The following is a 56,544-nucleotide window of genomic DNA, read 5'->3' on the forward strand; positions in this document are numbered from 1 at the left end:
TCATGGTGGTCATCCTCATGACTATCATGCTCATGGTGGTCATCCTCACACTGATCATTGTTACAAACACTACAAGGTGTAAAATGTTCTGCAATCGCTTGAGAAGCTCCCCCAGAAGTGCCTACTACTCCAACCATTAAGGACATTGATACAACAACTGCAAACGCCGTAGCTAAGCCTGCACTTTTAAAAATAGTTAGTTTCTTTGACAAAAGTCTAAAAAGCAAGCTTCCAACAAAAACTTCCGAACCTATTATTAACGTATTAAGACCAACAACAGTCATCCCTCCATGACCAAAAAAAGCCAGTAGAAAATTTACCACAAAAACTGCAATAAAGCCCAACGATGGTCCTGCTATAATACCTGAGAGCACAGCCAAACTCAAATGAACAGGTAAAGGGCCTAAAGGAACTGACATACCTATCAGCATTAAAGCTGCCACTACACCTGTCATAGGTATTTTTCGTCTCAAATCAGTTTCTTTAACTTTTTTTAAAATAAGAAATATAATAAGTCCTGTAATTAAATAACCTGCAATCCCCAAAAAAGGATGAAAAAATCCATCAGTTACATGAATATGGCTCATATTTTGCTATCTCCTTTTAATAGTTTATAATTTTTCACTTAGCTTTTTCATAACATTTACACACATTCTACCTTTAAAAACTTTACAAATCAAGGTTGAATGTCAAGTTTTCTAAACATGTGCAAAAGCTTAAAACTCAAAACTTTAAAATTTCACCTGCGATTCATTACTCACAAAAGATATATAATACTATAATTATAATAATAATGTTTCCAGATAGATTATACCCCTTTTACAAATAATAATAACAATTTCTTAAAAGCCTGTAAAGAAAATTATTTTTAGAAGGGTATATATATTAAATAAATGTTTGGAAGAGCTGTTTAATATAATCAACTGACAACAGTGCCAACAGCACCAGACCTAAAACTGTCAGTATAAGAATTAACTTTTTCACTTTCACGTTTACTGTTTTTTTCAATAGTAAGCATAAAGGTCTCTCTAGATCCAAATATGCTCTGCTTCATTCTCTTTATATGTTGGCATTTACAATTTTGATTATAAAGTTTATCACTTTTTTCAAAACAACAACTGTTACTTCTTAATAGTATCCTAGTATCATCTGAAACCCTTTTCACAACGTTTTCCAAAATTTTATTGTGAGGCACTGCCTGTCGGGCAATATGAATTACCGAAAACTTAGATGCATTTATACTTTGTCCAGATATTAGCTGTGCTTTAACACAATGAGACAAATTAAGTTTTGTAATAATCTTTTTTGTTCTATCAATTGCAACAGGATCCACATCAATTACCTTTACCTTCGCTCCTGTTATTGAAGCTATTTGCAAGGCTGTACACGGTACTGCCCCTCCTCCAATAAAAAGTACGGAATCACCACTGTTAATTCCTGCCAGTTCCACTTCTCTTTTAACAATGTTTTTATAGTAAACACCATAAAATCTTACCAATGTAATACTTTTTGAAAATATTCTTTCTAATTCTTTAGTTAAAAACGATATTAATTTCATTGCTTCACTCCACACACTTTATTATATTTGAATTAATCCCTCTGCTAAAAAGGCTGTAATTAATTTAAAAGCACTAAAATCTTAAACAAACCTTTATCTTATTTTAAGTCTCCAACTGAAGCCTCGATGTTTAGCTTTAGCTAAACGAGTTCACTCAAAACAACTGCAACCAATCTTTAGATGTAGTAAAATCTCTATCTTAATCTCAATGTTGAGCTTTATGTAAAAAAGTTAGTTGATAATGATTATCAAAGTCTCTTTAATTATATTTTAATCTATTAACCTCTATGTTGTCAATATTTTTTTCAGATTAATGCCTTTAAGTTAAGAAAGGATTTTTAATCAAGGTAATTTTAAAAAAGTGCCTATAAAGTTACCCAATCACCTGGATAGCTAATAGTCACTTTTTTAAATCTTGATAATATAGGTCCTAAAAAAATAATTGAAGACCTCATTTCTACTGCGAGATCTTCAGGAACTTCAGTGCTATTTATAGTTGAAGAATCAACTGTCACTACACCTTTTTCAAAACTAACTTTACAGCCAATCTTCCTTAGAATCTCAATCATTCTTTCCACATCTCTTAATCTTGGACAATTTTTTATAACGCTAATTCCATCATTTAAAACTGTAGCAGCCAGTATAGGTAAGACAGCATTTTTTGATCCTTCTACAGATATTGCTCCCTTTATTTTCTGACCTCCTGTTATTATCAGTTTACCCATATAAGCACCTCCGCAACTCGGTGGTTAATTCTTTGTTAGTATTTAGATATCTTATAAACTACAAAGTATATTATTATTTTATGCCGGGTTTACAAAAGTGTTACTTTATCTGTTATGGTCAAGAAAATTCGCTAAGGAATGTCTTAGAAACAACTTGGTATTCTCAAGGAGAAAATCCCGATGATTTAAAGGGTTTTGAAGTACAAAATTGGATGTTATTTCTTAACCAGTTCTCTTATCATTAGATAAATCTTATCTATTGCATCAGTTATAGCAATCTTCCCTGCATTAGATGACATCTTTTTCAAACAATTTTTATCCTGTGCCAAACTCATTATTTGATTATAAAGTATATCAGATGTAACATCCTTTTCTAAAATAACAATTGCCGCTCCTCCTTCTTCTAAAGCCCTTGCATTGTGTTCTTGATGATTTGCTGTAACATATGGAGAAGGAATTAATATTGAAGGTACATTAAGAGCAGTCAACTCACTTATAGTTATTGCTCCAGCTCTAGATACAACTAAATCCGCAGCTGCCATCACATTGCTCATATCATAAATATATGGAACAACATTTATATTTTCTGATTGATATTCTTTAAGATCTTCATATATTTTTTTATATTGAACATCCCCTGTTGCAAATAATAACTTAAACCCAATTTCTTTACCATGTTTTTGTATAAGTTCTGATACTTCCTTGTTAATTTTTTCTGCTCCCCTACTTCCTCCAAAAACCACAACAAAAAATTCCTCTTTTTTAATTTTAAGTTTATGGCGTGCCTTATCTCTATTCACTTCAAGCATTTCTCCCCTTAATGGATTTCCTGTAAAAACAACTTTTTCTCTTTTCTTAAAATAAGTTTCAGATTCTTTAAAACTTATTGCCACTTTATCAACAAATCTTGCCAAAATTCTGTTTGTCGCTCCTGGAAACGCATTTTGCTCGTGAATTAAAGTAGGAATATTCATTCTTGCAGCATTAAAAACTACAGGACCACAGACATAGCCACCTGTGCCAATAACAACATCTGGTTTATAATCTTTTATTATTTTTCTGGCTTCCATAAGCCCCTGAAATAATTCTTTTACTGTAACAAATGTATCTAAAGAAAGTTTTCTCTTAAAGCCTCTTACCTTTATACTTTCCATATGAAAATTTTCTCTTGGAATTAATTTGGATTCAAGACCTTTCTCTGTTCCTATAAATAAAATTTCTGCATCACTATTTTTTTTAACTATATGTTTTGCAATGGAAATTGCAGGATTAATGTGTCCTGCAGTTCCTCCCCCACTTATAAGTACTCTCAAAACTTTTCACCTCAAACTCTGTCATATTTAGAATATTTTGATATGTTTAATAAAATTCCTATACTACTCAATAAAAAAATTAGAGAGGTTCCTCCATAACTAAAAAACGGAAGGGGCATTCCTGTTACAGGCATTGAAGATGTAACAACTGCCACATTGATAATAACCTGCACTGCTATCAAAGAAGTAATTCCAGCAGCCACTAAAGACCCAAAAACATCTGGAGCATTCATTGAAACCTTTATGCCACGCCAGATAAATATTAAAAATAACATTAACACAGCAAAAACTCCTATAAAACCTAATTCCTCAGCTAAAACAGCTAAAATAAAGTCATTATAAGGTTCCGGAATGTACAAGAATTTTTGCAAACTCTTTCCAAGCCCTCTTCCAAAAAGCCCACCTGATCCAATGGCATAAAGCGATTGAACAACCTGCCAACCTCCTCCCTGTGGATCAGACCAAGGATCTAGAAAGGAAACAAGTCTTTGATATCTGTATGAAGAACTTATCACTAAAGCAGCTGCACCAGTCACAGCTGGAAGTGCCAAAAGAACAAAATGTTTGATTTTTGCTCCTGCACAAAATAACAATATAGCTGCTACAGTCCCAATTACAACAGTTGCACTAAAATGAGGCTGTTGCATTAACAAAGCCGCAATTATCCCAAGAAAAAAGAGATAGGGAGACAACCCCTTAAAAAAATATTTCAATTTATCTTTTCTCTTAGAAAGGCTATGTGAAAAAAACAGTATAACTGCCAATTTTGCAAATTCAGAAGGTTGAATGGTTTGGCCCCCAACCCTTATCCATCTTGTCGCTTCATTTAACTCTATACCTATTCCTGGAACAAGTACAAGAACAAGAAGAGCTATGCTTGAAATCAATATAAAAGGCGAAAGTTTACCAATCTTTCTATAATCGATATTCATAGTAATAAACATTGCAAAAAGACCTAAGGGAACATAGGTTAACTGTCTTTTTAAAAAATGATAAGTATCTCCATGCATATGGTGATAGGCATGTGGTGCCCCTGAACTAAACACCATTATTGTCCCTAATGAAAGAAGCAATAAAACTGTCATAAATATTAAAAAATCAAATGGCTTTTTGGAATTCACCATATCCCCCCTTAAAACCTGTAAAAGTTTTTACCTCTCCAATAGTTTTTTATGCTTTTTAAAACACTTGCTCTACTAGTAAAATTTTATCCTTAAAGCAAAAAAACCAACTATGCATAAAAGTATTGTAACAATGCAAAACGTTATAACAATTTTTGTTTCCTTCCATCCTGAAAGCTCAAAATGATGGTGTATAGGAGCCATTTTTAATATCCTTTTTCCTGTCATTTTAAAGTATGAAACCTGAATCAGCACCGATAATGACTCTATTACATAAACACCACCTGCAATAATCAATATAAGAGGCATATTCATCACTATAGAAACAGCTCCAACAGCTCCTCCTAACGCCAGCGACCCAGTATCCCCCATAAAAACTTTAGCTGGATGTGTATTAAAAGCTAAAAAACCCAAGCATCCTCCAGATATAATTGAAGAAAATATTTTAACATATTCCCATTCACTGCTTGTCATAGCAACTATGGTAAAAAAGACTGATACTATAAGGGTTACACCAGCTGCAAGCCCATCTAATCCATCGGTGATATTGACAGAATTAGTGGCAGATATTAAAACTATTACTGTAAAGGGTATAAAAAGCCATCCCAGTGATACTGTTTTATCCATTCCCAAAAATGGAATTATTATTTCTGTTCCTATACCTTTATAAGAAATATAAAAAGAAAAACTAACAGCAACCAACAATAATCCTAACATCTTTTGTTTCCAATACAAACCATCTTTTCTTTTTTTCACAACCTTTATGAAATCATCAACAAATCCTATAAATCCAAAACCAATTGTTACAAATGCAAGTGGTAATATTTCAGGATTTTTTGTCCCATAATATATAGACAAAACTAAAACAGGTATTAAAAAAATTACTCCCCCCATAGTGGGAGTGCCTGTTTTTTTATAATGACTTTTAGGTCCATCATCTCTTACAGTCTGACCAAATTTCAACCTTGCCAACAAAGGTATAAGTACAGGACCTAAAACAATAGAAAAAATAAAAGTTAAAATAAAAAAAATCACATGTGTTGACAAGTTAAAAAGTCCATCCAATTCTATCTCCCCCAACCACATAATACTAAATCTTTTTCTTTGTAAATTTCCTTTAAGATATCACTATATTAATTTACATCTTTCTATTCAAGATGTCAATTCCTTTACTATTTCCTCCATCTTCATTCCCCTAGAACCCTTCACTAAAACAACATCACCTTTTTTAACAAAGCTTTTTAAAAACCTAGCTGCTTCATTATTGTCTTTAAATTTCAAAACTTTATTTGAATCTGCACCTGCTAAAATCGCTCCAGAATAAATGTTTTCAGCATTATTACCTACTGCTATAATATAATTTATTTCTAGCTTGGCTGCAAACTTTCCAATATGAATGTGAGCATCATATGATATCTCTCCTAGTTCATACATATCACCTAAAACAGCAATTGTCCTGTTATTAGAAGATATATCTTTTAAAACGGTCAATGCTGCTTCTACCGATTCAGGACTTGCATTATATGCATCATTAACTATTTTTACACCATCATTATCAATTATGTCCAGTCTCATTTTAGTTGAACTAAACTCTTCAATTCCCTTTACTATATCCTCTTCGGATATTCCCAATTCAATTCCTGCTGCTATAGATGCAAGGGCATTGTAGATGTTGTGCAGACCTGGCACAGGAACCTTTACCTCATATTCTTTTTTATTAATTTCAATTTCAAAAACCGAACCTTTCTCCCCCAATGATTTAACATTATATGCCTGATATTCCAATCCATCTTCAAAACCATAAAAAACTGTTTTAAATTTCAAAAGTCCTTTTAATCCAAATAATAATTTGTCATCACCATTTAGTATTACCAAACCTTTACTGTTTAACCCATCTAAAATCTCCATTTTTGCTCTTAAAATATTTTTTTTAGAACCAAGTTTTTCAATATGGCACACTCCAACATTGGTTATTATAGCTATATCAGGTTTTACTATTGATGTAAGGCGACTTATCTCTCCTAATCCACTCATTCCCATTTCAATTACAGCCGCCTCATGGGAAGAATTCAATCTAAATACTGTAAGAGGAACTCCAATTTCATTGTTAAAATTCCCCTTATTTTTCAATACATTAAAACCTTTGCCAAGCACCCCCGAAACCATTTCTTTAGTGCTTGTTTTCCCCACACTACCTGTAATACCAATAAAGGGAATGTTAAATTTTAATCTGTAAAAAGCAGCTATAAGTCTTAATGCCTTTAGGGTATCATCAACTTTAATTAAAACTTTTCCACTATCCAATTTTAAATCTTTCTGAACTAAAGCTCCAAAAGCACCTTTTTTCAAAGATTGTTCTACATAGTCATGACCATCAAATCTGTCTCCTTTAAGAGGAACAAACAAATCCCCTTCTTTAATATTTCTTGAATCTGTAGAAATACCACTAAAAATAATTTCTTGGTTTCCAGACAATAACTTTCCTTTTACAGCCTCAATTATTTCTTTACATTTTAATGTCTCCATTTTTTGCTCCTCCAGTGCTTAAAGTAAGGTACTTACTCTCCAAGTATTTCTTTTATTACTTCTCTTTCATCAAAATGAATTGTTTTATCCTTCAATATTACATAGGTTTCGTGGCCTTTGCCAGCCAGCAAAATAATATCTTTAGGCTTAGCATTTAAAAGAGCATATTCTATTGCATCACGCCTATCTATAATTTTTATATATTCAGATTTTGTGTTTTTTATACCTTTTTCAATATCATCTATTATTATTTTAGGATCTTCTGTCCTTGGATTATCAGAGGTGATTATACTAAAGTCAGCTAACTTTCCTGATATCTCACCCATATCAGATCTTTTGCTTCTATCCCTGTCTCCTCCACAACCAAAAACACAAACCACTCTTCCCTTAGCATATCCTCTTATAGTTGTAAGAATATTTTCCAAACTATCAGGTGAATGGGCATAATCAATCATAACTGTATAGTCTTTATTTATATTTACTACCTCAGCTCGCCCTGGAACCACAACTCTTTTTAATCCTTCTTTTATATATTCAAAGGGAACTCCCATAAGTCCACAACTGCCTATGGCTGCAAGAGCATTATACACACTGAATTTACCTGGTATATTTACCTCTATATCTCCGGTAAACCAAGGAGTTATAACTTTAAACTCCACTTTATCTGAATGTTTTAATACATTAACAGCCCTTACATCGGCTTCATTATCAATCCCCATGGTATAAACTTTACATTGAGCTCTTTTTAAAACTTCTTTTCCATATTCATTATCTATATTCACCAGTCCATTTTCACACATTTTAAATAATTTTATTTTTGCATTTAAATAGTTTTCAAAAGTTTCATGAAAGTCCAGATGATCTTTTGAGAGATTTGTAAATACACCTATATTATACTTACTTAAAGTTACACGATGAAGTTCTAATGCATGAGATGACACTTCCATTACCACACTGTCAACATTTTTTTGAAACATTTCATTAAAAAGCTGCTGCAAATCACTGCTCTCTGGAGTGGTTCTGTCAGCTGGAAGGGTCATATCTCCTATTTTATTTGATATTGTTCCGATAAGACCTGTCTTATGTCCATAGCATTCAAGAATTGATTTTACCATGTACGTACTTGTGGTTTTTCCCTTTGTTCCAGTTATTCCGATTAGATTAAATTTTTCTGAAGGGCTGTTATAAAATTTATCTGACACATGAGCTAATCCATATCTTGTATCACTTGTCTTTATTACCGTAGCACCCTTTGGTACTTTAATATCCTTTTGAACTAAAAATGCTTTCGTTCCATTTTCTAGTGCCTGATAGACAAACTGATGCCCATCAAATTTAAACCCCTCTACACATACAAATAGAGAACCTTTTCCAGCTTTTCGGGAATCATAAACAATATCCTCGATTTCAACATTTGTATCCCCTATTATCTCTTTAATATCTAGTCCATTGAGCATATCTTTTAGTAACATAAAATCCTCCAATATTCAATTAGTATAATGTCTATGAATGCTTCGCATCCTATTTAAACTTAGCAAGGAGATTTAGCTTGCCAATCCCCAACACAAGAATTAGGATCTCTGTGAATTCCTGTGACCAAATAAAACATATTTAGTCTGTGTCACGATATAAAAAATCAACTTCAACAACTTCACCTTCCTGTATCTCTTCACCAGCTTCAATGTTCTGGCTTATTGCAGAACCAATTCCATTAATTTTTATATTAAGACCAACATTATTTAATGTTCTTACCGCTTCATCTATAGTCTTATTTGTCAAATCAGGTACACTAACCAACCTTTTATTTTCAGGGGTATAGTTGTAAACTATAACAATTGATTGTCTTGATACCGCTATTCCAGGTTTTGGAGTCTGATCCTTTACCAAATCATCCCCACTTACTCCTTCTTCAATTCTATATTCAAGACCAAATTCTCGAAGTGTTTGTTTGGCCTCATTTACAGTTTTATCTCTGATGTCAGGAACAAATACCTCCTCTGCCATCATTTCTTCATCCCTTTCAGTATATCTTCTCTCTATATTTAAGTAATCCAAAGTGTCTTCTACAATTTTTCCTGCCACTGGAGCTGCTATTTGGCCTCCATAATAAGAATGTCCTGTAGGATAATCTAGTGCAACCAAGACAGATATAACTGGATTATCTGCTGGTGCAAATGCTGCAAAGGACGCTATATAAACTCCATCTTCAAGTGTTTCAGATGTACCTGTCTTTCCAGCAACTCTATACCCTTTGACATAAGCATTTCTTCCTGTACCTTCTGAAACAACACCTTCAAATAGTTCTCTCATTGTATTTGAAGTTTCCTTTGAAATGACCTGCCTAACAACTTCCGTTTCATATTTTTTTACTATATTACCATCATTGTCTCTTAGTTCTCTTACAAGTCTTGGTTTTATAAGATTTCCCCCATTGGCAATTGCATTATATGCATTAATCAAATGAACTGGTGTTATTGTAAATCTTTGACCAAAAGTTGTTGTTGCCATATTTATCTGAGTAGGATTTTCATGAAAATTAGTTTCTCCCTCAGAAATCACCGGTAGTCCTGTCTTATCATAAAATCCAAAACTTCTCACATATTCATAAAAAGTTGAAATGCCTAATTTTTCTCCTACCTTTACAAAAGCTGGATTACAAGAATTATACACAGCTTCTCTAAAAGTCTGTTCTCCATGTATAGGAGTTCTCCAACATCTTATTGTGTGTCCCTGCACTTCATAAGGCTTGTCGTCCGTAAGAGTATCAAGAGTAACCACTCCTTCTTCAAGCCCTGCGGCAACTGTCACCGCTTTAAATGTAGACCCTGGTTCATAAGTATCCACTACACTCTTATTCCTTAAAACAGTTTCATAAAGCTCGTCAATATCATCTTGTGTAGTTCCATCCCATGTCTCTGGATCTTTACCTGGTGGACATGCTCTAGGATCATTGGGATCAAAATCAGGCTTTGAAACCATTGCAAGAACATCTCCATTTCTAGGATCCATTACCACAACTGTACCACCATTTAATACTTTATTATCATCTATCGCTCGTTCTAATTCTCGTGTTGCAATGTACTGAATATCTTTATCAATGGTTAAAACAACACCTAATCCCTCTTGAGGCTCAATACGTTTTTCCTCAAAAAAGGGCGTTTGTCTTCCCCTTGCATCAACCTCACTTAATATTCTGCCAGGTATTCCCTCAAGTTCATTTTCCATTTCATTCTCTATTCCCTCAAGTCCCTGACTATCCTGCCCTACAAACCCTAATACATGAGCTGCAAGATTATTGTTTGGATAAATTCTTTTTGAATCTTCATCTATATAAATACCTCTTATATTGTTTTCACTTCTAAACTGCCTTACCTGATTCCCCACTTCCTTGCTAACATGACTTTTTATTATTTCATATCTATTATCTTTATTTAACTTGTCTAAAACATCTTCTTTATCCATTTCCAAAATAATAGAGAATTTTTGTGCAATATTCTCTTTCTTATCATCTGGTAATTCCTGTGGGTTTACAGCTATTTTTTCAACACTTAAACTAGATGCAAGTTCATTACCATTTCTGTCATAAATATTTCCCCTTCTAGGAGTTATTTCTCTGTTACTGTTTTGCTGATTAAAAGCCATTTCCTGAAGCTCTGCTCCCCTGACTATCTGAATCCATCCAACTCTAAATAAAAGACCCAATATAAAAACAGAAAAAGCTACCAGCAAAAACAATAGCCTCTTCTTCATTATCAGTGTAGCTCCATTCAATAAAGCCCCCTCCTTTATATATACAAACACAAAAACAATTTAATGCATAAAACTTACTATATTTTTTATTTTTCCCATTAATTCATTTAACATCCCAGAATCTTCTTTATTTTGATTTGCATCGTCTAAAACCACTGTAGAATCATCTCTTGGTATATTTATATATGTAATCTGATGTCGATCAGGCTCTTGCATTCCCAGTTTTTCTTTTGCAACCAGCTTTACATTGTTTAAATCAACACTGCTTTTTATATCAAGTTCTATACTCTTATTTTCATCTTTAATTTCATTGTATTCAGAAACTTGTTGATTTATAACATAATTCAACTCGGTTATTTGAACATATCTATATGTCACAAAGCAAGACACTAGAGAGATAAACAATAAAACCAACACATACTTAACTTTTATCTTATTATTGTTTCTCTGTTTTTTCTTTGTCTTTAAAACCTTATTTTCTTTGTATACGTCATATTCAAGCTTTCTAGCTGCTGTTCCGTGTATATATTGCTTATCTTTTATCATTTTTATTCACCTTCCTAAGATTATATTACTTTCATGATCTAAACTTTTTACCATTAAAGCACCAGAGACCACCAAGTACAAACCTTATCAACAGACAATAAATCCAGGGGTTAGCTTTTTAAAAAGCATTCCCCCCGGAATAAAACAACTTAGGAATGCCTTAGAAATAACTTGGTATTCTCAACAGCAAAATCCCGATGATTTAACGGGTTTTGGACTATAAGAATCGGATGTTATTTCTTAGCCATTACTTAATTCCTTTTACTGCTTCTTTATTCTCTGTTCATTAAAGCAAATTTTGTCTTTTGTAAAGTGATTTTGTCTTTCTTTTCTTTTGTTTTTTTTTGAAATTTTTCTCTTTTGTTTTTTAAATCTTTTCTTTTGTTTTTTAAATCTTTTCTTTTGTTTTTTTATTTTTTTCTTTTGTAGTTAAATACCTTTTCTTTTGTAGTTAAGTTGTTTTTTTCCTTTGTTCTTTTTTATTTTTTCTTTTGTTTTATTTCTATCCCTAGAGGACTTTCTCTAGGGATGGATAATCATATTTTTTCAACCACTCTCAATTTTGCACTTCTAGCTCTCGGATTCTTTTCAAGTTCCTCCTTCGATGGAATAACAGGTTTTCTTTCTATAAATTTTACTTCAGGTTTTTTGCCACAAATACATATCGGAAACTCTGGCGGACATGTACATGGATTTACCTTTTTATAAAAAGTATTTTTAACTATTCTGTCCTCTAGCGAATGAAAGGATATTACACAAAACCTCCCACCCTTCTCTAACAAACCTATTCCATCTTCAATCACCCTTTCAAGTATACCTAATTCATCATTTACGGCTATTCTTAAAGCCTGAAAAGTACGTTTTGCCGGGTGTGGTCCTTCTCGTCTTGCACCAATTGGTATTGCTGCTTTTATAATGTCTACAAGTTCCCCTGTTGTTTCAATTGTCTTTTCTTCTCTTTTGTCAACAATAAATTCTGCAATTCTTTGAGCCCATCTTTCTTCACCATATTTTTGTATTATTTCTTTTAGCTCCTTTTTGCTAAACTCATTTACCACCATCTTAGCTGTAAAATTTTCTCTTCTGTCCATTCTCATATCTAAAGGAGCATCCTTTTTATAACTAAATCCTCTTTCTGCCTCATCTAATTGATGAGATGAAACTCCAAGATCTAAAAGTATTCCATCTACATAAGAAATGTTGTTATCAAAACAAACATCTTTTATGTTTTTAAAATTAGTATTTGAAAGTATAACCTTAGCCTGTCCATATGATTTCTCCAATCTGTAAGCCGAAGTATTCAAAGCAAATTTATCCTGATCTAATCCAATTAAAGTGCCTTTTTCATTAAGCCCTTTATATATTTCCAGTGAATGTCCTGCTCCACCTATTGTTCCATCTATATAAACTCCATCTGGCTTAATATCCAATTTGTCTATTACTTTTTCCAGCAACACCGGACTGTGCTCAAAATCCATCAAATTTTTCCTCTCAAAATATATCTTTTTAAATTCCCAGCATGGACATTTTTTCAGCAATACTGTCTGCACTAATATTGTCATCTCCAGAGTAATCTTCCCATTCAGCCTTATCCCATATCTCAACTCTGGTAGATACTCCTATTATGTATACATCTTTTTCCAACTTAGCATGTTTTCTTAAATTATTAGGTATCAATATTCTACCCTGTTTGTCCAATCCACATTCAGTAGCTCCAGCAAAGAAAAATCTCACAAAAGCTCTAACATCTTTATCGGTGAAGGGAAGTTCTCTTAGCTTGGCTTCAAGATTAGCCCATTCTTCTGCTGAATACACAAACAAACAGTTATCAAGACCTTTAGTTAGAATAAAGTTTTCTCCAAGTCCATCTCTAAATTTAGACGGTATGATAACCCGGCCTTTTGTATCAACCGAATGTTGGTATTCACCACAAAACAACTAATTCACCTCACATCTTTTCACTTTCCACCACTTCACTCCACTTCTCACCACTATAATTTAATTTTAGTCTATAACCGCAGAATAATCAAGAGTAAATTTAAAATTTTTTCTAAAAAAAATAAAAGATAGGACACAAGTCCTATCTTTTATAAAAACATTTGTCAATAATATTTAGTTTTTTTTGATATGTTTGTATTTTTAAGTTTAATCCATCTTTTAGATGATTGAGTTTTTCATCTTATTCTAAGACTCCACCTTCTATAAGGTGGAGCTGCTCTTATAAATCTTCAAGTGGAGTTAAGTCTCCACCTGAAGCCTCGATGCTAAACCAGTTCACTAATTAGATCCACTACCTTTTAATAATTCATTATAGTACCTTACTATAAGTGAATCTAATTTTAAACTCATCTCATATATCTTTGTATAATCATCCTCACTGTCAATCATGTTGTTTAACTTATCCTGTAACAATTGAATCTCTGCTTGTGTCACTTTAACACCACCATTATCTTTTGTAAAAATCCTCTAGAATATCTCTTTACCACAGTTTTGGTTCGCCATTCGACAAATATTTTGCTATTACCACTAAAATAATGTTTTTTTGACGAACTTTCTTACCATTTGCTTTTTAATTATAGGAAATTACCGATAGTCTGTCAATATTGATAAAAAAATGTAATACTGTTGTAATATTATTCACTAACACTTTTGCATTTTTTACGTCTTATGATAAAAATTGCACTAAATACGACAACAAAAGCAAGTGCTAACAATTGAGATATTCTAAAAGACCCTAAATAGAGACTATCTATCCTCAACCTCTCAATCCAAAATCGCCCTAATCCATATAAAATCATGTAGAGAAAAAACAATTCTCCTTTTATTTTGTATTTTTTTCTGTACCACATGATAAAGAAAAAAGCTGCAAAATTCCACAAAGATTCATATAAAAAAGTAGGATGGACTGGCAACTTTGAATCTACTCCTGGCATGTTAATTCTTTCTAAAGTTTTTCTTATGGTATCACTTGTCATTCCCCAAGGCAATGTGGTATTGACACCAAATGCCTCTTGGTTGGTAAAGTTGCCCCATCTTCCAATTGCCTGAGCCAGCAAAAAATATGGTCCTGCCAAATCTAAAAGGTTTAATAAGTCTATTTTTTTTACTCTGCAATATATGTAGGAAGACAGCACTGCCCCTATAAGACCTCCGTAGATTGCCAATCCTCCTGCTCTGATGTTAATTATCTTTAATAAATCTCCTCCAAATTCACTCCAGTTAAACATAACATAATAAAGTCTTGCTCCAATTATTCCAGCAGGTGCCCCCCATAGCACAATATCCAAAATCTGTTCTTGTGATATTCCAAATCTTTTGCAATTTCTCATTCCCAAAAAAACAGCCATAATAAATCCAAAAGAAATAATTATTCCATACCACAAAACAGATATCCCAAATATTTCAAAAGCAACGCTATCAATTGGTATTTCAAAGTCCCCCATATTAGGGAATTTAACATAATCCATTCTGTCCTCCCATTAACTTTTTATTTGTTCTGAAAATACTTTCAAAATAAATATAAAAATTTTAAACTTTTGTATTTAGCATTAGTAAATCTATGAAACAGGTTTTATTACAGAAACAGCTAATCTTTCAATATCAAAATGTCCCTCAAACACCTTTTTTACATACTCAAAGGATATTTTATCATACACATCTAAATAATCAAAAATGCTTACTTCTTTAAAATATACTGACATAAACGAATGGGCCACTCTCTCAACGGAATTTAGCTGTTTTATAAACTTTCCTCTCATTGCTCTTTTAATACGCTGATAATCTTTTTTGTCAATTCCTTTCTCCTGTAATACCTTTATATGGGTAGTAACTCTCTCTTTTACTGCAATAGGATCTTTTGATTCTCCTCCAAAAGACGAAAAAGCATAGCTCTCTTCAATACTGTAATCAAAATTAAAGGTATTGTTAATAAGCCCATCATTATAAAGCGTAGTATAAAGCTCTGAACTTTTTCCTAAAATCATCTCAAGAAGAATTTTTACTGCAATTTCTCTATTTAAACATTCAATACCTTTAGTATTAAACCCAAAATCTTTAAAACCCATTTGAAATAAAGGCATGGAAACAGCAAGTTTTTCCTCTACATAAGGTTTATTAATTCCTGCAGGTTCATCTGGAAAAATTCTTTCTATTTCAATATTTTCCTTACTTTCTTTAATGTTTTTTTCCACCTTTTCAAAAACCTGTTTTGGGTCTACATCTCCCACCACTACAATCACCATATTTGAAGGATGATAAAAAGTATTATAACACTTATATAAAACTTCTCTGTCTATTTTTGATATACTTTCAACGCTTCCTGCTATATCAATTTTTACAGTATTTTTTTCATACAGAGCATCAAGAAAATTAAAAAACACTCTCCAATTAGGATTATCATCATACATTCTTATTTCCTGCCCAATAATTTCTTTTTCTTTTTCTACACTTTCTTCAGTAATATATGGATTTTGCACATAATCCAATAAAAGATTAAAATTTTCAAAAAATTTATCAGTACATGAAAAAAGATAAACTGTTTGAGAAAAACTGGTATACGCATTAGGACTAGAGCCAAGCTTTGAAAACTTATCCATAACACTTTCATCTTCTTGCTCAAAAAGCTTGTGCTCTAAGAAATGAGCTATTCCATCTGGAACTTTTGTTCTCTCACCATCTACTACAAACTCATTATTAATGGATCCATAGTGGGTACCAAAAGCTGCAAACTTTTTAGAATAACCTTTTTTAGGTATTACAAATGCTTTAAGTCCACTGGAGTGTTCGTACAAATACATAATTTCATCTATGTTATCATAATTTATTGTTTTTATTTCCACGTAAAATCCTCCTTTTAAAATCTGATTTTAAGACCTTATCTTAAAACACAATGTTTTACTTTAAGTAAACTAGTTTTTGTTTGTAATAAAATAAACTGTATCAAGCTTAATTTTTGAGGCAATATACGCCACATCCTCTTTTGAAACATTTTTAACCTTTTCGATAATGGCATCTGGGCTGTCATCTGATCTTGTAATAAACTGACTTAGATAAAAATCAACCAATTGAAGCTGGCTGTCTTTAAATGACTTTATACCTGTTTCAATGCTTTTTAATGCAGCTTGGTATTCATATTCTGTTATATTACCTTTTTCAATATCTTCTAATTGATTTTTTATTATCTCAATTGCTTTTTCTTTATTTTTAATTTCAATACCACTACTTATCACCATAAGTCCTTTAAATTTTTCAAGTCTTGAAAAAGCATAGTAGGCCAATCCTTCTTTTTCCCTTACATTTTGAAATAATTTTGAGTGTACCCCTCCCCCTAAAATACTGTTATATAAAATTAATTTATAATAATCTTCTCTATTTGAATAAGTATTTGTTCTAAATCCCAATGAGAGTTTTCCCTGATTCACATCAAATGTTTCTATTACGTTCTTTTCTTTGTTTACAGGTATTTCTATTTCTGCTTCTTTTATATTTTTTTGTTCTCCTCTTTTTATTTTAAACAAACTCTCTTTTATATAATCTAACTGATCAGGTTTTAAATCCCCTGATATAAAAACATACATAGGAAGAGTTTCAATAAATTTCACATAGTGTTCAAACAGATTTTCACTGTTTATAGATTTTAAATTTTCCAAACTTCCATAATCATATATGCCAAAGGGCTCATCAATACACATCTCTTCTAAACATTTTTCCATGGCATAACGCATTTTATCATTTACCCGGCCTTTGATAAGCTCTTTTAGCTTATTTATTTCTTGGTCCACATATTCATTTTTAAATTGCCCCTTTTCTTTAACAGGATCTGTAATAATATTCATTAAAAAATCAAAAGCTTCTTTAGTTAAGTCAACATCTGAGTCAGCATATTTGTCTGAAATATATTCAATATAAAATTGAATTATTTGATTTTCTCCTTTTTTTGTTACACCACAGTCAAATGATGTTCCATAAAGATCTTCAAGATATAAAGATATATCACGAATTGAAGGATATTTACTACAACCTCTTCTTAAAATTGCTGGAACCAATGCATTTTTTGATACATCCTCATAAGTCAAATTGTCATGAAAAAAAATATTTATTGAGTTTGTCTTAAACTTTTGTGTTTTTATCCAAAATAACGTTATTCCATTGGATGATGCCAGCTTTTCTACTTGACTGCCTTTAAAGTTACTATTATTCATTAAATCAATTCCTCCTTTTTATACTATGTACTTTCTCACATTTAAAGTTAAGCTATTCATTATGATTATTGCTATTCTAAGTCCCCACCATCAATAGGGTGGAATTTCTCCTATAGGCTTCAGATAGAGTGGAATCTCTATCAAATAATTTAATATTTAGCGTTAAAAAATAAACATCAAATTATATACTCATATACTATTCTCTCAAAAAGCTTGTAATATAACAATATTTTTTTAAGAAAAAAATAACAACATATATACTGTGCTTTTCTTTTTTAGAGTATTTGTCATAAATAAAAAAACTTTATATTGAAATAATAGTAATGATGGAGGGATTTTATGAATCAAATAAGGTATTATAGAAAATACCCTAGAACACATGATAAGTCAGATATGGAAGACAATGATTATACACTCAATTTAAGTGCAGCAAGTGCATTAGGAATTCTGGCATTTACTTTTGCTAAAGGTATATTTTGGGGCTACATGCTTAAGAAAAGGTTCCGCTAGCTAAATTTAGTTGGGGCAGTGCCCCAACTAAATCTTTTTTACATTATTCTAATATTCCACCTTTTACAGGTTGATATCGTTTATGTGAACAAAAATAGTCTTTTGCTTTTAATACATCTTTTTTTATTTCTTCAACAAGTTGCTCTACACTATTGAATTTTTTCTCTCCTCTAATTTTTTCAATAAAATAAATTTCAATATGCTCTCCATAAATCTCACTACTGAAATCCAAAATAAATGTTTCTACACTTATATTTCCATCGTTGTCAAAGGTAGGATTGTTACCAACATTGGTTATACTAAAGTGGATACTGTCTTTAATTTTCACCTTAGAAATATATACTCCTTTTGCTGGGAAAACAACATGTTTTTCTGGTATAATGTTTACAGTTGGAAAGCCTAAAGTTTTTCCAATTCCTTTTCCTTTCTCAACCTTCCCTGTTATAGAATAGTGCCTTCCTAAAAGCAAAAAAACTTTACCCATACAACCTTTTTTTATGTATTTTCTAATAATAGAACTACTTACTATTTTATCATCAAGTTTGACAGGTGGTATTACTATAACTTTAAAACCAAACTTTTTTCCAAGTTCTTTTAAAAGATTTATATCCCCCTGACCTCTATAACCAAACCTGTAATCATAACCTGCCACTGCAAGCTTCATATTAAGTTTTTCAACAAGTACATTTTTTACAAAATTCTCTGGTTTGATTCTTGAATATTCTTCATCAAATTTCTCAAAATATGCATACTTAAGTCCAGTTTGATTTAAAAGCTCTATTTTTTTGTCTATTGTAGTAATTAAAGGCTTGAAAAGTTTTTTCCTTATAATATTTTCAGGATGTTTCATAAAGGTATATACCACTGATTCTAAGGAGTTTAAAAGTGATTCATTTATTAATGTGTTTATTAGTGCCATATGTCCTAAGTGTAAGCCATCAAAATTCCCTAAGCCTACTCCTGTTGGTTTCATGAAATTGTAATCTGAATTCGAATCATATATTGTCTTCATACTTTCATTCCTAACATTAATCATATAAACATCTTTTTTGATTTTAATATAGTGCTGTCATTGACTCTAATTATCTGGCCTAACGCCAAAAACCTTCCACCGTATCCATAAACTTTAAGGCTTTTTTCATTTTTAAATCTATCATCAATTTTTATTTTCATTCCATTTGCAAACTTCTTTGTATCTTTAGAACTCAATGTTATCTTATTATAATTTCTAAATATTTCATCAATTAAAATCATTCTTTTTTGAAGCGTATCTTCAATTGCAAATGCCTCTATTTCCTCTAAAGTAAGTGTAGTGGAAAGATCAAAAACCCCTGCCTGTCTTCTCAATAAAAAAGACATATATCCTCCACAACCTAATTTATTACCTATATCGTCACAAAGAGTTCTGATATAGGTTCCTTTTGAACACTCTACATCAAAAACAACTGTCTTTTCTTTTATGTGTAAAATATCAATGGAATATATTTTTATATTTCTTGGTTTTCTTTCTATAACTTTTCCTTCTCTTGCAATGTCGCACAGTTTTTTCCCATTAACCTTTAAAGCAGAATGCATAGGTGGTATTTGACTATATTCTCCAACAAAAGATTTAACAACTTTTTCTATTTCATTTCTAGAAACATTAACAGGACTTTTTTTTATTATTTCACCTGTGCCATCTTGGGTATCAGTAGAGACACCTAAGGTTAACTCTGCCCTGTAGGTCTTGTCTTTATCAATCAAAAATTCAATGGCTTTTGTGGCTTTGCCTATACAAACTGGCAAAACACCAACTGCACAAGGATCTAGCGTTCCTGTATGCCCTATTTTTTTTATTTTTAGAACTCTTCTCAAATAACCAACTACATCAAATGAAGTCATGCCTGCAGGTTTTAGTACATTAATTATACCATCCATTATAAAACTTTTTTTATCTCCTTTAAAAGCATTGCTTTAATATCGTCCATATATCCATTTATTGTGCATCCAGCCGCATTTTTATGTCCGCCACCACCTAGCTTGTTTGCTATAACCGATACATCAACATACTTTTTAGATCTTAAATTTATTTTAAAACTTTCATTTTTATTCTGCCTAATAAGAACTGCAACCTCTATACCTCTTATATTTCTTCCTATATTAACAATGCCGTCACAATCTTCTTCTCTTGCACCAGCATTTTTAATCATATTATCAGTAACAGTTATAACTGCAACTTTTCCATCTTCTAATATTTGAAGGGTTTCTATTGCTAATCCCATCAACTTTGTTTTAGGCAAAGACATTGTTTCAAACAACAGTTGTGAAACCCATGAAACATCTACACCATTGTCTATTAAGTCTGAAACTATTTGATGGGTGACAGATGTAGTATTTTTATATCTGAACCCACCTGTATCTGTAGTTATAGCAACATAAATACAGGTAGATATTTCTTTTGTTAGTGAAAGTCCCATCATTTTTATCAATTGATATATTATTTCCCCTGTAGCCGAAGAAGTTGTTTTTACAAGATTTAATCTTGCAAATTCAGTATTTGTTGCATGATGATCTATATTAATAGTATCAGATGCAGACTTTAAAATCTCAACTCTCTTTCCAAGGCGTTCAATATCCCCTGTATCTAAAGCCAACACAAGGTCATATTTTTTAACTTCGCCTTGGTAAACTTCAACAAATTCTGTGCCTGGAAGAAAATTGTAGCTCAATGGAATTTCTTCCTCGATATAAATTATTGGTTCAATTCCCAGCTCCTTCACCGCATAGGCAAGGGCAATGCTTGAACCCAGAGCATCCCCATCTATTGATACATGCGGTAAAATTGCAACCGTATTCACCTCTTTTATTGTAGAAATAATATTACTTTCAATCATTATTGCAACTCCCCAATCTTTCTAATAAAATCAATTTTTAACCTTTTACTTTGTAACTACTTCTCCCTGTCCTTTATATCATCTATAAGCTTTGAAATCTGTACTCCATATTCAATGGAATTATCAAGTTCAAAAATAATTTCAGGTGTATGACGTACTTTAAGTCTATGACCTATTTCACGCCTTATAAAACCTGCTGCACTTTTTAATCCTTCTAATGCTTCTTTTTTTTCAGCATCATCTGCCATAATGCTAACAAACACCTTGGCATAATGTAAATCTTTTGTCGCCTTTACATGTGTAACGCTAATGAGTTTTGAAAGCCTTGGATCTTTAAGATCATTTTGTATAATACTGCTTATTTCTCTTTTTATCTCTTCAGAAATTCGTACACTTCTGTCCATTCAAAAACACTCCTAAAAAATAGTTGTTACTCGTTATTTTTCTACCTCTTCCATAACGTAAACTTCAATAACATCGCCTTCTTTAATATCGTTATACCTTTCAAGGGATAATCCACATTCATAGCCCTGTGCAACTTCTTTTACATCGTCTTTAAACCTTTTAAGAGAAGCAAGTTTTCCTTCATGAACAACAATGCCGTCTCTCACAAGTCTAATACTAGAATTTCTAACAATTTTCCCATCTGTTACATATGCACCGCCAATAGTACCAATACCTGAGACCTTGAATGTCTGTCTTATTTCAACATGACCAGTAACAACTTCCCTATAAGTTGGATCAAGTAATCCTTTCATAGCTGCCTGAATATCTTCAATTGCATTGTAAATAATTGTGTATAACCTTAAATCAACTCCTGCATCTTTTGCAATTTCTGTAACATTTCCAGCAGTTCTCACATTAAAACCAATTATAATTGCATTTGACACCTGAGCAAGAGTAACATCCGACTCTGTAACTGCACCTACTCCTCCATGGACTATCCTAACTCTCACTTCTTCATCGGTAAGTTTTTCTAATGATTGTTTAACAGCTTCAACGGATCCTTGAACATCTGCCTTTACAATTATATTCAATTCTTTTACTTCACCTGCTTGAATTTGATTAAATAAATCATCAAGTGAAACTCTAGCAGTAGAATTTAAGTGTTGTTCTCTTTGCTTTTGCTTTCTCTTTTCTACAAGTTGTTTTGCAACTTTTTCATCAGTTATGGCATAGAATATTTCTCCAGCTTTAGGAACTTCTGGAAGTCCGAGTATCTCAACAGGTGTTGAGGGACCAGCTTTTGTAATTTTTTGACCTTTATCATTTGCCATTGCCCTTATCCTACCAACTAATGCTCCAGTAACAATGGAGTCTCCATGATTTAACGTTCCTCTTTGAACCAACATAGTAGCTATAGGTCCTCTGTCTCTGTCAAGCTTTGCCTCTACAACAGTTCCCTTTGCCTGCCTGTTTGGATTTGCTTTTAGTTCAAGTATATCTGACGCTAAAAGTACCATTTCTAGCAAGTTGTCTATATTTTTTCTGTTTTTAGCTGAAACCTCGACACAAATAGTTTCTCCACCCCATTCCTCTGAGATGAGACCATGTTCTGTTAACTCCTGTTTAACTCTGTCAGGGTTAGCTCCAGGTTTATCCATTTTATTAATTGCAACAATTATTGTAACATTTGCAGCTTTTGCATGGTTAATTGCTTCTATTGTCTGAGGCATAACACCGTCATCTGCTGCAACTACAAGTATAGCTACATCAGTTACCTGAGCTCCTCTTGCTCTCATAGCTGTAAATGCTTCATGTCCAGGAGTATCAAGAAACGTTATATCTCTATTATTAGCATTAACCATATATGCACCAATATGCTGAGTAATTCCACCAGCCTCACTGTCAATAATATTTGTTTCTTTTATTGCATCTAAAAGTGATGTTTTTCCGTGGTCAACATGCCCCATTACAACAACAACAGGGGGTCTTGATTCTAGTCCTTCTTCATTCTCATCTTCAGAATCATCAAAAAGAATATCCTCTTCATTAACAACAATTTGTTTTTCAGCCTTAATACCGTACTCATCTGCTATTATTGATGCAGTATCAAAATCTATTTCCTGATTTACTGTTGCCATTACACCTAAATTCATTAAACGCTTAATTATCTCTGCAGATGCTTTTTTAATAGACTCTGCAAATTCTTTAACCGTCATTGTTTCCGGCAGCTTTACAGATGTAAGAACAGCTTTAGGTGGAATATACTTTTCTTTTTTAACTTCTTTTTTATTTTTGTTCATCTTCTTTGGCTTTTTCTTGCCATCACTATAAAATTCATCTAAAGCCCTGTCATCAGACAAAATTTCTTTTACTTCTTTTTTTGCTCCAAAAATATTTTTATTTGGTTTGTTTTTATTTTTTGAAGAGTTAAAAGGTTTCTTTGGTTTATTATCTTTTTTTACATCCTTATTACCTTTAAAGTCCCGTCTTTCTGAACGCTGTTGATTATTTAACTCTTCTTTTTGCATAGGCGTTAACTCAGCCTTTGGTATTTCTAAAGGCTTTTTTGCTGACCTGTTAACATTTTTGTCTTTTTGATTTATCCCTTTACTTTCCTGTCTATTTCCACCCTTTGTACCATGTGAACGAGATACATTGTTTTTAGCTGAATCCCTATTTTTGAAATCTGTTTTTCTATTCTCATTTTGTCTATTATTTTTTTGTCCATAACGTGCCTGCTTATCATTTGTCTGTTTATCAGTTGTTTGTTTGTTGTTTGTATGTCTGTTATTTGTCTGTTTACTAGAAGTTTCTTGAGGTTTTCCAGATTTATTATTATCTTTTTTACCTTTATCGAACTTTTTATCTGATACATTTTCTTTTTTTACTTCGTTGCTCTTTTCCTTTTTTTCATCTTTAAACTGCTTTTTTCCTTTAGAATCCTCAACCGATTTTACATTATTTAGTTTTTTATCATCATCCTGCTTAAATTGGTTGGAATCTTTTTTAAAATTAGCAGGTTGATTTTCTTTATATTTTGTTTTAATAGCTTCATTCTTCCTTTCGTTTGACAAATCATCTCGATTTTGACTATTTTTTTCTTGACTTTTTTCAACCATCTTATTCTCTGACAATTGTGACTTTTCTTTCTTTTTGTCAGAAGGTTTGTTTGCAGTATTCTTTTTTAAATCCGGCTTTGTTTCTCTCACCAATCCTGGTCTTAAGCCAGATGTGGATGTAGCCACTTTTACATATTCATTTTTTCTCTTCTTATTACCACCTTTTCCAGCTCTTTTTTGATTTTTATAATTATTAGATTTCCCATCAACGGACGTATCCTTTTTATCTTCAGTGTCTAGGTTAATCTCTGTCTTTCTAATTATCCTAGGTGCTTTTTTTGAATCTTTTTTCATAGCCTCATTATTAGCTAGAGGAATAGACTTTTTCCTGTCGTCAGAAACATCCTTTTCTTTATCATGTCGTATAACTCCAATGTAATCGTATAGGGAATCCAGTTCTTTACCCTCTAGAAGACTCATATGATTTTTGACAACTATGTCTATTTCCGATAATTTTTCTATTAGTCTTTTGCTAGTGGTATTCAACTCCTTTGCAAGCTCATAAACTCTTTTTTTTGTCAATATCTTCACCCCCGCAAGCATTATTCTCATCATCTATCATTCTAATTAGATTATTGGAAAATCCCTTATCCAGTATAGCCACTACTGAATTTATTCCTTTTCCGATAAATTTTCCCAATAATTCCTTAGCTCCAAATATTCTCATGTCTACACTCTTGTGAAGACATGCATCATTATACTTCTTTTTAGTATTAAATGAAGCATCCCTTGCAACAACAATCAACTTTACTTTTCCAGCTTTTAAAAGTTTTTCACATGTTTCATCGCCTGAAGTCAATTTATTGGCCTTCTTAGCCATCCCCAGAAAAGAGTATACCCTATTTGCCATTATCCGCCTCCAATTCTTTTTTTAATGCTTCATATATTTCACCATCAATAGAAGTTTCAAATGCCTTTTCAAATCTACTAGCCTTTCTGGCTTTATCAAAGCACTCAATTTTTTTACAGACATACGCTCCTCTACCAGGCTTCTTGCCAACAAAATCAATGGATATTTCATTTTCTTTGTTTTTCACTATCCTAATCAAATCCCTTTTAGGTTTCATCTCCTGACAACCCAAACACATCCTCATGGGAATCTTTTTTTTCTTCACAAATATCACTTCCCTAAACCAACTTGTTCATTTTCATAGATAAAACAGCAAAAAACTTAAACCTCTTCAGGTTTTGGAACAATATCCTCTTCTGTGTTATCTTCTAAATCTTCCCCATCATCTTCTTCCACATATCCTTCTTCCATCTCTTCATCAACATTGCTTTCTGAATCACTTTCTACATCATTTTCTTCAAAATTCTCATCTAAATTGTCCACTTCATATTGTTCTTCATTATATTCTTGGTGGCTTTCTTCTGAATCTTTATCAATATTATCTTCTGCACCATCCTCTTCCATATCTTCATCATACACATAATTATCGTCAAAATTAAAGAACTGCTGTTCAATATGTGCTCTAAGTTGTGATTCACTTTTTATATCAATCTTCCATCCAGTTAATTTAGCAGCAAGCCTTGCATTTTGACCTTCTTTTCCTATTGCTAGGGATAATTGGAAATCTGGCACTGTCACTTTTGCACTTTTTTCCTCTTCATTTACTTCCACTCTAACCACTTTAGCTGGACTAAGACTACTTGAAATATACTCTTTTGGATCACTGCTCCAAGTTATTATATCTATTTTTTCTCCACGAAGCTCATCAACAATAGCTTGAACCCTCGTTCCCTTTTGCCCCACACATGCTCCAACAGGATCAACATTGTCCTCTCTTGAATACACCGCAATTTTTGTCCTAGAGCTTGGTTCTCTTGAAACACTTTTTAGTTCAACTATACCTTCATGAATTTCAGGCACCTCCAACTCAAACAACCTTTTTACAAGTCCTGGATGTGTTCTGGAAACCATAATTTGGGGCCCCTTGGTGGTCTTTTTAACTTCCGTTATATAGGTTTTTATTCTGTCATTAAACCTATACTGTTCACCAGGCACCTGTTCTGTAGGTGCTAGTATTGCTTCTGCTTTTCCAAGATCAATAATTACATTTTTTCTCTCAGTTCGCTGTACAATTCCTGTAACTATTTCTTCTTCCTTGTTGGAAAACTCATCAAAAATAATTCCTCTTTCAGCTTCCCTTATACGTTGAACTACAACCTGCTTTGCTGTTTGTGCTGCTATTCTTCCAAATTTCTTTGGAGTAACTTCTATTTCTACAATATCATCTTCTTCCAACTCAGCATTTATTTTTTTTGCATTCTCAATTGATATCTCTGAATGATCATCATGTGGGTCATCAGTTACCTTTTTTAATGCATATACTTTAAACTCTCCGCTTTCATGCTCAATTGAAACTCTTACATTCTGAGAAGAACCAAAATTTCTTTTATACGCAGATATAAGAGCGGCCTCTATAGCCTCTATCAATATTTCTTTATTAATTCCTTTTTCTTTGCCTAACTGTTCCAATGCATGAATCAAATCCGCACTCATTTTAGAACCTCCTTGTTTAATTTCATATCGCAACTTAAAATCTTATAGATCGTCTTACAAGTGAAACTTTTTCTTTTTCAAATTCAATTCTTTCTCCGTTCTCTTGATTTATAACTATTTTATTATCTATTAAACCAATTAGTTCCCCTACAAATACCTTTTTGCCATTGATTGAGCCAAACAACTTTACTTCAACCAACTCACCTTTAAACTTCTTAAAATCAGATTCCTTTTTAAGGGGTCTTTCAAGCCCTGGTGAAGAAACTTCAAGAAAATAGCTTTGAGGAATTGGATCTTCCCTGTCAAGCAAATCGCTTATTTCTTCACTAACAACTTTACAATCATCAATGGTTATTCCTCCTGATTTATCTATGTAGATTCTCAAGTACCAGCTTGATCCCTCTTTTATAAACTCAACATCTACTAGGTCATATAGATACTTTTCTACTATAGGTTCTGCCAAATTAGTCACAATTTCTTCTATTTTCTTTTTAGACATATCTACCTCCACTAAGGAAAATAAAATTAATTTTTACACATAAAAGCTTAAGGGCAACATGCCCTTTATCTTATAGGTTTCTACAACTTTTTACTAACTTATTTTCTGTTACACTTTATATAATTCCATTTCAACTAAAAGCCTAGAAACCCCTGCCTCAAACCTGTCAAGTACATTATCAACTTTTAAGGCTTCCAATAATAATACGAAAGAGTGGGTTTTCCCCACTCTTTGCATTTATGCTACTATTTGCTTTAGTCCAAATGTATTATACCATTATTATTTGTATTTATCAATAATTTTATTATATTTATTTTTAAAAAGACAAATTTTCCTCTTGTTAACAAAATAAACTTATCTGATTACTTTCAGGCAAATCCTTTAGACAGCCATTATTTTGAAGTATTTCTATAACTGACTTGCTTATTTTAGATTTTATACGCAAGTCATCAATAGAGATAAAGTCGCCATCTTTTCTTGCTTCAACAATATTTTGTGCAGCTGCATTGCCAAGACCTTGAAGAGCATTTAAAGGAGGTCTTATGCCATTGGCGGATATTTGAAATTTTGTTGCATCAGATTGGTATAAGTCAATAGGAAGAAACTTTATACCCCTTGCATACATTTCATTTGCAACTTCTGAAATTGTCAAAACATTTTTTTCTTTTTGAGTAAGTGTATTTCCTCTTTGCTCTAACTCTTTAATTTTGTTTTGTACTCTATTTTGCCCATTACACATAAGTTCAGCATCAAAGTCATCTGCTCTGACTGTAAAATAAGTTACATAAAATGCTTCAGGATAATTCACCTTAAACCAAGCAATCCTAAAAGCCATCATTACATAAGCAGCTGCATGGGCTTTAGGGAACATATATTTTATTTTTTTACAGGAATTTATATACCACGCAGGTACCTTTTTTTCCTTCATTTCTTTTTCATACTCTTCTTTTAATCCCTTTCCCTTTCTTACATCTTCCATTATTTTAAAAGACATTTTAGGAGGTAATTCTGCCTGCAAAAGGTAAAGCATTATATCATCTCTTGTACTTATAACATTAGGTAAGGTAGTAATGTTATCCCTAATAAGCTCCTGAGCATTATTTAGCCATACATCTGTTCCATGAGATAATCCTGATATTCTTATAAGCTCTGCAAAAGTAGTTGGCTTAGTATCTACCAGCATTTGTCTTACAAATCTGGTTCCAAACTCAGGAATTGCAAAAGTCCCTACCTGACTGTTAATATCTTCAGGTTTAATACCCAAAGGCTCTGTACCGCTAAAAATACCCATTGTATGTTTTTCACCAATTGTTATAGTTGTAGCATCTACTCCAGTTAAGTCCTCCAGCATTTTTATAACTGTAGGATCATCATGTCCAAGTATATCAAGCTTTAAAAGACATCCACTTATCGAGTGATAATCAAAATGGGTTGTTATAATGCTTGATGAAGTGTCATCTGCCGGTCTTTGAATAGGACAAAACTCAAATATATCATTATCCTGTGGTACAATCATAACTCCGCCTGGATGTTGTCCTGTTGTCCTCTTAACTCCGCTACATCCTTTAACAAGCCTGTTTATCTCTGCATTTGTAGTCACAATTTCTCTATCATCTAAATAGTTTTTAACAAACCCAAATGCCGTTTTTTCTGCAATAGTTCCTATTGTACCTGCTCTATAAACATGTCCTTCACCAAAAAGTTCCTCTGTATATTTATGTGCCTGAGGCTGATATTCTCCTGAAAAGTTTAGGTCAATATCAGGCTCCTTATCTCCATCAAATCCTAAAAAAGTTTCAAAAGGAATGTCATACCCGTCTTTTTTCAAAGGTTTTTTGCAATTTGGGCATTCTTTGTCAGGAAGGTCAAATCCACATCCAAAACTGCCATCTTCAATAAATTCAGAATACTTACAGACTTCGCAAACATAATGTGGCGGAAGTGAATTAACTTCAGTAATTTCTGTTAAATATGCAACAAAAGATGAACCAACCGACCCTCTTGAACCAACAAGGTATCCATCTGACAGCGATTTTGTCACCAGTTTTTGAGAAATAATATACATTACAGAAAAACCGTTTTTTATAATTGAATTCAATTCGCTTTCCATACGATCCTTTACTATCTTTGGAAGATTTTCACCATAAATCTCCTTTGCTTTTCCTTCTGAAAGAGTTCTCATCTCTTGCTCTGCCCCTTCTATTTTAGGTGGAAATGTTCCTTCTGGTATAGGAAGTATTTCTTCACACATATCAGCTATTTTGTTTGTGTTCTCAATAACCACTTCACGAGCCTTTTCTTCTCCTAAATATCTAAATTCATCAAGCATTTCATATGTTGTTCTAAAATATAGAGGTGCCTGATTATCTGCATCAGAAAAGCCCTGTCCTGCCATAAGAATTCTTCTGAACACTTCATCTTTAGAATCCATAAAGTGAACATCGCAAGTAGCAGCTACAGGCTTTTTGTACCTATTTCCAAGTTCAACAATTTTTTTATTTATATCTTTAAGATCTTCCTGACTTTCTACCATGCCTTTATCTATAAGAAATTGATTGTTTCCTAAAGGTTGAATTTCTAAATAATCATAAAACTTTGCAATTTTTTTGATATCTTCTTCACTTTTCTTTTCTAATATAGCTTTATATAGTTCTCCTGCCTCACATGCACTTCCTAATATTAGCCCTTCTCTGTATTCCATGAAAAGTTTTTTAGGCACACGGGGTTTTTTATAAAAATACTCTAGATGCGATTTTGACAAAACTTTATATAGATTTTTAAGACCTGTATAATTCTTAGCAAATATTATTGCATGATATGCATTTGCCTTTTTATAATTTACACTGTCCCCAAAGGCATTTTGAATGTCATCTATTTTTTCTACACCCTTTTCTTTTAATAGTTCGATACACTTTATAAAAATTTTTCCACACGCAACTGCATCATCTAAAGCTCTATGGTGATTTTCAAGTGATATTTTTAAATGTTTGGCTACAACATTTAATCTGTGCTTTTTTAATTTTGGGAACATTTGCCTTGACAACTCTAATGTATCTATTACAGAGCAATCTAAATTATAATCCAGCACTCTACAACTTTTTATTATAAAACTCATATCAAAAGAAGCATTATGAGCTACAACTACAGCATCTTTTATAAATTCTAAAAATTTAGGAAGAACCTTGTCAATAGAAGGTGCATCTTTTACCATTTCATCTGTTATTCCAGTTAAATTAACAATTTTTTCAGGTATAGGTATACCTGGATTTACAAAAGTACTATATTCATCAATTATTCTACCATCACTTATCTTCACAGCACCTATTTCTGTAATTTTTTCAGTATCAGCATTAAGTCCAGTTGTTTCTACATCAAAGGCAACAAACTCTCCACCTAAAGACTGCCCCTTTGAATTATATGTTACAGGTATCTTATCATCTAGCAAGTAAGCTTCTACACCATATAGTATTTTTATATTGTTTTTCTTTCCAGCAGCACATGCATCTGGATATGCCTGAACCACTCCATGATCAGTAATAGCCACAGCTTTGTGTCCCCACTTGGCTGCTCTTTTTATAAGGTCTTCAGCTGAGGTTACTGCATCTAAGGAACTCATCTGAGTATGAAGGTGCAGTTCAACCCTTTTCTCTTTTGCATCATCAAATTTTACTTCTTTATCTGCCTTTAAAACATTTGAAGAAAGCACAGTAACTTCTCTGGAAAACTTGTCATATTGTGCTTCTCCTCGCACCTTTAAACATACCCCTTCTTTTATTGACTCCTTTATATCAGAAAACTTGTCCTTGTTTAAAAAAAGTTTAACAGTAAGAGATGCTGTATAATCGGTTATATCAAATATATAAAGGATTTTTCCGCTTTTTAATTCTCTCTCTTCAGTTCTAAAAACCTCACCAGCTATAACAACACGACCTGAATCCTGGGTCACCTCCGACATAGGAACTTCACTTTCATTAAACATTTTTCCTAAAATTACATCCCCAGAGCTTTTTGTAATGTTCACCTTTTTAGCTTTTGAATTGTCTTTAACAGCATCAAATGGCTTTTCAGAAACAGCAAAGTTTACAACCTTATTTTCTTCCCTTACCTTATGCTCCATGTATTCTTCCTTTTTAGTGTCATCCATTTTAACGTCCTCAAACTGAACTTTAACATCTATATTAAATAATTCTTTTACTATTTTTTCTAAGGTTTTATCACATTTTCTATATTTAAGTATCTCAGTTGCTCTTGTCTTAAGATGAATTATTAAAATTTTATCCTTTAATCCCCATTTGCAACCATTAAGCATTCCCCTGCACATAGCTACATCTTTACTTAAAAAATATAAAATACCATCCCAGTAGGAAGCAAAAATTTCTTCTAAATCAAGGTCTAAATTAAATACAGGTTTGACATAAACCTGATCAAGTGAAAAACAATTCTTTAAAGTCTTTTCTAATCTATCAATATCAGCAAAAGCTATAAATTTATCTGACAAAATAAAAATTTCCAGCTTTCTAGATTTTTTATATACATTTATTTTTTGTATTTGAACATCATTAAAAGAACTATGTATTTTCTCATCATTGTATACCTCAGGGAACAATTCTTTGAGTTTTTGCATTTGTTTCTCTCCCCTTTTTACTTAAATATAACTAAAACTATTCTAGCATAAATATTAAAAACATAAAAGAAATTAATAAGATAAGGGTGCATATATTTAATGTGAAGAACAATGTTTCTTCCATATTTTCATTCAAATAAATAACATGTTCCCTAAGATAAGGGTGTATATATTTAATTTTCATTCAATAAATAACATGTGCCCGCAAGAAATGCTTCTCCTTATAGAAGTTACATATTATACTAAGGCAAAGAGTTTAAAATATTGTTTTTTTAGATTTTGTGTACTTCTTCAACTAATTGATCCACTATTTTTTCCTGAGGTATTTTCCTCACTATTTCTCCCTTTTTAAATAAAACAGCTTCATTTTTTCCACCTGCAATGCCAATATCTGCTTCCTTTGCTTCACCTGGACCATTTACTTCACACCCCATTATTGCTACTTTAATATTTTTATTCACATTAAAAAGTCTCTTTTCAACTCTATTTGCAATATCAATAAGATTTATTCTGCATCTTCCACAAGTGGGGCATGATACAAAATCTATACCCCCCTCTTTAAGTGCTAAAGATTTTAGTATTAAATTTCCAACCCTTACTTCATTTTTAGGCTCTCCTGTCAAAGATACTCTGATGGTATCTCCTATTCCTTCTGCTAAAAGACATCCAATACCAATAGACGATTTGATAGTTCCTCCATTTAAAGTTCCTGCCTCAGTAACTCCTAAATGCAAAGGGTAATCTGAGTTCTGAGACATTAATCTATAGGCAGCTATTGTCATTGGTACACTTGATGCCTTTAAAGATAATGCTATATCAAAAAAGTTTTCTTCTTCCAATATTTTAGCGTGATTTAAAGCACTTTCTACCATAGCTTCTGAAGTAGCACCACCATATTTATTTATTATTTCTTTTTCTAAAGATCCTGAATTTACACCTATTCGAATAGGTATTTCTCTTTCTTTTGCCACTTTGACAACTTTGCTTACTCTTTCTCTGTCACCTATGTTTCCAGGGTTTAATCTAATTTTATCCGCACCATTTTCCATAGCAGATATGGCAAGGCGATAATCAAAGTGTATATCTGCAACAAGTGGAACCTTCACAGATTTTTTTATCACACCTAAAGCCTCAGAAGCCTCACTGTCTAAAACTGCAAGTCTTACAATGCTGCATCCTTCTTCTTCTAGTTCTTTTATCTGAGCTATTGTGGAATTGATATCCCTAGTGTCTGTATTGGTCATAGACTGCACTGTAACTGGTGAATCTCCCCCAATATATACATTTCCCACTCTGATTTTTTTAGTCTGTTTTCTTTCTGTACATCCACCTAATATCATCATTTAGCCCCTTAATATATTTATAATATAATTTGTTGTTCTGTCTTAACAATATAGCGTGGTCGTTTTGGTTTAATTTACTATATTAATAATATCATTTGTTGTTATAATTATTGCCAGACCAATAAGGAGAAAGAAACCTACAGTCATAACTATTGCTTCTTTTTCTATCGGAACAGGCTTTCTTCTAATTGCTTCAATTCCCAGCATTACTAATTTACTTCCGTCAAGTGCTGGAAAAGGTATTAAGTTTGTAGCCCCTATAGCAACACTTATTAAAGCAGTTAATTCTAAAAGTCTTAATATAGCGTCATTTATAGAAACATCTTGAACAGCTTCATTCATAACAGATCCAATTCCTACCGGTCCTGCCATATTGCCAAAGGAAATCTGACCTGTAACCAACCATCCAAGGGAAATAGGAACCATACGTGCGTTTGAAAATGTAAAAATTGCTGAATGCTTTACTACATCAAAAAAATTGCCATCTTCTTCTTTTTCAAAAGCCATTCCAACATAATAGTGTTCATTATCAATTACTTTTTCAGGAATAAGACCTATTTCTACAGTTTCCGACTCTCCTTCTCTCTCAACTGTAAGTATTATAGGATTTTCTCCATTTTGACTCATAAATGATCTGATTTCGTCAAGATTAGAAACTTCTGTATCATTTATTTTAATTATTCTATCCCCCTCTAAAAGTCCAGCTTCAATTCCTGGCTTATCTTCAGTTAGCGTCCCTACAACATTGGAATTTTCATCATCTAATCCTTCAAATCCTATTAAAAATTGTTCAGCTGGAATTATCCGAGGAGTAATTGGTATATTTTTTCTTTCTTCTTCTATTTCACCATCTCTCACAGTCTCTCTTATAACTTCCACTTCAGTAGGCTCACCTTGTGATGCATATAAAAAATTTATAAATTCAATTTGTTGAAACACCCTTCTATTATTATAACCGACAATCTTGTCACCTTCTCTTATACCCGCTTCATATGCCGGTGAATCCTCTTCAACCTCACCGACAAAAGTTGTTCCATATCCTGCCACACTGTATAACAACATAATAATAATAAACGCTGAAATAATATTTGCAAAAGGACCAGCAGCAATAACCGCAGCTCTTACAGGAACAGATTTTTTGTGAAAAGCCCTCTCACTGTCTGACTCCTCGTCTTCACCTTCCATCTTTACATAGGCCAGTAGGGGAATTGTCCTTAAAGAATATGTGGTTTCTCCTTTTTTAAAGCTAAATATTTTAGGCCCTACAAAAAGGGAAAACTCTTCAACTTTTATATCTGACAGCTTTGCAACCATAAAATGACCAAGTTCATGAATCATAATAATAACATTAAAAGCTAAAATAACCATTAACAATCTCATAAAAATTACCTCCTTGTTTTATTATACCACAACAGTGACGTCTTCATAAATTTTTTTCGCAACTTTTCTTGACCACAAATCAACTTCAACTATATCTTCTAAATGAGGCTCATAGTTAACTGTATGTCTTTGCATAACCTTTTCAATAATCTCTGGTATTTGTGTAAACTTTAATCCACCATTTATAAATAAACCTACAACTTCTTCATTAGCTGCGTTCAATACAACCGGCATAGTTCCACCTGTTTTTATAGATTCATAAGCAAGCTTTAGACAGGGGAAATTTTGCTTATCTGGTAATTCAAAGGTTAAGCTTTTATGTTTTAAAAGATTAAGTTTAGGAAAATCATTAAGCTTTCTATCTGGATATGTAAGTGCAAACTGTATAGGCACTCTCATATCCGGTGAACCTAACTGTGCCATTACAGAACCGTCCTTGTACTCAACCATAGAGTGAATAATGCTTTGAGGGTGAACTAAAACTTCTATTCTATCATCTGGTAGTCCAAACAGCCACTTTGCTTCAATTACTTCTAACCCCTTATTCATCAAGGTTGCTGAATCTATTGTTATTTTACTTCCCATATTCCAGTTAGGATGTTTTAATGCTTCTTTTACTGACACCTTTTTAAGCTCGTCTTTTCCCTTATTTCTAAAAGGTCCTCCTGACGCAGTTAAAATTATTTTTGAAACATCTTTTATATCATTCCCCATTAGACACTGAAAAATAGCAGAGTGTTCACTATCTATAGGTAAAATATTCACTCCCATTTCAGATGCCTTTGTCATCACAATAGAACCTGCTGTTACAAGTGTTTCTTTGTTTGCAAGAGCAACGTTTTTTCCTTTTTCTATTGCTTCTATTGTTGGAATAAGTCCGGCTATTCCAACAATGGAAACTACAACCATTTCAGTACATTCTAATGAAGCTGCCTTTTTTAATCCATCCATACCACTTGTCACTTCAATATCACAATCTAAAAGCCGTTCTCTTAAAACATTTGCCCGCTTTATATCTTTTACCGCCACCATCTTTGGCTTAAATTCTCTCGCCTGAGTCTCAAGTAAATCTATATTTGTATTCCCAGACAAAGCCTCAACTTTGATATTTAAATTTCTTGCTACATCCAACGTTTGAACTCCTATAGAGCCTGTAGAACCTAAAACAGAAATACTATTAATCATTACCAATCTCCTTTTTTAAAAAAACAAAATAAATATATTTTTTAAAATAAAAAACTTATATAAAAATATACTACCGGTGCACAAAACAATATGCTGTCAAATCTATCTAATGCTCCTCCATGTCCCGGCATTATATCTCCATAGTCCTTTACATTGACATACCTCTTTACAGAAGATGCCGCTAAATCTCCAAGCTGAGATATAACTCCACATAAAAGACCTAAACCTGCAAAATAATACAACGGTACTTTATCTAGCACATTAGCATTTAAAAGATACAATCCGTAAACAATAGTTATAAGCATACATCCAAATACTCCACCAATTGCTCCTTCTACAGTTTTTTTAGGACTTATAGATAAAATAAGCTTTCTTTTTCCAAATAATCTACCTGAAAAATACGCAAAAGTATCTGTAGCCCATGCACCTATGAAAATAAACCATACTAAATAACTTCCCATTTCAATATTTCTTGTCAAAATTATAAATGAAAATAAGAAAGTTATATAAAATAAACTAAAAAAGGATAGGGATATATCTATAATGTTATATTTATCATTTAAAAATATAATAAAAGAAAACAAGAACATAACGCCTAAAAAAATAAATAACGCTAAAAACTGCATTGACATCATCTTATTTAAAATCTCTTTTATACTTTCAAAAGAATATTCAAATCCTAAAAAAACCAGCAAAAGGGCAGATAAATAACCTAACGATCTAACCGGTCTATATCCTGCATTTGAAACAGATTTATAAAATTCATTTAATGCAATAAGGCAAATTAAAGAAACAGCTAAACTCAACACAACGTTTCCAGCCCACAGTACCAATGCAAGCAAAACTAATCCAACAACACCACTTGCTATTCTAGTTTTCATAAAAATTATAGTCCTCCATATCGTCTATTTCTGTTTTGATAATCTAATATCGCCTCAACAATGTGGTCTTTTTTAAAATCAGGCCATAAGACATCTGTATACCAAATCTCAGTATATGCAATCTGCCACAATAAAAAATTACTCAACCTGCTTTCATCACCAGGCCTGATAAGTATATCAGGATCTGGCATTCTACCTGTGTAAAGGCTCTTAGATATAATGTTTTCATCAATATCAGCTATGGATATTTTTCCCATGTCTACGTTTTTAACTATCTCCTTTACACCATTTACTATTTCATCTCTGCCACCATAATTTAATGCTATATTTAAAATTAATCCGTCATTTTTACGTGTTTTGTTTGTTACTCTTTCAATCTCTTTTTGAATTTCTGTGCTCATTGCACTTGTATCACCAATTGTTTGTATTCGTACATTTTTTCCACCTATATGCGTCTCTGCATTTTTTAAATAATCAAGCAATAAAGACATAAGTGAACTTACTTCTGATTTTGGTCTTTTCCAATTTTCAGTAGAAAAAGCATATACCGTGAGATACTTTATGCCTATATCACTACAAAAAGTGGAAATAGCCTTTAGTGTTTTGGCTCCTTCTCTATGTCCCATTGTTCTTGGAAGACGTCTTTTTTTTGCCCATCTCCCATTTCCGTCCATTATTATGGCAATATGAACAGGTAATTTGTCTAAATTCAACTCGGTATTATATCTATTCTTTTTAAAAAATCTACTAAAAAAACTCATTTTAACCTCCAAAACATGCCATAATAAAATCTCTGGGCATTTAGCCCCTTCAATATTAAGTCTTTCACTTCGCTTTAAGACTTCTAACAAAAATTTTAGAAAGAAATTGTAATAGTAACAAAATACATTTTAACAAAACCTAATAATATTGTAAAGCTAATATAAACCCCTCTTTTAAAAGAGGGGTTTACAAACAATAAGTTCAATATCTAATTTATTCAATTCCTTTGCATTTATTACTCTGTAATAATCATCATACTCATTTGATAAGTGTTTAGGTGGTGAGGTAACTTTTACAGAATGCAAACATCTGCCTTCCTTTTCGATTATTTCTTTTGCCTCTTTAAAAGTCAATGCTAAAACCTTATTAATCATGCTTTATACCTCAAGTATTTCCTCTTCTTTTTTCTTAATTATGGAATCAATATCTGCAACATAATTGTTGGTTAAATCCTGAATATCTTTTTCTGCAATTTTTAAATCATCTTCAGTGATTTCTGACTTTTTCTCCATGGCTTTCATTTTTTCAATAGCTTCTCTTCTTATGGCTCTAATGGCAACCTTACCCTCTTCTCCATACTTTTTCGAAACTTTTGTAAGTTCTTTTCTTCTGTCTTCAGTTAAAGGAGGGAAAATCAATCTGATTACCTTTCCATCGTTATTTGGATTAATCCCAATATCAGCTTTTTGGATTTCTTTTTCAATATCTTTTAACAACTTTCCTTCCCAAGGTTGAATCACTATAACTCTCGCCTCAGGAGTAGATATATTCGCCAGCTGATTAATTGGTGTAGGAACACCATAATAATCTATAGTTATCTTTTCTAAAATTGCTGGATTGGCTCTGCCGGCTCTAATACCATTAAGTTCTTCCCTTAAAACACTTAACGTTTTATTCATTTTCTCTTTTATGTTTTTGTATTCCTCTTTAGACATACTAGACACCTCTCCTTATATTATATTATTATTGTCCCAATACTTTCACCTGAAACTACTTTTATAATATTTTCAGGATTGTCCAAACCAAAAACTATAATAGGAATGTCATTATCTTTGCAAAGAGAAGCTGCTGTTGAATCCATTACACCAAGTCCTTTATTTAGCACATCAAGATATGAAAGCCGTTCAAACTTTTTTGCTTCTGGATTGGTTTTTGGATCACTATCATACACACCATCAACTTTCTTTGCCAGTAAAATAACTTCAGCATCTATTTCTGCCGCTCTAAGTGCTGCTGTAGTATCTGTTGAAAAATATGGGTTTCCTGTGCCACAGGCAAAAATCACAATTCTCTTTTTCTCTAAATGCCTTACCGATTTTCTTCTTATATACGGTTCTGCTATCTGCCTCATTTCTATTGCAGTCTGAACCCTAGTTGGAACTCCTCTTGTCTCCAATGCATCCTGCAGACCTAAAGCATTTATAACAGTTGCAAGCATACCCATATGATCGGCAGTTGTTCTGTCCATTCCTATTCCACTTCTACCTCTCCAAAAATTTCCCCCACCTACAACAATTGCAATCTCTACTCCAGTTTCGTACACCTCTTTAATTCTACTTGAAACTTCATTTATCGTATCAGTATTTATTCCCTGTTTTTCGTCACCTGCTAAAGCCTCACCACTAATTTTTAAAATAATTCTTTTATATTTAATTTTCTGCATTTGAAAATTTCACCCATTCTTTTCATTATTTCTAAAAAAGGAACATATAATATAAACTATATGCTCCCATAAACTCCATAATAATTAGCCCTTAATCTGTTTCATAACTTCTTCTTCAAAATCCTCTTCCTTCTTTTCTATACCTTCTCCTCTTTCAAATCTTGCAAATCTTCTAATATTTATGTTCTCACCTATAGTAGCAATTTTTTCGTTTAAAAGATCTTGTATAGTCTTATCTGGATCCTTAATCCATGGTTGTTCTAAAAGACATATTTCTTTGTAATATTTTCCTATTCTTCCTTCAACCATCTTTTCAACTATTTTTTCTGGTTTACCTTCATTAAGAGCCTGTGCTTTTAAAATTTCTTTTTCTTTTTCAATTGCCTCAGCCGGAACCTCTTCTCTCTTTATGTATTCAGGCTTGTTTGCTGCAATTTGCATAGCTATCTCTTTTACAAATGCCTTAAACTCTTCATTTTTAGCTGCAAAATCAGTTTCAATGTTAACCTCAACTAAAACACCTATTCTTCCGTCACCATGTATATAAGAGTCAACTAACCCTTCTGCCGCAACTCTTCCTGCTTTTTTAGCAGCTGCTGCAAGACCTTTTTCTCTTAATAATTCACTGGCCTTTTCTATATTACCTTCAGCCTCAGAAAGAGCCTTCTTGCAGTCCATCATACCTGCTCCAGTTTTTTCACGAAGTTCTTTAACCATACCAGCAGTAACCATTCCTACTCCTCCAAACTTTATTTAATTTGTTTAAATATTATTCAAATTTATTAATTAACAAAACATTGTTAATAACAGTACCCCTTTTAAAAGGCCGCTTAAGCAACTTCTTAAAAGGAATACAAATTATAATACAAAAATTTAAGCTTCAACAGCTTTTTCTTTCTTTTCTTCTTTTTCTTCTTTCTTTTCTTCCTTTTTTTCTTGTACTTTCTGTTGTTCTTGTACTTTCTGTTGTTCTTCTTGGTCTTCATTCATTTGCTCGCCCTGTCTTCCTTCTATCACTGCATCCGCCATCTTCGCTGCAATTAATTTTACAGCCCTTATAGCATCATCATTTCCTGGAATAACATAATCAATTTCATCAGGATCACAATTTGTATCAACAATTGCAACAATAGGTATTCCTATCTTTCTTGCTTCTAAGATAGCATTTCTTTCTTTTCTTGGATCTACTACAAACAATGCACCCGGCAGACCTTTCATATTCTTTATTCCACCTAGATACTTCTCAAGCTTAGCCATCTCATTTTTAAGCTTTATTACTTCTTTTTTAGGCAAAACTTCAAAAACGCCTTCCTCTTCCATTTGAGTTAATTCTTTTAGTCTATCTATTCTCTTACGAATAGTCTTGAAGTTTGTCAACATTCCTCCTAGCCATCTGGCATTAACAAAAAACTGTTCTGCCTTTAATGCCTCGTCCTTTATTGAATCCTGTGCCTGCTTTTTTGTACCTACAAAGAGAATGCCCTGTCCATTCATTGCAACCTCTCTGATAAAGTAATAAGCTTCTTCAATTTTTTTCACAGTTTTTTGAAGATCTATTATATAGATACCATTTCTTTCTGTGAAAATATACTCCGCCATTTTAGGATTCCATCTTCTAGTTTGATGTCCAAAGTGAACCCCTGCTTCTAACAACTGTTTCATTGATATAACGCCCATATTAAAACACCTCCGATTAGTTTATACCGCCGGAACTCTCATCTTTATGAAAAACCTTACGGCACTTTCCCATAAATCAAATTCCGTGTGTATTTTCCGTTAAGTAGTATATCACATAGTCTTACTTTTATCAATGCTCAATATACTATTTAGAGAAAAAATTTTCTAAATACTCTATTGATATCTGTATTAATACTACATTTTTTTCATGATTTTATGTATATGCTCATACACATGTTTTTAAACGCTTTTTTTCCCTAAATTCTTTTATCATATCTACAAAAAATCTATGAAATTCTAAATTTTCAGTCAATTCAGGATGAAAAGAAGTAACAAGCATATTGTTTTGCTTTGCTGCAACAATTTTATTATCTAACTGGTACAATACATCCACGCCTGCTAAAACCTCTTCAATCCATGGAGCCCTTATAAAAACCAATGGAAGTTCATTTTTAGATACTTTACTTATATGTCCCTTAGTTAAAAAACTATCCAACTGACTTCCATATGCATTTCTCCTTACTTTTATATCCATAACAGACAGGTGAGTATTTTCTTCTTCTAGTATCTCTTTTGCCAGAAGAATCATTCCTGCACATGTCCCCCAAACAGGCATACCTGACTTTATTTTTTCTCTTACAGGGGCTGTCATATTAAAAACATTTAAGAGATTGCCTAATGTAGTGCTTTCTCCACCTGGCAATATAAGTCCATCAACGCTATTTAACTCATCTACAGTTCTTACCTCTACTGGCTTTACATCGCCCAGCCTTTTTATTGAGTTTACATGCTCTTTTACAGACCCCTGAAAAGATAATATTCCTACTTTAATAATATTACCACCCTCTATTTGACAAAACATTCTCATTTTCTATTTGAGAAATTTCAATTCCATGCATTGGCTCTCCAAGATCTTCTGACACTTCTGCAATTATTTCTGGTTTGTCATAAGAGCTGGTTGCCTTTACAATTGCCTTTGCAGTTTTTTCTGGATTTGAAGACTTAAATATTCCTGAACCTACAAAAACACCTTCACTTCCTAATTGCATCATTAATGCAGCATCAGATGGCGTTGCTACACCTCCAGCAGCAAAATTTACCACAGGCAATTTTCCATCTTCTGCAACTTTAACAACTAACTCATACGGAGCTGCAATTTCTTTTGCAAAAGTCATTAATTCTTCTTTTGGAAGATTTGTAAGCTTTCTAATCTCAGACATAATTGTCCTCATATGCCTTACTGCCTCAACAATATTGCCAGTTCCCGCTTCCCCTTTTGTCCTTATCATTGATGCACCTTCGCCAATTCTTCTAAGTGCTTCTCCTAAATTTTTAGCTCCGCAAACAAAAGGTATTTTAAATTTATCTTTATCTATATGGTACATTTCATCTGCAGGTGTCAGCACTTCACTTTCATCGATATAATCAATACCTAAAGCCTCTAAAACCTGTGCTTCAACAATGTGTCCTATTCTAGCTTTTGCCATAACAGGTATAGATACGGCCTTCTTTATACCATTTATCATTTTAGGGTCGGACATTCTAGCAACACCGCCCTGTTTTCTTATATCAGCCGGTACCCTCTCTAATGCCATTACTGCAACAGCTCCTGCTTTTTGAGCTATTTCTGCTTCTTCTGGAGTGGTAACATCCATTATCACTCCACCTTTTAGCATTTGTGCTAAATTTTTGTTTAATTCAAGTCTTTCAGTCATAAAAAATCCCTCCATCTGTATCGATACACTAATAATTATTGTATTAATCTTTTAGGCATTTTCACACAAATTTATACTAAAGTCAATAAAAATTCATAAAAATAATATTTTTTTATAGTTAGTATTGCTCACTTTAAAATTTTCTAATCCTACAACCAGAAACATAAGAATCCAACTTCGTACATGCTAAGATTTTGTTTATAAACTTTAATTTGCTTATAAACTTTAAATAGTATAAAATCTCCAAGGTACATATTATTTAAGTGAATGAAATATACACCTTTTATAAAGCTTTTTGTTGACAACTGTTATTGTGATAACTTAAAATTATTAATGTGAAAATTTCAGGAGAAGATAAAGATTATTTTATAAAGTATATTTGCATCACTTCTATCTCATCCTGAAATATAATACAAAATATATACTTTGTGATGCAAATTACTAGAAGGAGTTTTTTAGTGAAGCAAACAAGAGAGAATTTAAGAAACATAGCAATTATTGCTCATGTAGATCATGGAAAGACAACATTAGTAGATGGACTTTTAAAACAAAGCGGAATATTTAGAGAAAACCAACAGGTTAGCGATAGAATTATGGATTCTAATGATCTTGAAAGAGAAAGAGGAATTACAATCCTTTCTAAAAACACTGCTATTACTTACAACGGGGTTAAAATAAATATAGTGGACACCCCTGGCCATGCAGATTTTGGTGGTGAGGTTGAGCGTGTCTTAAAAATGGTTGATGGCGTACTGCTTTTAGTTGATTCTTTTGAAGGTACAATGCCTCAAACAAGATTTGTCTTAAAAAAAGCATTACAGCTTAATTTAAAACCAATAGTGGTAATAAACAAAATTGACCGACCTGAAGCAAGACCTGATGCAGTACTAGATGAAGTTTTGGAATTATTTATTGAGCTTGGTGCTAATGACGAACAGCTTGAGTTTCCAGTTATATATGCCTCATCTAAGGAAGGATATGCAACTTTAGACTTAAAGGACGATGCTTTAAATTTAAAGCCGTTATTTGAAGCTATAATAGATACTGTTCCAGAACCAACAGGTTTTATGGACAAACCCCTTCAGTTTTTAGTTTCCAGCATAGATTATGATGAATATGTTGGTAGAATTGCTGTGGGAAGAATTGAAAGAGGTTCAATAGAAGCTGGGCAAACTGCTGCTTTATGCAGAAGAGATGGTTCTTCAGAAAATATAAAGGTGAGTAATCTATATACTTTTGAAGGCTTAAAAAGAGCCGAAGCAAGTTCAGCAACCTTAGGGGATATTATTGCAATATCAGGTATAGGGCACATTACTATAGGTGAAACAATTTGCGATATAACCCAAATAGACCCTCTTCCCTTTATTGAAATTGATGAACCTACCATATCTATGACATTTAGTGTAAACAACAGTCCCTTTGCAGGTCAGGAAGGAACTTATGTAACATCACGCCATATTAGAGATAGGCTTTTTAAAGAGCTTGAAACAAATGTAAGTTTAAGAGTAGAGGAGACAAATTCTCCTGACTCACTTAAAGTTTCAGGAAGGGGTGAGCTCCATCTTTCTATTTTAATTGAAACTATGAGAAGACAGGGATATGAATTCCAAATTTCTAAGCCCACTGTAGTTTATAAGGAAATAGATGGTTTAAAATGTGAGCCTATAGAGCATTTAACCATTGACGTTCCCGAAGACTACATGGGAGTGGTTATGGAAAAGCTGGGAACCAGAAAATCAGAACTGATAAACATGGTATCCGCCATGCAGGGATATATGAGATTGGAATTTAAAATTCCTGCAAGATGCCTAATAGGCTATAGATCAGAACTTTTGACTGACACAAAGGGAAATGGTATAATGAATCATGTGTTTCATGCATTCGAGCCTTTCAAAGGTGAGTTACCTAGTAGACGAAGAGGTTCAATGATTGCATGGGAAGATGGTGAATCTGCAACTTATGGTCTTTATAATGCTCAAGAAAGAGGCATTTTATTTATAAATCCAGGAACTAGGGTATATAAAGGCATGATAATTGGTGAAAATGCAAAGCAGCAAGATATTTTAGTAAATGTTTGTAAAAAGAAGCATGTAACAAATGTAAGAGCTTCTGGCTCTGACGACGCTTTAAAACTTACACCTCCAACTCTGCTAAGTCTAGAACAGGCTTTAGAATTTATTGCAGAGGATGAATTAGTTGAAGTTACACCAGAAAACATAAGGCTTAGAAAAAAGGCTTTAAATGGTAATAGGAACTAAAAATATTATATAAAGTGGTGAGTAACATGAATGGGGAGATTTCTAAAACAAAAAAAAGAAAAACAACAAAGAAACGCAAAAATATTTTTTTATCCTTGTTTTTGTATATTTTGTTTTTCTTAGTGATATTTATTATAAGTGCAACCATTAGTTATAATTTTATAACTGGAATGGACAAACTTCCTATGAGTGAAGTAATGGAAAAAATAGACTCTAGAAGTGCTGTAGAAATTGAAATTCCTTTTAATTCTAGCACTGATGACATTGCTAAAATACTTGAGGAAGAAGAACTAATTAAATATCCACTTATTTTTAAGTATCTTTCATTTTTTAATGGTCATGAAGGAAATTACAGGTCAGGACAGCATTTAATTTCTGAAGATTTAACATACGACGAAATAATGAGAGTACTTAGCCAGAACCCTATAAGTACTAATATAACTATACCAGAAGGTAAAAATTTCACTGAAACTGTAGATATACTGGTAAGTAATAATCTTATAGATAAAGATGATTTTATCAAAACAGCTACTGAAGAAACTTTTGATTATAAGTTTTTAAAAGATATTCCAGAAAGAGAAAATCCATTAGAAGGATATCTATTTCCGGATACCTATTTCTTTGATCCAAACTCGAGTTCAAGGGCAGTAATAAGAAGATTTCTTGATAATTTTAATGTTAGATTTACACCTGAATTTTATAGACGAACTGAAGAACTTGATATGACTGTTGATGAAGTAATAACGCTGGCATCAATTATAGAAAAAGAAACAAAAGTTCCAGAAGAAAAAGAAATTGTGTCCAGTGTTTTTCATAACAGACTAAAAAGTGATGATCCTTCTTTTGATAAATTGCAGTCCTGTGCTACTATACAGTATATAATTTTCGAAAAAGAGGGTAAGGTGAAGGAAACAATATCAAACGAAGACACAAAGATAGAACATCCTTATAATACTTATCTTCATGAAGGTTTGCCGCCAGGACCTATTTGTTCACCTGGTATTGACTCTATAATTGCAGCACTTTATCCTAATGAAGAATCTGATTATATGTTTTTTGTAGCAAGAGGAGATGGAAGTCATGAATTTTCAAGAACTAATGAGGAGCACGAAGCAGCCAAAGAAAAATATGAAGTAACTTATTAGTGAATTTAATAAAATAGAATTCCTCATACCAAAACTTTAAATTTAGTACTATAAGGTGGGTTTTAACTCCACCTTATAGTACATATTATTATGAGTGGAACATTAGAAGGGTGATTAAATATATATGGTTTCTATTGATTACGTAAATGATTATATTAGAAAAACAATTAAAAAAAACGATGGAATATTAGCAGAGCTAGAGGATTTTGCAGAAAAAAATCATGTCCCTATTGTACACCCTGAAGTTGCAGCACTTTTAAAAGTAATGACTCTTACTTTAAAACCCAAAAAAGTTTTAGAAATTGGTACAGCAATAGGATATTCCTCTATCTTGATTTCAAGTGTTCTAGATTCCGACGGGAAAATCGATACAATAGACAGATATGAATTAATGATTAACAGAGCTAAAGATAAAATAAAAAAAGCCAACTTAGAAAACACTATAAATATACTATATGGAGATGCACTAGAAGTACTTAAATTGCTTGATAAAAAATATGATATGATTTTTTTAGATGCAGCAAAAGGAAAGTATCCTGAATTTTTACCACAATGTCTTCGCCTTTTAAGAAGTGGTGGAATGTTAATCTCAGATAATGTATTATATAAAGGTATGATTGCCAATGATGAATTAATAGTTAGAAGAAAAAGAACCATTGTAAATAGATTGAGAAACTACCTTGATAATATATGCAACAATGAACAACTTGAAACAAGTATTATACCCATTGGTGACGGTGTGGCGTTAAGTTATAAAAAGTGAATACTTGATTATTCCAACTTTTAAAAGTTGGAAGTTTTTTGGTGTGAAATAAATTTGTTTTTTATGGAGAAAAATATATGAAAAAAGTTGAATTGTTGGCTCCAGCAGGAAGCTTAGAAAAACTTAAAATGGCTATTATATACGGTGCTGATGCCGTATACCTTGCATGTAAAGAATTTGGTCTTCGTGCCTTTGCAGATAATTTCACTGATGAGGATTTAAAAGAAGGTATAAAATTTTCCCATGACAGAGGAAAAAAAGTATATCTTACAATGAATATATTCCCTCACAATGAAGATATTGAAGGTATGCCTAGATTTATTGAAAAAGTAAATTCCTTAGGTGTTGATGCAATAATACTTTCAGATCCAGGTGTATTTTCTCTTGTTAAGGAAATAGCACCTGAAATGAAAATTCATCTAAGCACACAGGCAAATAACACTAATTGGGTTAGTGCCAAATTTTGGCACCAAAATGGTGTAAAGAGAATTGTCCTAGCAAGAGAACTTTCCCTAAAGGAAATCAAACAAATTAGAGAAAAACTCCCTGAAGACCTAGAATTAGAAATGTTTATTCATGGTGCTATGTGTATATCTTATTCAGGAAGATGCCTTCTTAGCAATTACATGGCAGATAGAGATTCAAACAGAGGACTTTGTGCCCATCCATGCAGATGGAAGTATTACCTCATGGAGGAAAAAAGACCTGGAGAGTACCTTCCTGTTATGGAAGATGAGAGAGGTACTTTTATATTTAATTCAAAAGATTTGTGTATGATTGAATATCTTCCTGATATCATTGATTCAGGCGTTACAAGCCTTAAAATTGAAGGACGTATGAAAAGTTCCTTTTATGTTGCTACTGTTGTAAAAGCATATAGACAAGCTATTGACTCTTATTATAAAGGTGATTATGTTTTTAATAATAAATGGTTAGAAGAGTTGTCAAAGGCAAGCCACCGTGAATATACAACAGGATTTTATAAAAATAAAACAACATCAAAAGATCAAATTTACCATACAAGTTCATACATAAGAGAATATGAGTTTGTAGGCGTTGTTAAACATTATGACGAAAATACTAAAATAGCTACAATTGAACAGAGAAACAGAATGTACACAGGAGACGAAATTGAAATTGTAAATCCTGAAGGAGATTTTTTTGTTCAAACAATAGAGTCTATGAAAGATATAGACAATCAAGAAATAACTGTAGCTCCCCATCCTCAAATGACTGTTTACATGCCTTTAAGAAAAAAAGCTTTACAACACGCAATGCTTCGAAAAAAAGCAGAGTAATAAAGTATAAAAACCTTAAAATTGTGAAATAATTTTATTAGGTAATGACTAAAAAATAATAATTTTTGAGGTTTTAAATGAATAAAAAAAGACTTTCGATATTACTTTCTTTTTTTTCGGTTTTAATTATTTTACTTATTATAAGAGTTTTTTACATACAAGTGCAAATGGGCGAAAAATTGTCCATATCTGCTACTGGACAAAGAATATCCTCTATAGATATTAAAAAACACAGAGGAAACATACTAGACACAAATTCTATTCCCTTTACAAACAGGGTAAACAAAGTTTATGTTGTAATAAAACCACTATATCTAAAAGGAAATGAAAAGGAAATTGCAAAAATTGCAAAAGTTTTAGATATTAACTATAGCAACTTAAAAAGAGTAATTGAGTTTAAAAAAGAGCCTGTTATTTTTGAAACTGATAATTATAAAAAAGATCTTCTCATCAATGAGAAGATTCCTGGTATTTCTTTTATAAATTCACTAAAAAGATATGACAATAACAGTCTTGCCAAACATGTCCTAGGCTACTTGAAAGAATCAGACGGCGTTGGAGAGTCGGGAATTGAAAAATCCTATAATGATATACTAAAACATAATACTAAAAGCTCTATCGGAGTAGTAACAGATGCAAAAGAAAATCTCGTTACAGGACTTGGATACAGATTTATCGATCCTTTAAAAGACGAAAAATTACATTTAAAATTAACTCTAAACTACCACATACAAAAAATAGCTGAAAATGTCATGGACAAAAACAGTCTAAAGGGAGCAGTTGTTATCCAAGATGTGATTAATGGGGATATTGTTGCTATGGTGAGCAAACCAGATTTTGACCCTCATAAAATAGATAAGTACCTAGAAAGCACTGATAAAGAACTTTTTAACCGTGCAGTTGCCTCATACAATTTAGGTTCTATATTTAAAATTGTGGTTCTTGCAAGTTCATATAGTGAAAACTTAGTTCCTCCCACGAATTGCTATTGTACGGGTTTTCTTACCCTTGGCAGCAAAGAGTTTAAGTGTTCCTCTTATGCAACAGGAGGGCATGGTTTTGTAGATGCTAAAGATGCCTTTGCCTCTTCCTGTAATTCATATTTCATAGAATTGGGAATACAAGTAGGACACAAAACTATACTTGAAACTGCCAGGAAATTTGGACTTGGAAGTTTTACCAGCATCAAGGAACAGGGAATTGATGAATCATCAGGTTATCTTCCTAATGTAAATAAACATTATACCCATGGAGATATTGCCAATATCTCCATAGGACAGGGTGATATACTTGTCACTCCCCTTCAAGTTGCAAATATCATCTCAACTATAGCAAATGGAGGTATAAAAAACACTATGAACATTGTTGATTCCATTGTTGATTCAGATGGAAATACTGTGAAAAAAATTAAAAAAGAACAGGGTGAAAGAATACTTTCTAAAGAAATATGTGATAAACTTAAAATATTTATGGAAGAGGTCACCGTTAATGGAACAGGCACCAAAGCAAACCTAGAGGAATATGGTGGTTCTGGAGGAAAAACCGGAAGTGCGGAAACAGGTCAGGTTGTTAATGGTGAAAAAATAGTTCATGGATGGTTTGCAGGCTATTTTCCAAAAACAAACCCTAGATATTCAATATCTGTATTTGTAGAAAATGGGAAAAGCGGTGGAAACACTGCCGCACCAATATTTCAAGATATAGCAAAAACCATTATTGAAAAAGGTCTTTAAAATCCATGGTACTTGCACCTCTTATAGATTATATTCATATACTTATAAAGTAGCCTATTTATTGGAGGTACTTTACTTTGTATAATGTCTTACTCATACCGCTAATTGAAATTTTAAATAATATCTTTTTTGTTTTTGGATACGTGTCCAATGTTAACTCTTTTCCTCAACCCCTGAATCCTGAAGAGGAACAATATTATATAAAAGAATTGGCAAAGGGAAATGAAAATGCCCGTAATGTGCTAATTGAAAGAAATCTTCGCCTTGTTGCTCATATAGTAAAAAAATATACTGCAACTATAAGTGACTCTGATGATCTAATTTCAATAGGTACTATAGGTCTGATAAAGGCCATTGGTACCTTTAATCATGACAAAGGCACCAGACTTGCAACTTATGCTGCAAGATGTATAGAAAATGAAATACTTATGCAAATTAGGTCAAATAAGAAAATCCAAAGTGAGGTCTCTCTGCAAGATCCTATAGGAGTTGACAGAGATGGTAATGAAATATCTTTAATTGATGTCATTGGCAGCGACTCGGAATCAGTTGTAGAAGAGGTAGAGTTAAAAATGCAGGTTAAACGTCTTTACAATAAAATGAAAGATGTTTTAAAACATCGAGAAAAAATTGTATTAGAATTAAGATATGGACTTTTAAACGGTACAAGTAAAACTCAAAGAGAGATTGCTAAAATGCTTGGAATATCAAGATCCTATGTGTCAAGAATAGAGAAAAAGGCTATAAAGAAATTGAGTAAGGAATTAAAATCAGAGGGCTTTTAAAAGAGGGGGATGTATCATCCTCCTCGCAAGAAAATTATTATTGTTTTAATGGTAATATAAATATTTTATCAATTCTAATTTGCAAATCTATTTAGTGCTAGAAATGAAACAATATTTCTGTTTTAATGAATTTAAGTTTGTTTTGTATGAAACATAACCTTCTTTTTGTAGTCTTCCTAATACAATACCTGGATGTATACCTGCTTTATCAGCAAATTCTATAATACTAACCTCATCAAATCTCTGTTCATTAATAAACATTAAATATTCATCTTTTGGAATTAACATGTTTTTGGAAAAAACATCAGCATCTTCTTCCAATTTTATCATTAATTCATCTTCTTCAATCCAATTGCTATTTTGATCACTAATTATAAGCATTGTTATTCTTTTTTGAAGTACATGCCCTAACTCATGAAATAATGAAAACCAAAAAGTATCTGCATATTTTCGCCTGTCATTTATCGCTAAAAGCACTTTGTCTTTATTCAACCACTTAACTGCACCATTTACTCCACAATTTTTTAAATTTGGCATTACCACTAAAGCTACACCACAAGAAGCTAATAGCTTTTTTAACTCAGGAAGGAAAACTTCCACTGATTGTACTGTCATTTTTCTTATCTCTGGTAAAAAACTAGTTAGCTTTTTCCTTTGAAATTTATTGACATTAATATTCCTTCCTATATTTATCGCTGTTTGTACCCAAGCATTTGCATTTATCACATTTGTATCGTTAACTTCTGGAATAGCAGTTCTATATTGAACTAAAAAATCTCTTCTTTTTAAAACTGATAGTGTTGATACTTTAAAAAACTTTTGTAATTCTCTTACTTTGTCTATAGTTTTTTTAGCGGGCTCTACTAACTTCATGGTTTCCCAAAACTTATAGTCAATGGCTTTCATTATTTTACATTGTTCATCTTCAGAAACTCGTCTTTCTATTTCAATTTTTTTTTGTATATATGTTTTATTAAGATTAAGCCACATTTCGATAGACGTTCCAAAAACAATAGATAGTTTTAACGCCATTTCATCCGTTAAATTAATTCTTCCATTTACCAAGTCACTGACAGTTTTCCCTGTTGTTTCTAAACGCTTAGCTAATTCGCTTTGGGTCATTGCCAAATCTTCAATTAATTCTTTAACATAATATCCCGGATGAAATGCTATTATTTCTTCATATAATATTTTATTCATAATGATTTGACACCTCCCATATCAATGTTATTTTTGTAGATTTATATATTTTATTTATATCTTTTTCATCCCATTCTTCACAATTGTCATTTAGTGGTATGATTATTAAGCGAAAACCTAATTTTCTACCTAAATCGAGAGCATATTGACCCTCTCTATCTCCACTAAGAGGATGAAGATTATATATTTGCAATTGTTTAATGTCACTTAGTGTAACTGCATTTTCTAGCAAATTTACTAATGCATGTAATTTTTCTGCAACTCTTATATTTAGCTCTTTTTTTGCCTGTTTGAAGTCTGTACATGTTTTTTTAACCTTTTTACTTTTGTATCTAATTTCTATAACCCACCCCCTCCTTTTTAAAATTATTTTACCTTTTTAGTAATATTTTTTTCATTATAACACTTTATTATTCAATTTACAACACTTTTAAGTAATCTCCCTATAATTTATAATTAATCTCCAATTTTTTTAAATCTTAATATACTTATTTTAGATAATCATTAATAATTATCAAATATTTTTATATCTCATCTTTATAAAGGTTTATGTCGCTACTACTTTTCCCTCTAATTCCTTGACACGGCCACTTTTGAGTAATAAATTATAAGCCTGCTGTAGGGCTGTTTGAATTCGTTCTCCTAAACGAGCAAATCCATATTCTCTTGTTGTAGTTTGAAATAAACTATCTTTCATAATACCATAACTATTTGATATGATTACCAGCATAGCTTCTGAAAGTTCATGATTTTCATCACTTTCTTCTACATATCCATTAATTGCATTTTCAACAGCTTCAATTAGTTTTTCTCCTTCGGTAACAGGATCCTTAATCCAATCAGTCGACCATATACGGTAAATTTTCCATCCCATATCTTCAAGCACTGTTTGGCGTAGACGGTCACGCTCACGAGCTGTCCTTGCAGAGTGATACGCAGCACCATCACACTCAATGCCAATGACATAAAGCCCACTTATAGATGGGTGTTTCACCGCCATATCAATACGATAGCCCGAACAACCAACCTGAGTACCAAGTTTGTATCCTTTCCTGTCAAAGGTAAGCTCTGCAACTCGCTTGGCCTCTATAACATTACCATTTTTGCCACCACGATCATATATTCCTTCAGCTACATAGATATACTCAACGCCATTATTAGGAACTCTATCAATATTAGCTGGAAAAGTTATTAAATTATTTTTGTAGATTTTTGTATTAGAAAAGGCAATTAAATGCTCATGTCTACTACGATAATGCCAAAGCAAAGTACGCTCAGGCAGTAAACCAGCCTCATCCAATATGGACTCATATGCATTAGTGTCATCATACTCATCCTCAGCATCTTCATTATCAAAAATGGCATCAGATGTACTCGCATTAAAGAAGTTAGTAGGTGGTAGCTGTTTACTGTCTCCTGCAATAATTACCTGCTTTCCTCTTGAGATAGCACCAATAGCGTTTTCCGTACAACCCTGTTCTCAAACAATTTATCCCATGCATATAAACACCTATCAAATAGATTTCTATCACTTTCATAAGATTGTTCATACACCCGTAAAAGCAGCTCAGTAATTCGACTTCCCATATATCTCAATCCTGAATTTACATCTTTTACTTTATCTAAATGAACTGTACTAAGATCTTCACAAATATCTAAAATAATATCCGCAAAATAAAGAACAGAGCCTTCATACTCATTAAGTTCATGTATAATAAAAGACCTATTAGAAAATGCTCCTGAAAAAATATATTTTCTTACTAAAGGTATGTTTTCTTTTATAGATAGTACATTATTTCTAAACATTTTAGACAACTGTTCTTTAACCTCATCATCTGAATCATTAATAAGTCTATCCAGTAAATCACGGCATTTTTTAGCATATTCAGGTTTTGATATTAAACTTACAGCAACTGAAGCCACACCTTTTCTTTGATGAGAAGTACCATTCAAACATTGCTCCAACTCATCTTTAAAATACTCATAAAAAATATTATATGCAGCAATAAATTCTGCACCTTTTGTAGCAACATCAGATCTTTGTGATTTCATCATTGACTTTATTACAGGTTCAATCTGTGACTTATGAGACTTTACTGTATAGTTGATAAATTCAATTGCATAGTAAGATGCAGGTATTCTCAAGTCATTTTTTATTGCAATATTAAACCATTTAACGGCTTTATTTTTATCAATATTTATTGTACATCAAAATTTATTGTTCCAGCTCATTAGCTCACTTACGCCAAAAAATAACTTTAAATTGGCCACTGCCTTCAATTTGATTAATGAACTCCACCTTAATACGTGCGTCCTCACAACTTTTTATAATTCTTGGAACATCTGAGCCAATACCCCTGAATGGGATGCCTTTCAAGTTTTCTATGTAGGAAAGTAAAATTGGATTTCTTGGAATCTTTGCACCTAACTTGATAGATTCAACATTTAATGTATTAGGTAAAGCCCCTGGGCTGATTATTTCAACTCTATTATCAAATACAAATATTCTAATATTACTAAATATAAAATAATTCCTATGGATAATTGCATTTACTAATGCTTCTTTTATTGCTATCTCAGGTATTTCTAATATCCCTAAACTATTAAACTCCTGTCCATTCTGTGTCTTTTTCAACTGGCGTTTTATAAATGCCAATCCATCTGAATACAAAGCAGAAATACTTCCATAAATATTTTCACTCTCACGGTAATCAGTTCCTGCAATATCATTACCAAACCATGAAACCGCTGCTATATAATGTTTACACAATTCAAAATTACTCTTCTTTCCAAATAACAACAGACCTCCTAAAGTACATTTTTCAGAGGTCATTAATTTCATATTCTCTAGTATTTGTTTGATATTTATGCCTGTTTTAGTATAATCTAAATCAATTTTTTGCTCAAGGAAATCTTCAACTTCAAACATGTTTAAATCCTTGGTACTAGTACCTTCAACCACCTGTTCGTCAGCATATAGATGTGTAGACTCCTGAAGCAATCTTTTTAATTCCTCTCGCCTTGCACGTCTTTTATCAGCCCCAACTTTAACCCAAATGTCAGCTCCATTAGACATATAAAATTTATTTGATCCCATGGGTACATTAATTACCATTACAGTTTTATCATCATACTTTATATTTTCTGTAGTAACAGATATTGTAGGTTCAATTTTTTGAGAACAAACATTTGAAATCATTTGATTAAGCCTTGCTATATTTTCTTTGGTAAGACCGGTAATCTCACCTATGTCATTAACACCCACAAGTATCTTTCCCCCATCGGAGTTTGCAAAAGCAGCTATCTCATCAGCCATAGAGTCAGGACTAGTAAATATCTCTTTAAACAGTGTCTTAGAGTCTTCTCCTAACTGTATTATTTCAACTAGTTCTTTACTATCCATACTCTTTACTCACCATCCCTATATTATGAGACACTATACTATTATTGCAATTCATCTAATAGTATTATACTATCCATTTAGAATATTAACAAATTTCAATGAGTGAATGGGTGTATATATTAAAGATGAAGAACAATATTCCAGAAATTAAAGTTACGCAGTTTAGAGCCTGTAAATACTCCTCGGAGTCTTAGCAAATCTCGCTATCGCTTAGAAGATTGCTCTCCCTTTCCCTCGTCATATTAACACGCTCTACAACTTGCTCCACAATGTTTCTTCCATATTTTCATTCACATAAATAACATGCCCCTGAGTGAATAAAAGTCATAAAAATTTATTACGCCAGTTCACTTCTTTCAGGAATTTCTCTATTTTTATAAATTAATAAAATAGTTAACACAACCAAAATAGTTGATGCCACAAGTGTAAAAACATTGTACTCACCTATTTGGGGATATTCATTAGCAAGAACAGAGTATGAATTAAATACTATATGAACAATTATAGGTGCCCAAATTGACTTTGTCCAAATATACACACAAGCTAATATTATCCCTAGGAAAAATGCATAAGTTCCCTGAACAATATTTAAATGAACTAGCCCAAACAATAATGCCTGAATAATAACAGCCCAAATAACATTCATATTCTTTTTTAATTCACTAAAAATAAATCCCCTAAAAACAACTTCTTCTAAAACAGGAAATAATATCCCCACACTAATTAATAGTAAAAATATATTGCTACTCCCCATTATAATATTCATCAATTCTTCATGTTTTAAAAAAATTTCATCAGAAGACATAAATCCTTCTATAGCGACTATAACAAAGCTTAAAAATATATTTATTGCAACTGAAAAAATTAATAAACTAGGGATATTTATAAACTTCATTTTTGAAAAACCACCTGCTTCAAGTATATTTATCTTTCTTATCTTAAAAATTATTAAATAAATTGCAACAGAGATAAAAAATGAAGCAATTAAAATAATAGGCATTTTTTCGAAAATAAATCCTTGAATTTGATTTTCAATCTGAAATGTATCTAATGTGGCATTTCCCTCATCTAGAAATCTAATTGACTCTATTACCCCATATATTAATCCAGTTACAACAACTATTAATGACTGAACTCCTACAAAAACTAGTAGATGAATAAAGACATGTAAAATCATTTTTAATTTATTTTTCACAATAACTCCCCCTATTTACGTTGTTTTTTATAGTTCAAAACATTATGGAAATTATACCACTAATACTTTTGCATTTCAACAATTACAAGATTTTTGAAGTCACGTTTTTTGCTATTGAAATATTTTATTAATATATTATATACTTAAATCTAAGATTAACTATGAAACACCATCCGATTCTCATTATTCAAAACCCGTTAATCATTGGAGTTTTGTACTTGAAAATACGAAGATATTTTTACGGCATCCTTTATTTAATCTCTGTCCATTTTAATAGGTTAGTTACGTGTATCATCATACATAGAACCTTTTACTGTAACTTCAATATAGTCTAAAGGATATACA

52 protein-coding genes are annotated in these 56,544 nt (G+C 32.2%); 7 read left to right on the plus strand and 45 right to left on the minus strand.

Features of this window, described 5'->3' with window-relative positions; translation table 11 throughout:
* The 16 genes from RBH29_RS10605 to yfmF all read right to left on the minus strand — a co-directional run.
* A partial coding sequence (locus RBH29_RS10605; RefSeq protein ID WP_306696796.1) for an energy-coupling factor ABC transporter permease occupies window positions 1–587 on the minus strand: 587 nt, incomplete at its 3' end.
* Between the two features lie 332 nt (window positions 588–919).
* On the minus strand, window positions 920–1,558 hold the full coding sequence (locus RBH29_RS10610; RefSeq protein WP_306696797.1) for a nicotianamine synthase family protein: 639 nt from the start codon (window positions 1,556–1,558) through the stop codon (window positions 920–922).
* Between the two features lie 365 nt (window positions 1,559–1,923).
* Window positions 1,924–2,283 (minus strand): UDP-N-acetylglucosamine 1-carboxyvinyltransferase, encoded by a 360-nt coding sequence (locus RBH29_RS10615; RefSeq protein ID WP_306696798.1) that lies wholly within the window; start codon window positions 2,281–2,283, stop codon window positions 1,924–1,926.
* A gap of 215 nt (window positions 2,284–2,498) precedes the next feature.
* Window positions 2,499–3,596, minus strand: a complete 1,098-nt coding sequence (murG, locus tag RBH29_RS10620) for an undecaprenyldiphospho-muramoylpentapeptide beta-N-acetylglucosaminyltransferase (protein ID WP_306696799.1) — start codon at window positions 3,594–3,596, stop codon at window positions 2,499–2,501.
* Window positions 3,597–3,607: 11 nt separating this feature from the next.
* Window positions 3,608–4,717, minus strand: a complete 1,110-nt coding sequence (gene ftsW, locus RBH29_RS10625; RefSeq protein WP_373463321.1) for a putative lipid II flippase FtsW — start codon at window positions 4,715–4,717, stop codon at window positions 3,608–3,610.
* A gap of 75 nt (window positions 4,718–4,792) precedes the next feature.
* Window positions 4,793–5,782 carry a phospho-N-acetylmuramoyl-pentapeptide-transferase gene (mraY, locus tag RBH29_RS10630; protein WP_306696801.1) on the minus strand — a complete coding sequence of 330 codons (990 nt, stop codon included), beginning with the start codon at window positions 5,780–5,782 and terminating at the stop codon, window positions 4,793–4,795.
* Between the two features lie 87 nt (window positions 5,783–5,869).
* Window positions 5,870–7,243 (minus strand): UDP-N-acetylmuramoyl-tripeptide--D-alanyl-D-alanine ligase, encoded by a 1,374-nt coding sequence (locus RBH29_RS10635; RefSeq protein ID WP_306696802.1) that lies wholly within the window; start codon window positions 7,241–7,243, stop codon window positions 5,870–5,872.
* Window positions 7,244–7,275: 32 nt separating this feature from the next.
* Complete coding sequence (locus RBH29_RS10640) at window positions 7,276–8,715, minus strand: UDP-N-acetylmuramoyl-L-alanyl-D-glutamate--2,6-diaminopimelate ligase (protein WP_306696803.1); 1,440 nt, start codon at window positions 8,713–8,715, stop codon at window positions 7,276–7,278.
* Window positions 8,716–8,854: 139 nt separating this feature from the next.
* Window positions 8,855–11,014 (minus strand): penicillin-binding transpeptidase domain-containing protein, encoded by a 2,160-nt coding sequence (locus RBH29_RS10645; protein ID WP_306696804.1) that lies wholly within the window; start codon window positions 11,012–11,014, stop codon window positions 8,855–8,857.
* Between the two features lie 39 nt (window positions 11,015–11,053).
* Window positions 11,054–11,539, minus strand: coding sequence for a cell division protein FtsL (locus RBH29_RS10650; RefSeq protein WP_306696805.1), 486 nt, complete (start codon window positions 11,537–11,539; stop codon window positions 11,054–11,056).
* Between the two features lie 536 nt (window positions 11,540–12,075).
* The gene (gene rsmH, locus RBH29_RS10655; protein WP_306696806.1) at window positions 12,076–13,017 is read right to left on the minus strand and encodes a 16S rRNA (cytosine(1402)-N(4))-methyltransferase RsmH; all 942 of its coding nucleotides are present in this window, start codon (window positions 13,015–13,017) and stop codon (window positions 12,076–12,078) included.
* Between the two features lie 28 nt (window positions 13,018–13,045).
* Window positions 13,046–13,477, minus strand: coding sequence for a division/cell wall cluster transcriptional repressor MraZ (gene mraZ / locus RBH29_RS10660; protein ID WP_306696807.1), 432 nt, complete (start codon window positions 13,475–13,477; stop codon window positions 13,046–13,048).
* A 339-nt stretch (window positions 13,478–13,816) separates the two neighbouring features.
* Window positions 13,817–13,972 carry a Spo0E family sporulation regulatory protein-aspartic acid phosphatase gene (locus tag RBH29_RS10665; protein WP_306696808.1) on the minus strand — a complete coding sequence of 52 codons (156 nt, stop codon included), beginning with the start codon at window positions 13,970–13,972 and terminating at the stop codon, window positions 13,817–13,819.
* A gap of 200 nt (window positions 13,973–14,172) precedes the next feature.
* Window positions 14,173–15,006 (minus strand): prolipoprotein diacylglyceryl transferase, encoded by an 834-nt coding sequence (gene lgt / locus RBH29_RS10670; RefSeq protein ID WP_306696809.1) that lies wholly within the window; start codon window positions 15,004–15,006, stop codon window positions 14,173–14,175.
* Window positions 15,007–15,096: 90 nt separating this feature from the next.
* Window positions 15,097–16,377, minus strand: a complete 1,281-nt coding sequence (yfmH, locus tag RBH29_RS10675; RefSeq protein WP_373463323.1) for an EF-P 5-aminopentanol modification-associated protein YfmH — start codon at window positions 16,375–16,377, stop codon at window positions 15,097–15,099.
* Window positions 16,378–16,446: 69 nt separating this feature from the next.
* Window positions 16,447–17,739, minus strand: coding sequence for an EF-P 5-aminopentanol modification-associated protein YfmF (gene yfmF / locus RBH29_RS10680; protein ID WP_306696810.1), 1,293 nt, complete (start codon window positions 17,737–17,739; stop codon window positions 16,447–16,449).
* Window positions 17,740–18,078: 339 nt separating this feature from the next.
* On the opposite strand from yfmF, the gene RBH29_RS10685 reads away from it, so the two are divergent.
* The gene (locus RBH29_RS10685) at window positions 18,079–18,249 is read left to right on the plus strand and encodes a hypothetical protein (protein ID WP_306696811.1); all 171 of its coding nucleotides are present in this window, start codon (window positions 18,079–18,081) and stop codon (window positions 18,247–18,249) included.
* Window positions 18,250–18,292: 43 nt separating this feature from the next.
* Here the strand turns inward: RBH29_RS10685 and RBH29_RS10690 are convergent, their stop codons facing one another.
* The 23 genes from RBH29_RS10690 to pdxS form a co-directional block, all read right to left on the minus strand.
* Window positions 18,293–19,285 carry a bifunctional riboflavin kinase/FAD synthetase gene (locus RBH29_RS10690; protein WP_459076773.1) on the minus strand — a complete coding sequence of 331 codons (993 nt, stop codon included), beginning with the start codon at window positions 19,283–19,285 and terminating at the stop codon, window positions 18,293–18,295.
* Complete coding sequence (gene truB / locus RBH29_RS10695) at window positions 19,282–20,166, minus strand: tRNA pseudouridine(55) synthase TruB (protein WP_306696812.1); 885 nt, start codon at window positions 20,164–20,166, stop codon at window positions 19,282–19,284. Before truB ends, RBH29_RS10690 begins: the two co-directional genes overlap by 4 nt.
* Entirely contained in the window at window positions 20,166–21,122 is a 957-nt protein-coding gene (locus RBH29_RS10700; RefSeq protein WP_306696813.1) for a DHH family phosphoesterase, read from the minus strand. The genes truB and RBH29_RS10700 overlap by 1 nt, the downstream gene beginning before the upstream one ends.
* A 56-nt stretch (window positions 21,123–21,178) precedes the next feature.
* On the minus strand, window positions 21,179–21,526 hold the full coding sequence (gene rbfA / locus RBH29_RS10705; RefSeq protein WP_306696814.1) for a 30S ribosome-binding factor RbfA: 348 nt from the start codon (window positions 21,524–21,526) through the stop codon (window positions 21,179–21,181).
* 33 nt (window positions 21,527–21,559) lie between these two features.
* Window positions 21,560–24,709 carry a translation initiation factor IF-2 gene (gene infB, locus RBH29_RS10710; protein ID WP_306696815.1) on the minus strand — a complete coding sequence of 1,050 codons (3,150 nt, stop codon included), beginning with the start codon at window positions 24,707–24,709 and terminating at the stop codon, window positions 21,560–21,562.
* Entirely contained in the window at window positions 24,687–25,037 is a 351-nt protein-coding gene (locus tag RBH29_RS10715) for a L7Ae/L30e/S12e/Gadd45 family ribosomal protein (RefSeq protein ID WP_306696816.1), read from the minus strand. Before RBH29_RS10715 ends, infB begins: the two co-directional genes overlap by 23 nt.
* On the minus strand, window positions 25,027–25,302 hold the full coding sequence (rnpM, locus tag RBH29_RS10720) for an RNase P modulator RnpM (RefSeq protein ID WP_306696817.1): 276 nt from the start codon (window positions 25,300–25,302) through the stop codon (window positions 25,027–25,029). The genes RBH29_RS10715 and rnpM overlap by 11 nt, the downstream gene beginning before the upstream one ends.
* 56 nt (window positions 25,303–25,358) lie before the next feature.
* Window positions 25,359–26,690 (minus strand): transcription termination factor NusA, encoded by a 1,332-nt coding sequence (gene nusA / locus RBH29_RS10725; RefSeq protein ID WP_306696818.1) that lies wholly within the window; start codon window positions 26,688–26,690, stop codon window positions 25,359–25,361.
* Between the two features lie 34 nt (window positions 26,691–26,724).
* A complete protein-coding gene (gene rimP / locus RBH29_RS10730) occupies window positions 26,725–27,189 on the minus strand; it encodes a ribosome maturation factor RimP (RefSeq protein ID WP_306696819.1) in 465 nt (154 codons plus the stop codon).
* Window positions 27,190–27,297: 108 nt separating this feature from the next.
* On the minus strand, window positions 27,298–27,426 hold the full coding sequence (locus RBH29_RS10735; protein WP_306696820.1) for a hypothetical protein: 129 nt from the start codon (window positions 27,424–27,426) through the stop codon (window positions 27,298–27,300).
* 103 nt (window positions 27,427–27,529) lie between these two features.
* Window positions 27,530–31,813 (minus strand): PolC-type DNA polymerase III, encoded by a 4,284-nt coding sequence (locus tag RBH29_RS10740; RefSeq protein WP_306696821.1) that lies wholly within the window; start codon window positions 31,811–31,813, stop codon window positions 27,530–27,532.
* Between the two features lie 272 nt (window positions 31,814–32,085).
* Window positions 32,086–33,153, minus strand: coding sequence for a flavodoxin-dependent (E)-4-hydroxy-3-methylbut-2-enyl-diphosphate synthase (gene ispG, locus RBH29_RS10745; protein WP_459076774.1), 1,068 nt, complete (start codon window positions 33,151–33,153; stop codon window positions 32,086–32,088).
* A 72-nt stretch (window positions 33,154–33,225) separates the two neighbouring features.
* Window positions 33,226–34,536 carry an RIP metalloprotease RseP gene (gene rseP, locus RBH29_RS10750; protein WP_306696823.1) on the minus strand — a complete coding sequence of 437 codons (1,311 nt, stop codon included), beginning with the start codon at window positions 34,534–34,536 and terminating at the stop codon, window positions 33,226–33,228.
* A gap of 21 nt (window positions 34,537–34,557) precedes the next feature.
* Window positions 34,558–35,721, minus strand: a complete 1,164-nt coding sequence (locus RBH29_RS10755; RefSeq protein ID WP_306696824.1) for a 1-deoxy-D-xylulose-5-phosphate reductoisomerase — start codon at window positions 35,719–35,721, stop codon at window positions 34,558–34,560.
* A 41-nt stretch (window positions 35,722–35,762) separates the two neighbouring features.
* Window positions 35,763–36,602, minus strand: a complete 840-nt coding sequence (locus RBH29_RS10760; RefSeq protein ID WP_306696825.1) for a phosphatidate cytidylyltransferase — start codon at window positions 36,600–36,602, stop codon at window positions 35,763–35,765.
* Window positions 36,603–36,607: 5 nt separating this feature from the next.
* Window positions 36,608–37,363 carry an isoprenyl transferase gene (locus tag RBH29_RS10765; protein WP_306696826.1) on the minus strand — a complete coding sequence of 252 codons (756 nt, stop codon included), beginning with the start codon at window positions 37,361–37,363 and terminating at the stop codon, window positions 36,608–36,610.
* A gap of 174 nt (window positions 37,364–37,537) precedes the next feature.
* Window positions 37,538–37,738, minus strand: a complete 201-nt coding sequence (locus tag RBH29_RS10770; protein WP_306696827.1) for a hypothetical protein — start codon at window positions 37,736–37,738, stop codon at window positions 37,538–37,540.
* Between the two features lie 3 nt (window positions 37,739–37,741).
* The gene (gene frr, locus RBH29_RS10775; RefSeq protein WP_306696828.1) at window positions 37,742–38,299 is read right to left on the minus strand and encodes a ribosome recycling factor; all 558 of its coding nucleotides are present in this window, start codon (window positions 38,297–38,299) and stop codon (window positions 37,742–37,744) included.
* 20 nt (window positions 38,300–38,319) lie between these two features.
* Complete coding sequence (gene pyrH / locus RBH29_RS10780) at window positions 38,320–39,027, minus strand: UMP kinase (RefSeq protein WP_306696829.1); 708 nt, start codon at window positions 39,025–39,027, stop codon at window positions 38,320–38,322.
* An 84-nt stretch (window positions 39,028–39,111) separates the two neighbouring features.
* A complete protein-coding gene (gene tsf, locus RBH29_RS10785; protein ID WP_306696830.1) occupies window positions 39,112–39,759 on the minus strand; it encodes a translation elongation factor Ts in 648 nt (215 codons plus the stop codon).
* A gap of 141 nt (window positions 39,760–39,900) precedes the next feature.
* Window positions 39,901–40,704 carry a 30S ribosomal protein S2 gene (rpsB, locus tag RBH29_RS10790; RefSeq protein WP_306696831.1) on the minus strand — a complete coding sequence of 268 codons (804 nt, stop codon included), beginning with the start codon at window positions 40,702–40,704 and terminating at the stop codon, window positions 39,901–39,903.
* Between the two features lie 226 nt (window positions 40,705–40,930).
* Window positions 40,931–41,536, minus strand: a complete 606-nt coding sequence (gene pdxT, locus RBH29_RS10795) for a pyridoxal 5'-phosphate synthase glutaminase subunit PdxT (RefSeq protein ID WP_306696847.1) — start codon at window positions 41,534–41,536, stop codon at window positions 40,931–40,933.
* 4 nt (window positions 41,537–41,540) lie between these two features.
* Window positions 41,541–42,419, minus strand: coding sequence for a pyridoxal 5'-phosphate synthase lyase subunit PdxS (gene pdxS / locus RBH29_RS10800; RefSeq protein WP_306696832.1), 879 nt, complete (start codon window positions 42,417–42,419; stop codon window positions 41,541–41,543).
* A 458-nt stretch (window positions 42,420–42,877) separates the two neighbouring features.
* Between pdxS and typA the strand changes: the two genes are divergently transcribed.
* The 6 genes from typA (at window position 42,878) to sigK (ending at window position 50,401) form a co-directional block, all read left to right on the plus strand.
* On the plus strand, window positions 42,878–44,677 hold the full coding sequence (gene typA, locus RBH29_RS10805; RefSeq protein ID WP_373463324.1) for a translational GTPase TypA: 1,800 nt from the start codon (window positions 42,878–42,880) through the stop codon (window positions 44,675–44,677).
* A 26-nt stretch (window positions 44,678–44,703) separates the two neighbouring features.
* Complete coding sequence (gene mltG / locus RBH29_RS10810) at window positions 44,704–45,822, plus strand: endolytic transglycosylase MltG (protein WP_306696834.1); 1,119 nt, start codon at window positions 44,704–44,706, stop codon at window positions 45,820–45,822.
* Between the two features lie 118 nt (window positions 45,823–45,940).
* Entirely contained in the window at window positions 45,941–46,585 is a 645-nt protein-coding gene (locus RBH29_RS10815; protein ID WP_459076775.1) for an O-methyltransferase, read from the plus strand.
* 77 nt (window positions 46,586–46,662) lie between these two features.
* Entirely contained in the window at window positions 46,663–47,883 is a 1,221-nt protein-coding gene (locus tag RBH29_RS10820; RefSeq protein ID WP_306696836.1) for a peptidase U32 family protein, read from the plus strand.
* Between the two features lie 77 nt (window positions 47,884–47,960).
* A complete protein-coding gene (locus RBH29_RS10825) occupies window positions 47,961–49,616 on the plus strand; it encodes a peptidoglycan D,D-transpeptidase FtsI family protein (RefSeq protein WP_306696837.1) in 1,656 nt (551 codons plus the stop codon).
* A 77-nt stretch (window positions 49,617–49,693) separates the two neighbouring features.
* Window positions 49,694–50,401, plus strand: a complete 708-nt coding sequence (gene sigK / locus RBH29_RS10830) for an RNA polymerase sporulation sigma factor SigK (RefSeq protein ID WP_306696838.1) — start codon at window positions 49,694–49,696, stop codon at window positions 50,399–50,401.
* 87 nt (window positions 50,402–50,488) lie between these two features.
* Here sigK and RBH29_RS10835 read toward each other — a convergent pair whose 3' ends face one another.
* The 6 genes from RBH29_RS10835 to RBH29_RS10860 all read right to left on the minus strand — a co-directional run bounded on the left by RBH29_RS10835 (window position 50,489) and on the right by RBH29_RS10860 (window position 56,199).
* Window positions 50,489–51,601 carry a HigA family addiction module antitoxin gene (locus tag RBH29_RS10835; protein ID WP_306696839.1) on the minus strand — a complete coding sequence of 371 codons (1,113 nt, stop codon included), beginning with the start codon at window positions 51,599–51,601 and terminating at the stop codon, window positions 50,489–50,491.
* Complete coding sequence (locus RBH29_RS10840; RefSeq protein ID WP_306696840.1) at window positions 51,594–51,833, minus strand: hypothetical protein; 240 nt, start codon at window positions 51,831–51,833, stop codon at window positions 51,594–51,596. Before RBH29_RS10840 ends, RBH29_RS10835 begins: the two co-directional genes overlap by 8 nt.
* 315 nt (window positions 51,834–52,148) lie before the next feature.
* Window positions 52,149–52,901, minus strand: coding sequence for a DUF559 domain-containing protein (locus RBH29_RS10845; RefSeq protein ID WP_306696841.1), 753 nt, complete (start codon window positions 52,899–52,901; stop codon window positions 52,149–52,151).
* A 125-nt stretch (window positions 52,902–53,026) separates the two neighbouring features.
* On the minus strand, window positions 53,027–53,746 hold the full coding sequence (locus RBH29_RS10850; RefSeq protein WP_306696842.1) for a hypothetical protein: 720 nt from the start codon (window positions 53,744–53,746) through the stop codon (window positions 53,027–53,029).
* 91 nt (window positions 53,747–53,837) lie between these two features.
* Window positions 53,838–55,004, minus strand: a complete 1,167-nt coding sequence (locus tag RBH29_RS10855) for an RNA-binding domain-containing protein (protein ID WP_306696843.1) — start codon at window positions 55,002–55,004, stop codon at window positions 53,838–53,840.
* Between the two features lie 337 nt (window positions 55,005–55,341).
* A complete protein-coding gene (locus RBH29_RS10860) occupies window positions 55,342–56,199 on the minus strand; it encodes a CPBP family intramembrane glutamic endopeptidase (RefSeq protein ID WP_306696844.1) in 858 nt (285 codons plus the stop codon).
* Between the last annotated feature and the right edge of the window lie 345 nt (window positions 56,200–56,544).

It is taken from the genome of Herbivorax alkaliphila (assembly GCF_030848475.1).
Classification (GTDB): domain Bacteria; phylum Bacillota; class Clostridia; order Acetivibrionales; family Acetivibrionaceae; genus Herbivorax.

Excerpts from the sequence above, each read along its gene's own strand:
- rsmH (WP_306696806.1), bottom strand. The coding sequence starts at position 13,017 with ATGGATTTTGAGCACAGTCCGGTGTTGCTGGAAAAAGTAATAGACAAA.
- RBH29_RS10650 (WP_306696805.1), bottom strand. The coding sequence starts at position 11,539 with ATGATAAAAGATAAGCAATATATACACGGAACAGCAGCTAGAAAGCTT.
- RBH29_RS10740 (WP_306696821.1), bottom strand. The coding sequence starts at position 31,813 with ATGCAAAAACTCAAAGAATTGTTCCCTGAGGTATACAATGATGAGAAA.
- truB (WP_306696812.1), bottom strand. The coding sequence starts at position 20,166 with ATGGATGGTATAATTAATGTACTAAAACCTGCAGGCATGACTTCATTT.
- pdxS (WP_306696832.1), bottom strand. The coding sequence starts at position 42,419 with ATGACTGAAAGACTTGAATTAAACAAAAATTTAGCACAAATGCTAAAA.
- RBH29_RS10635 (WP_306696802.1), bottom strand. The coding sequence starts at position 7,243 with ATGGAGACATTAAAATGTAAAGAAATAATTGAGGCTGTAAAAGGAAAG.
- rimP (WP_306696819.1), bottom strand. The coding sequence starts at position 27,189 with ATGTCTAAAAAGAAAATAGAAGAAATTGTGACTAATTTGGCAGAACCT.
- ispG (WP_459076774.1), bottom strand. The coding sequence starts at position 33,153 with ATGATATTAGGTGGATGTACAGAAAGAAAACAGACTAAAAAAATCAGA.
- nusA (WP_306696818.1), bottom strand. The coding sequence starts at position 26,690 with ATGAGTGCGGATTTGATTCATGCATTGGAACAGTTAGGCAAAGAAAAA.
- lgt (WP_306696809.1), bottom strand. The coding sequence starts at position 15,006 with ATGGATTATGTTAAATTCCCTAATATGGGGGACTTTGAAATACCAATT.
- RBH29_RS10765 (WP_306696826.1), bottom strand. The coding sequence starts at position 37,363 with ATGAGTTTTTTTAGTAGATTTTTTAAAAAGAATAGATATAATACCGAG.
- RBH29_RS10835 (WP_306696839.1), bottom strand. The coding sequence starts at position 51,601 with ATGAATAAAATATTATATGAAGAAATAATAGCATTTCATCCGGGATAT.
- mltG (WP_306696834.1), top strand. The coding sequence starts at position 44,704 with ATGAATGGGGAGATTTCTAAAACAAAAAAAAGAAAAACAACAAAGAAA.
- rbfA (WP_306696814.1), bottom strand. The coding sequence starts at position 21,526 with ATGGACAGAAGTGTACGAATTTCTGAAGAGATAAAAAGAGAAATAAGC.
- frr (WP_306696828.1), bottom strand. The coding sequence starts at position 38,299 with ATGTCTAAAGAGGAATACAAAAACATAAAAGAGAAAATGAATAAAACG.
- RBH29_RS10735 (WP_306696820.1), bottom strand. The coding sequence starts at position 27,426 with ATGCAAAGAGTGGGGAAAACCCACTCTTTCGTATTATTATTGGAAGCC.
- RBH29_RS10690 (WP_459076773.1), bottom strand. The coding sequence starts at position 19,285 with ATGATTAATGTTAGGAATGAAAGTATGAAGACAATATATGATTCGAAT.
- RBH29_RS10715 (WP_306696816.1), bottom strand. The coding sequence starts at position 25,037 with ATGGCAAATAGGGTATACTCTTTTCTGGGGATGGCTAAGAAGGCCAAT.
- RBH29_RS10855 (WP_306696843.1), bottom strand. The coding sequence starts at position 55,004 with ATGGATAGTAAAGAACTAGTTGAAATAATACAGTTAGGAGAAGACTCT.
- RBH29_RS10640 (WP_306696803.1), bottom strand. The coding sequence starts at position 8,715 with ATGTTACTAAAAGATATGCTCAATGGACTAGATATTAAAGAGATAATA.
- RBH29_RS10755 (WP_306696824.1), bottom strand. The coding sequence starts at position 35,721 with ATGATTAATAGTATTTCTGTTTTAGGTTCTACAGGCTCTATAGGAGTT.
- rpsB (WP_306696831.1), bottom strand. The coding sequence starts at position 40,704 with ATGGGCGTTATATCAATGAAACAGTTGTTAGAAGCAGGGGTTCACTTT.
- RBH29_RS10610 (WP_306696797.1), bottom strand. The coding sequence starts at position 1,558 with ATGAAATTAATATCGTTTTTAACTAAAGAATTAGAAAGAATATTTTCA.
- RBH29_RS10615 (WP_306696798.1), bottom strand. The coding sequence starts at position 2,283 with ATGGGTAAACTGATAATAACAGGAGGTCAGAAAATAAAGGGAGCAATA.
- pyrH (WP_306696829.1), bottom strand. The coding sequence starts at position 39,027 with ATGCAGAAAATTAAATATAAAAGAATTATTTTAAAAATTAGTGGTGAG.
- RBH29_RS10770 (WP_306696827.1), bottom strand. The coding sequence starts at position 37,738 with ATGATTAATAAGGTTTTAGCATTGACTTTTAAAGAGGCAAAAGAAATA.
- yfmF (WP_306696810.1), bottom strand. The coding sequence starts at position 17,739 with ATGAATAATAGTAACTTTAAAGGCAGTCAAGTAGAAAAGCTGGCATCA.
- RBH29_RS10685 (WP_306696811.1), top strand. The coding sequence starts at position 18,079 with ATGAATCAAATAAGGTATTATAGAAAATACCCTAGAACACATGATAAG.
- tsf (WP_306696830.1), bottom strand. The coding sequence starts at position 39,759 with ATGGTTACTGCTGGTATGGTTAAAGAACTTCGTGAAAAAACTGGAGCA.
- RBH29_RS10760 (WP_306696825.1), bottom strand. The coding sequence starts at position 36,602 with ATGAAAACTAGAATAGCAAGTGGTGTTGTTGGATTAGTTTTGCTTGCA.
- rseP (WP_306696823.1), bottom strand. The coding sequence starts at position 34,536 with ATGAGATTGTTAATGGTTATTTTAGCTTTTAATGTTATTATTATGATT.
- RBH29_RS10700 (WP_306696813.1), bottom strand. The coding sequence starts at position 21,122 with ATGATTGAAAGTAATATTATTTCTACAATAAAAGAGGTGAATACGGTT.
- RBH29_RS10820 (WP_306696836.1), top strand. The coding sequence starts at position 46,663 with ATGAAAAAAGTTGAATTGTTGGCTCCAGCAGGAAGCTTAGAAAAACTT.
- RBH29_RS10825 (WP_306696837.1), top strand. The coding sequence starts at position 47,961 with ATGAATAAAAAAAGACTTTCGATATTACTTTCTTTTTTTTCGGTTTTA.